The sequence below is a fragment of the Streptomyces sp. NPDC041796 genome (assembly GCF_055590785.1).
Window position 1 is genome coordinate 258,364 of record NZ_JBVJAH010000007.1, and the last position, 56,717, is coordinate 315,080.

The window sequence follows — 56,717 nt, forward strand, 5'->3', positions numbered from 1 at the left end:
GGACGTCACCGGCCTCGACCAGCAGGCCCACCTGGGTGCGCTGCTTGGTGCGGATGAGGTGGTGGTGGACCGCCGAGGTGAGCAGCAGCGACGGGATCGGCGCGTGCTCGGCGTCGGAGTGCCGGTCGGAGAGCACGATCAGGCGGGCGCCGCCCTCGATGGCGGCGTCGGCCTCGGCGCAGATCTCCTCGATGCGGGCGGCGAGGGCGTCGCCGCCGCCGGAGACCCGGTAGAGGCCGGACAGCGTGGCGGCCGTCATGCCGGGCATGTCGCCGTCGGCGTTGATGTGGATGAGCTTGGCCAGCTCGTCGTTGTCGATCACCGGGAACGGCAGGGTGACGCTGCGGCAGGACGCGGCGGTCGGCTCCAGCAGGTTGCCCTGGGGGCCGAGCGAGGAGTGCAGCGAGGTGACGAGCTCCTCGCGGATGGCGTCCAGCGGCGGGTTGGTGACCTGTGCGAAGAGCTGGGTGAAGTAGTCGAACAGCAGGCGCGGGCGCTCGGAGAGCGCGGCGATCGGCGAGTCCGTACCCATGGAGCCGAGGGGCTCGCCGCCGGTGCGGGCCATCGGCGCGAGGATGACGCGCAGCTCTTCCTCGGTGTAGCCGAAGGTCTGCTGGCGGCGGGTGACCGAGGCGTGGGTGTGGACGATGTGCTCGCGCTCGGGGAGGTCCTCGAGCTCGATGATCCCGCTCTCCAGCCACTCCTGGTACGGGTGCTCGGCGGCGAGGGCGGCCTTGATCTCGTCGTCCTCGATGATGCGGTGCTCGGCGGTGTCGACGAGGAACATCTTGCCGGGCTGGAGGCGGCCCTTGCGGACGACCTTGGCCGGGTCGATGTCGAGGACGCCGACCTCGGAGGACAGCACGACGAGGCCCTCGTCGGTGACCCAGTAGCGGCCGGGGCGCAGACCGTTGCGGTCGAGAACGGCACCGACCTGGACGCCGTCGGTGAAGGTGACACACGCCGGGCCGTCCCAGGGCTCCATCATCGTGGAGTGGTACTGGTAGAAGGCGCGCCGGTCCGGGTCCATGGAGTCGTGGTTCTCCCACGCCTCGGGAACCATCATCAGGACGCTGTGCGGCAGCGAACGGCCGCCGAGGTGGAGCAGCTCCAGCACCTCGTCGAAGGAGGCGGAGTCGGAGGCGTCCGGCGTGCAGACCGGGAAGATCCGGTCCAGCTTCTCGGCCCCGAAGAGGTCGGAGACGAGCTGCGACTCACGGGCCCGCATCCAGTTGCGGTTGCCCTTGACCGTGTTGATCTCGCCGTTGTGGGCGACGAAGCGGTACGGGTGGGCCAGCGGCCAGCTCGGGAAGGTGTTGGTGGAGAACCGGGAGTGGACGAGCGCCACGGCGGTGGCGCAGCGGCGGTCCGACAGGTCCGGGAAGAAGGGCTCCAGCTGCCCGGTGGTGAGCATGCCCTTGTAGACGATGGTGCGGGCGGAGAGCGAGGGGAAGTAGACCCCGGCCTCGCGCTCGGCGCGCTTGCGCAGCACGAACGCCTTGCGGTCCAGGTCGATGCCCGCGTTCGTACCGTCGCTCACGAAGAGCTGGCGGAAGGCCGGCATGGTCGAGCGGGCGGTGGCGCCGAGCAGCTCGGGGGCGACGGGGACCTCGCGCCAGCCGAGGACGGTGAGGTTCTCCTCGGCGGCGATCGTCTCGATCCGCGAGACGGCCTGTGCGGAGCCGTCCGCGGGGAGGAAGGCGATGCCGACGGCGTACTCGCCGGCTGCCGGGAGCTCGAAGTCGGTGACCTCGCGGAGGAACGCGTCCGGCACCTGGAACAGGATGCCCGCGCCGTCGCCGGAGTCGGGCTCGGAGCCGGTGGCGCCCCGGTGCTCCAGGTTGCGCAGAACGGTCAGCGCCTGCTCCACCAGCGCGTGGCTGGCGACACCGGTGAGGGTGGCAACGAAGCCGACACCGCAGGCGTCGTGCTCGTTGCGGGGGTCGTACATACCCTGCGGGGCGGGGCGACCGTCCATGGGCGACCAGGCGTCGGAACGCATCGGCTCTCCCGTCGTCGTCGTGGCATATGCAGTGCCGAAGGGACGACGTTGGCCCTCCGCGAAATTTCGTGCAGGTTACATGATGGAGTGCTTCTCGAAAAGCGGAAAGCTCGTTCCAACATGCGGACACCGCTGATGGCGGCGGGGTTTCACAAGCCTGGCAGGCGGACAGGCCGTCGAGAGATCGACATGCGGCGGCCTGTGGGGTGCGCGGGCCTCGTTGCCCGCAGCGTTAACGGCTCATGCCCGGTGGTGAGGGCTTCGAAACCGCCAATTTACGGCTACTTATGTGCCGCGCTGCATAGTGTCTCATCGGAGGGCGGATAGGGCTATTGGACGTTCGTCACAACACCTTCGTCGGTTCCTCAACGGTACGGCAACGGTACGGCGAAGCCCCCCAGGCCGCCTGTCGAGGGGGCTGACCTGCGGCAATGCCGTACGGATCAGACGACCGCGCCGAACAGGGCCCCCAGGCCATAGGTGACGGCCGCCGCCGCGCCACCGAGGGCGAGCTGACGGAGACCGCTGTACCACCAGCTACGGGCGGTCACCCGGGCCACCAGCGCGCCGCACGCGAACAGTCCGAGCAGCGCGAGCAGTACCGCCGGCCACAGGGCGGTCGCGCCGAGCAGGTACGGCAGGACGGGCAGCAGCGCGCCGAGCGCGAACGACCCGAAGGAGGACACGGCGGCCACCATCGGCGAGGGCAGGTCGTCCGGGTCGATGCCGAGCTCCTCGCGGGCGTGGATCTCCAGCGCCTGCTCCGGGTCCTTCGACAACTGCATCGCGACCTCACGGGCGAGCGGCGGCTCGACGCCACGCGCCACGTACAGCGCGGCGAGCTCCTCCATCTCGTCCACCGGGTGCTTGCGCAACTGGTGACGCTCCACATCCAGTTCCGCCTGGACGAGCTCGCGCTGCGAGGCCACGGAGGTGTACTCGCCGGCGGCCATGGAGAACGCGCCGGCCGCGAGTCCGGCCAGGCCCGTGATGACGATGGCCTGCTGGGAGACCGCGCCACCCGCCACACCGGTCATGAGCGCGAGGTTGGACACGAGACCGTCCATCGCGCCGAAAACGGCGGGGCGGAGCCAGCCACCGTTCACATCGCGGTGGGTGTGGTTGTCACGGTGCGCCTCGTGAAGCGTCGCCTCAATCTCGATGATGGACACAGCTATCCCCTTATTGCCTTGCGTGCAGCAGCGGGTCCGGGTGCTCCCGCTCCCCCCAACACCTTCGAAAATACGCGTTGTGTAAGGGGCGCGCCAGCAAGGCAGGCTTTACTTACCCAGGCTCTGACCAGGGCTCCCGCCGGTGTGCGGGACGACTGCGGCAGGCGAGTGACAGCGTCGTTCACACCGACAACCGGGCCTCTCCGCGTGGCACAGATCCAGGAATCGGATCGGGCGCACGGAAGGGCCACGCCGATGGAGCCGACGGAGCCGATCGCCCGCGATCCCGCCCTGGACCCGATCACCGGCGATCCCGCCCTGGACCCGATCACCCGCGGTCCCGCCTCCCTCGCCGACGCGCAGGGGCTGCTCGACCGCGCGCGGGGCGCCCTGCTCGGACTGGCCGTCGGTGACGCGCTCGGAGCCCCCGCCGAGAACATGCGCCCCTCCGAGATCCGCCGCCGCTGGGGGCGTATCGAGGGCTTCGTCAGCGAGGACCCCGTCGGGACGGACGACACCGAGTACGCGATCTTCTCCGGGCTGCTGCTCGCCCGGCACGGCTCGGCCCTCACCGTCTCACATGTCGAGAAGGCCTGGCACCGCTGGATCGCCGACCTCGACGAGGGCCCGTTCCGCGGGGCCGGCTTCAGCGAGCGCGGCACGCTGGAGAACCTCCGCCGCGGCCTGGCCGCCCCCATCTCGGCCCAGCACCGGCACGCCTGGAGCGACGGGCTGGCCATGCGGGCGGCCCCCTTCGGCGTCTTCGCGGCGGGACGCCCGGCGGAGGCGGCGCGGCTGGTCGCCATCGACGGCACGGTGAGCCACGAGGGTGAGGGGATCTACGGGGGCCAAGCCGTCGCGGCGGGCGTGGCGGCGGCCATGTCGGGCGCCGGACCCGCCTCGGTCATCGCGGCCGCCCTGTCGGTCGTACCGATGGACTCCTGGACGGCCCGCTCGATGCGCCGCGCGGTTGTGGCGGCGCAGCGCGTCCAGCCCGATCCTCTGGTCCGGGAACGGGCCGTCCGTTCGGCCGTGGTCATCGGCGGCTACCCGTGGACGGACCTGGCCCCGGAAGCGGTCGGCCTCGCCTTCGGCGCGTTCGCGGCGGCCCGCGGTGACTTCGTCACGTCGGTCCTCACCGCCGTCAACATGGGCCGGGACGCCGACACGACCGCGGCGGTGGCGGGCGCCCTGGCCGGCGCGATGTCCGGGGCGACGGCCATCCCTTCTGACTGGGCGGCCGCCATCGGCCCCGTACGCGGCAGCTGCCTGCCCTCGATGCGCGGCTACCACGTCCTGGACGTCGCGGAGTTGCTCACCCCGTACGACGATACGGAGGTCCCCTGATGCCGCCCACTCCCCCGCAAGCCCCTCCGAGCCACCGGGCCGGCTCCCCCGAGCCGGAAACCACGGCCGCGGATTCCCCGGCCGCCGAGCCGGGTACGCCCGAGACCCGGACGCCCGAAAGCCGGGCCACCACGGCCCCGGCCCTCCGGACCCCCACGACCGATACCCCCGCCGCCTCTGCGAGCCGGCGGGGCCGGATCGAGGGCCTCCTGCTGGGGCTTGCCGCCGGGGACGCCGCCGGGTGGCCCGCCGCCCGGCACCGCGCCGCGCGCATGCCCGAGTGGACCCGCCGCCTCACCCGTGAACTCGACACGTTCGCCGAACAGAACGCCACCACCACGCTCCCCGTCCCCATCGCCCTCAACCAGCCCCCCGAGCCCCTCCGCCTCGGCCCCTCCGACGACGCCGAGTGGGCGGTGTTCACCGCCGAGACACTGCTGGCCGCCGCCGGCGGGCTCTTCCGCTCGCTTCCGCCCACCCGCCGCATGTGCGCGGCCGTCGACCTGGCATGGAACTCCCTCGCCGCCGAGATCGCCGCCGCCGCCGACCGCGCCCCCGAGGTCGAGTCCGCCGTCCTCCCCCTTCGCGCCCGCATCTCCGTACGCGCCGGTCTCGGCAACCTCGCCACCGGTCTGCGCCCGCCCGCCACCGGTCACGACAACCCGCACTACTTCGACGACGCCGCCTGCGTACGCGCCGCCGTCCTCGCGGTCGCCCACCCCGGCGACCCCCGCGCCGCCGCCGAACTCGCCGAGTTCGACGCCCGTTACACCCAGGACGGCGACGGTGTGCACGGCGCCCGCGCCACGGCCGCCGCCGTCGCCGCGGCGCTCGGCGGAGCCTCCGTCGACGACGCCGTGGACGCCGCGCTCGGCCAGCTCCCGCCCGCCACCGAGATCGGCCGCAACGCCCGGCACGCCACTCGGCTCGCCCGCGCCGCCGACAGCGCCTTCGAGCTCGTCCCGCTCCTGGAGCACCAGATCGTCGACCACGTCTACAGCTACGGCATCGCCGCCGCCGAGACCGTCCCGGTCGCCCTCGCACTCGCCACCGCCGCCCGCGGCAAGGTCACCGAGGCGGTACCGGCCGCCGCCTGCCTCTCCCGGGTCGCCGACTCCGCACCGGCCCTCGCGGGCGCGCTGACCGGCACGCTCGGCGGTGGCGCCGGGGTGCCCACGACCTGGCGCGACGCCTGCCGCACCCTCGCTGGCTGCGCGCTGCCCCGGCTCAGGGGCACCGACCTCGTGGAACTCGCCGAGCAGCTCGCACGCACGGAACTCGCCACCCCGGGTGGACAATTCCGGCATGACGCCGAAACCTACACTCGAGGACCGGATCACCGGGAGCCTCGTCGGAGCAGCCGTCGCTGACGCGCTCGGCGGCGCGGTGGAGGGCTACACCCCCGACCAGATCGCCGAACGCCACGGCGGCCGCGTCACCGGCATCGTCGGCCCCTGGAACGGCGACCACTGGCGCACCGCCCGCCCCATCGCCCCGTACCACAAGGGCGACGGACACGTCACCGACGACACCCTCATGACCCACGCCCTGATCCGGGTGTACGACACGGTCCGCGACCACCTCGACGCGTACGCCGTCGCCGACCACCTCGTCCCCGACCTGATCTCCACGCCCCGCTGGATCCCCGAGCTCGAAGCCGAGGCGCTCCCCCTCCAGCGGATCTTCCTCGCCGAGAAGTGGCTGGTCGCCCGCCTCCACTACGGCCACGTCGACCCACGCGAGGCGGGCAGCGGAAACATCGTCAACTGCGGTGCCGCGATGTACATGGCGCCCGTCGGTCTCGTCAACGCGGCGAACCCGGCCGCCGCCTACGCCGAGGCCCTCGACATCGCCGGTGCCCACCAGTCCTCGTACGGACGTGAGGCGGCCGGTGTGTTCGCGGCGGCGGTCGCCGCGGCCTGCCTGCCCGGAGCGACCCCGTCCTCCGTCGTCGACACGGCGGTCGAACTCGCCAAGGACGGCACCCGCGCGGCGATCGAGGCGGTCGCCGAAGTCGCGGTCCGCCACACCGACTTCGAGTCCGCCCTGCGCCCGCTCCGCGAGGCGGTCGCCCCCTTCGACACCGTCGGTCCCGACTACCGCTCCCCCTCCCTCGGCGCACGCCGCCCGTCCCGGCTGCACGCCATCGAGGAACTCCCGGTCGCCCTCGGCATGCTGCTGGTCGGCGAGGGCGACTACCGTCGTACGGTCCTGGGCGCCGTCAACTACGGCCGCGACTGCGACTCGATCGCCACCATGGCCGGTGCGGTCGCGGGCGCTCTGCACGGGGCGGCGGCGGTGCCCGCCACCTGGGCGAAACAGGTCTCCGAGGCCAGTCGCCTCGACCTGCACGCCCCGGCGGCCGTGCTGGCCGACGTCGCCCACGAGGTGTTCATGCGTGACACGGCCCGCCGTCGTGCCCACGAGCGGGCGTTCGTCGCCCTCTCGCCCACCCCCGGGATGCCCCGGTGAACGTGCGTCTCACCTGGGTCCAGCCCGAGGACCTGATCGGCCACGAACTGCGCCAGGCCACCGAGGACGGCCGTGACGCCTCGGCCGTCGAGGCGCGCTGGCGTGCCGCCGGCGGTGCCTCCGCCCCGGCGGCGGCCGGTGCCTCCCCGCTCCCCGCGCCCCCGCACCTCCGGGCCCTCGCGGAACGCCTCCTGGACGAACTGGCCGCCGTCCCCTCCCCCTTGTCCCCCGCCGAACCCACCTCCCTCGCGCACATCAAGCGCCTCTGCCCCCACTGGCCCGCGACCACCACTCCGTCCCCCGCACGAGCCGCTGACGCACCCCCCGGACCACCCCCCGGACCACCGCCGGGACAGCCCACCGGACCATCCCCCCAGGCACCGCCCGGGCCGGTCGCGCGGTTGCACGCCGCGTGGCTGGGGCGGGCCGCGGGGTGTCTGCTCGGCAAGCCCGTCGAGAAGTTGCCCCTCTCCGCCATCCGGGCCCTCGCCCGCGCCACCGGCAACTGGCCGCTCACCTCCTGGTTCACCGCCAGGGGCGTACCCCCGGCCCTCACCGCCGCCCACCCCTGGAACCGCCGCTCCGCCGCCACCTCGCTCGCCGAGAACATCGACGGCATGCCCGAGGACGACGACCTCAACTACCCCCTGCTCAACCTGCTGCTCCTCCAGCGGTACGGCCCCGGCTTCCGCACCGCCGACGTCGCCCGCCTCTGGCTGGACGAGCTCCCCGCCGGCCGCACCTTCACCGCCGAGCGCGTCGCCTACCGCAACCTCCTCTCCGGGCTCGAACCGCCGCTGACCGCGACCCACCGCAACCCGTTCCGCGAGTGGATCGGAGCCCAGATCCGGGCGGACGTCCACGGCTGGACCCACCCGGGCGACCCGGCGGCCGCCGCCGAGCAGGCGCACCGGGACGCGACCCTCACCCACACCGCGAACGGTGTCTACGGGGCGATGTTCACCGCGGCGGTCATCGCCACCGCGGCCTCCGGCACCGCCGACGTCCACCGGGCGCTGGCCACCGGCCTGACCGTCGTCCCGCCCGACTCACGCCTGGCCCGCGCGGTCCGCTTCGGCATCGCGACGGCCCGCGCCCACACCGACTTCGACACCGTCGCCGACCGCCTCCACGCCGCCTACGGCGGCTACCACTGGGTACACGCCGTCCCGAACACCGCCCTCCTCGCCGCCGCGCTCACCCATGCCGACGGCGACTTCACCCACTCCATCTGCCGTGCCGTCTCCGGCGGCTGGGACACCGACTCCAACGGCGCCACCGCCGGTTCCGTCGCCGGTCTCCTGGCCGGCCGGCCCGACCGGATCCCCGACCACTGGACCTCCCCCCTCAAGAACCGCCTCGCCACGTCCGTCCCCACCTTCGACGGCATCGGCTTCGACGCCCTCGCCGCCCTCACCCACCGGCTCACCCACCAGGAGGCACACCGCCCATGACCCACATCGTGGTGCTCGGCAGCACCAACATGGACCTCGTCGCCTATGTGAGCCGTGCCCCAAAACTCGGCGAGACCGTCACGGGACGCGAGTTCCGGACGATCCCCGGCGGCAAGGGCGCCAACCAGGCCGTCGCCGCGGCCCGCGCCGGGGCCGACGTGTCGATGATCGGCGCCGTCGGATCCGACGAGTTCGGCACCCGGCTCCGGGCCGGCCTCACCGCCGGCGGTGTGGACACCGACCTCCTCCGCACCGTCGACGGCCCCTCCGGCACCGCCCACATCGTCGTCGACGACGAGGGCAGCAACGCGATCGTCGTCATTCCCGGCGCCAACGGCACCGTCACCTCCCTCTCCCCCGGCGACGAAACGCTGATCGCCACCGCCCACGCCCTCCTGCTCCAACTGGAACTCCCCCTCTCCGCCGTCACCGCCGGCGCCGAAGCCGCCCGCCGCCACGGCGTCCGCACGGTCCTCACCCCCGCCCCCGCGCAGCCCCTGCCTCCCGAACTGCTCGCCGCCACCGACCTGCTGGTCCCCAACGAGCACGAGGCGGCGACCCTCACCGGCCTCGCCGACCCACGCGCCGCAGCCGAGGAACTGCTCCGCCACGTCCCCGAGGTCGTCATCACCCTCGGCGCGGCCGGCAGCCTCTACGCGGCCCGCGGCGCCGAACCGGTCACCGTCCCCGCCCCCCGGGTCCGGGCCGTCGACACCACCGCCGCCGGCGACACCTTCGTCGGCGCCCTGGCCGTCGCCCTCGGAGAGGGCAAACCCGTCCGCTCCGCGCTCGCCTGGGCGTCGTCCGCCGCGGCGCTGTCCGTCCAGCGCCCCGGCGCCACGTCCTCGATGCCGTACCGCACGGAGATCGACGCCCTATGACCACCACGCCCCCGCTCCGAGGACTGCGCGTCCTCGACCTCGCCACCCTCTTCGCCGGCCCCTTGGCAGCGACCATGCTCGGCGACTTCGGTGCCGACGTCATCAAGGTCGAACACCCCCGTAAACCCGACCCGTCCCGAGGACACGGACCCGCCAAGAACGGCGTCGGACTGTGGTGGAAGCTGCTCGGCCGCAACAAGCGCACCATCACCCTCGACCTGTCCACCCGCGGCGGCCGTGCCACCCTCCTCCGCCTCGCCGCCACCGCCGACGTGGTCGTCGAGAACTTCCGCCCCGGCACCCTGGAGAAGTGGGGCCTCGGCTGGCCTGAGCTCTCCGCGGCCAACGACCGGCTGGTCCTGGCCCGGGTCACCGGTTTCGGCCAGTACGGCCCGTACGCCCGCCGCCCCGGATTCGGCACGCTCGCCGAGGCCATGAGCGGCTTCGCGGCGATCACCGGCGAACCCGACGGCCCGCCCACGCTCCCTCCCTTCGGCCTCGCCGACTCCATCGCGGCCCTGGCCACCGCGTACGCCGTGATGACCGCCCTCCAGGCCCGAGCCACCACCGGCCACGGCCAGGTCGTCGACATGGCGATCATCGAACCGATCCTCATGGTCCTCGGCCCGCACCCGCTCTGGTACGACCAGCTCGGCTACGTCCAGCCCCGCACCGGCAACCGCTCCCGCAACAACGCCCCCCGCAACACCTACCGCACCGCCGACGGAAAGTGGCTGGCCGTCTCCACGTCCGCCCAGTCCATCGCGGAGCGCGTGATGCGCCTGGTCGGGCGGCCCGAGCTGATCGCCGAGCCCTGGTTCGCCGAGGGCACCACCCGCGCCCAGCACACGGACGTCCTCGACGAGGCGGTCGGCGACTGGATCGCCCGGCACACCCGCGACGAGGCCATGGCGGCCTTCGAGAAGGCCGAGGCGGCGATCGCACCGATCTACGACGTCCGCGACGTCATGACCGACCCCCAGTACCAGGCGCTCGACACGGTCACCGAAGTCCCCGACCCCGACCTCGGCCCCGTCCGTATGCAGAACGTCCTCTTCCGCCTCTCCGAGACCCCCGGCTCCATCCGCTGGACCGGCCGCCCCCACGGCGCCGACACCGACGAGGTCCTCACCGAACTCGGCCTGAGCACCACGGAGATCGCCGGCCTGCGCTCCGAGGGCGCCCTATGACCTCCGACCCCCCGACCCCCCTCACCTGGCTGTACGCCCCCGGCGACCGCCCCGGCGTCGTCGCCAAGGCCCTCTCGTCCGGCGCCGACGTCGTGATCGTCGACCTGGAGGACGCGGTCCCCCCGGACCGGAAGGCGTACGCCCTCGCCGCCACGACCGACCTGCTCTCCTCGCCCCACCCCGTACCGATCCACGTCCGCCTCCCCAGCACGCACGACACCACGGCGGTCGCGGCCCTGGCCCCCCTGCCCGGCCTCACCGCACTGCGTATCCCCAAGGTGACACACGGCACTGACATCCAGCGGATCGCGGCCCTCGCTCCCGGCGTCCCGCTGCACGCACTGCTCGAATCCGCCCTGGCCGTCGAGCACGCCCACACCCTCGCCACCGCCCACCCGGCCGTCCACGGCATCGCCCTGGGCGAGGCGGATCTCCGCGCCGACCTGGGCGTACGCGAGGACAAGGGGCTCGACTGGTCCCGCGGCCGCGTCGTGGTGGCCGCCCGCGCGGCGGGCCTCCCCCCGCCCGCGCAGTCGGTTCACCCGGACATCCGCGACCTCGACGGCCTCGCCGTGTCGTGCGCCCACGGCCGGGCGCTGGGATTCCTGGGCCGTGCGGCGATCCACCCCCGCCAGCTACCGGTCATCGAGCGGGCGTACCTCCCGACCTCCGATGAGGTCGCGGCGGCGGAGGAGGTCGTCAAGGCGGCCGCCACCGACGCCGGCGCGCTGGCCCTGCCGGACGGCCGTTTCGTCGACGCGGCGGTCGTCGCGGCCGCCCAGCGCACCCTGTCCCTCGCCAGATCCCGCCGCGCATGAAAGAGGCGGCCACCGGAACCTGCAGGTCCCGACGGCCGCCCCACACCACGGACGGGTCAGCTCTTCTCCGCCGACTCCGGTTTCGTGCCGGACCCGGCGCCGGGCCTGCCCGCGTCCGCCGCGTCGGCGGGCGCCGGGGACTCGGCCGAACCGGTCGCGTCCGCCGCGTCGGCGGGCGCCGGGGACTCGGCCGGACCGGCCGCGTCCGCCTCGGCCGCCTTCGCCGCGTCCGCCTTGGCCAGGTCCGCGAGCGCGGCCGGCTCCACGACCTCCTCGCGCCCCGGCCGCATCCGCGACGAGACGACGATGTACGCCACGGCCAGCAGGAACACCACGATCGCGGTCCACACGTTCAGCCGGAGGCCGAGGACGTGGTGCGCCTCGTCGACGCGCATGTACTCGATCCAGCCGCGGCCCGCGCAGTACGCCGCGACGTACAGGGCGAACGCCCGCCCGTGGCCGAGCGTGAACCGGCGGTCCGCCCAGATCACCAGCAGGGCGACCCCGATGCACCACAGTGACTCGTACAGGAAGGTCGGGTGGTAGAGCCCGGCCTCGCGGTTGGGGCCCTCGCTGATCTCCAGCGCCCACGGGAGGTCGGTGGACCTGCCGTACAGCTCCTGGTTGAACCAGTTGCCCCAGCGGCCGATGGCCTGGGCGAAGGCGATACCGGGCGCGATGGCGTCCGCGTACGCCGGCAGGGGGATGCCACGGCGGCGGCAGCCGATCCAGGCACCCACCGCGCCGAGCGCGATGGCTCCCCAGATACCGAGGCCGCCCTCCCAGATCTTGAAGGCGTCGACCCAGTTCTCACCCTCGCTGAAGTACAGCTGGTAGTCGGTGATCACGTGGTACAGCCGGCCTCCGACGAGGCCGAAGGGCACCGCCCAGACGGCGATGTCGGCCACGGTGCCGGCTTTGCCGCCCCGGGCGAGCCAGCGCTTGTTGCCGTACCAGACGGCGACGAAGACACCGATGATGATGCAGAAGGCATAGCCGCGCAGCGGGACCGGTCCGAGGTAGAACACACCGGTCGACGGGCTGGGAATGTAGGCAAGGTCCATGGCAGGACCGACGCTACCCTGCCGGGCGGGAGACAGGGCAACCCGCCCGGCAAAGAGTGCATAACAGCGCGGGCCGCTCGCTCAGCCCGTCGTGGGGCTCGCGGGGGCCGACGGCGCGGCCGGGGACGGGAACGCGGTGCCCGGCTTCTTGCCCTGGTTCGCCTCGGCGACCCACTTCTTCAGGTTCTCGATGGAGATCTGTTCCTTGCCCTTGGTCGGGAAGATCGATTCTCCGTTGAGCAGGACGGTCGGGGTGCCGCGGAAGTCGCCGCTGCGGAAGGCCTCGTTGGACTTGTTCACCCAGCCGTCGTGCGTGCCCTTCGAGACGCAGGAGCGGAAGGCCGGGGTGTCCAGGCCGGGCACCTTCGCCGCCAGCTCGAAGAGCTTGGCGTCGTTGGCGAAGGCGTCGTCCGGCTCCGGGGGCTGGTTCTGGTAGAGCACGTCGTGGTACGGGACGAACTTGCCGGCGTCCTGGGCGCACGCCGCGGCGTTCGCCGCGTTGAGCGAGCCGCTGCCGCCCATGTTGCCGTCGATGATCGTGGCGAGGTGGTACTCGACCTTGATCTGGCCGGAGTCGGTCAGCTGGTGGATCGTGTCCCGGACGGCGTTCTCGAACTGGGCGCAGGCCGGGCAGCGGAAGTCCTCCCAGATCGTGAGCGTGGAGGGGGCGTCGGTGGCGCCGGCCGGGATCGCCAGCCGGTCCTTGCCGGCCGCGCCGGTCGGGGCGGCGACGGGACCGGAGCCGGAGCTGTCGCTGTCGTCCCCGGTGTTGGCGGCGATGAGCCCGGCGACGGCTGCCAGCCCGAGCACGCCGACGACGGCGGCCGAGACGATCAGCGTGCGCCTGCGCTTGTCGCGGGCCTTCTGCCGCTCGCGTTCCTCCAGGAGCCGTTCGCGCGCGCTCCGCTTCCCTGCACTGTTCTTCTCGCTCACGCCCACAGCAACGAACCGGGGAGGCGCCCGCGCGCCTCCCCGGTCCACTTCCACCCGTACGAGTTACGAAACTCGCCGTACTCCTCGTGCCAGTTCGCCCGCCAGTTCCCGTACGGCGGTGATGCCGGCCGCGTGGTCGTCGGCGTCGAGCATCCGCTTGACGAAGGCGGAGCCGACGATGACGCCGTCGGCGAAGGAGGCCACCTCGGCGGCCTGCTCGGCGTTGGAGACGCCGAGGCCGACGCAGACCGGCAGGTCGGAGGTGGCGCGGGTGCGCCGCACCAGGTCGGCCGCCTGTTCACCGACCGACTCACGGGTGCCGGTGACACCCATCAGGGACGCGGCGTACACGAACCCGGACCCGGCCTCGGTGATGGTGGCCAGCCGCTCGTCCTTGCTGCTGGGCGCGACGACGAAGACGGTGGCCAGGCCGTGCTTCTCGGCGTGCTCGCGCCATACGGCGGACTCCTGGACCGGCAGGTCGGGCAGGATGCAGCCGGCGCCGCCCGCCTCGGCGAGTTCGGCGGTGAAGCGTGCGATGCCGTACCGGTCGATGGGGTTCCAGTAGGTCATGACGAGGACCGGCTTGCCGGTGGCCTCGTGCGCCTCGCGGACCGTGCGCATCACGTCGGCGATCCTGACGCCGCCGCGCAGCGCGATGTCGTCGGCGGTCTGGATGACCGGTCCGTCCAGGACGGGGTCGCTGTGCGGCAGGCCGACCTCGACGACGTCGGCGCCGCCGTCGAAGACGGCCTTGATGGCCTCGATCCCGCCGTCCACCGTGGGGAAACCCGCCGGGAGGTAGGCGATGAGCGCGGCCCGGTCCTCGGACTTGGCCCGCTCCAGGGTGTCGCTGAGGAGATCGATGTTGCCGGTCACTTGGTTCCCCCCTGGATCGTGGTGTCCGTCTGGATCTCGGCGGCGCCGTCGTCGGCGGAGGCATCGGCCTCGACCGGGGCGGCGTCGGTGTCGTAGAGGCCGAAGTACCGCGCGGCGGTGTCCATGTCCTTGTCGCCGCGCCCCGACAGGTTGACCACGATGAGGCCGTCCTCGCCGAGCTCTCGGCCGAGCTCCAGGGCGCCGGCCAGCGCGTGGGCCGACTCGATGGCCGGGATGATGCCCTCGGTGCGGGACAGCAGGCGCAGGGCCTGCATGGCCGCCTCGTCGGTCACCGCGCGGTACTCGCCGCGGCCGCTGTCCTTGAGGTACGCGTGCTCCGGGCCGATGCCCGGGTAGTCGAGGCCCGCGGAGATCGAGTACGGCTCGGTGATCTGGCCCTCGTCGTCCTGGAGGACGTACGAACGCGAACCGTGCAGGATGCCGGGCTCACCGGCGGTGAGCGTGGCGGCGTGCTCGCCGGTCTCGACACCGTGACCGGCGGGCTCGCAGCCCACCAGACGTACGTCGGCGTCCTGGATGAACGCGTGGAAGAGACCGATGGCGTTGGAGCCGCCGCCGACGCAGGCGACGGCCGCGTCGGGCAGCCGGCCGGCCCGCTGGAGGATCTGGCGGCGGGCCTCGACGCCGATGACGCGGTGGAAGTCCCGGACCATGGCGGGGAAGGGGTGCGGTCCGGCGACCGTGCCGAAGAGGTAGTGGGTGCGGTCGACGTTGGCGACCCAGTCGCGGAACGCCTCGTTGATGGCGTCCTTGAGGGTGCGGCTGCCGGACTTCACCGGGATGACCTCGGCGCCGAGCATCCGCATCCGGGCGACGTTCAGCGCCTGGCGCTGGGTGTCGATCTCGCCCATGTAGATGGTGCATTCGAGGCCGAACAGGGCACAGGCGGTGGCGGTGGCCACGCCGTGCTGTCCGGCGCCGGTCTCGGCGATGACGCGGGTCTTGCCCATGCGCTTGGTGAGCAGGGCCTGACCGAGCACGTTGTTGATCTTGTGCGACCCGGTGTGGTTCAGGTCCTCGCGCTTGAGGAAGATCCGGGCGCCGCCCGCGTGCTGCGCGAAGCGGGGCACTTCGGTGAGCGCGCTGGGACGGCCGGTGTAGTTGACCAGCAGGTCGTCGAGTTCGGCCGCGAACGCGGGGTCGTTCTTGGCCTTGTCGTACTCGACGGCGACCTCGTCGACCGCGGCGACGAGGGCCTCGGGGATGAACTTGCCGCCGTAGGCACCGAAGTAGCCCTCGGTGCTCGGGACCTGGCCCTCGGGATCGGGAATGAAGAACTCGCTGGGCATTGCGACATGCTCCTCTACGGGGGCGGCGTCGCCCCCGGATGTCTCGGCTTGACGGTGGTCACGGTGTGCGCCGACGCCACCGCTCGACCGCATGCCCGCCCGTCGTCGCGTCCGCGTCGTGCGGCACGGGGAGGGTGGGTCAGCGGTGGTGGAGGCGCGCGGTGCGCGCGCGCCATCGCATGCCGTTGACCTGGCCGGGCTCGTCGCCGATGACATAGCGGACGCGGCGCCCGTGCACGCGTCGCGCCGGGGCGCGGCAGCCACGTGGGCGGCAGCCCCGGGCGAGCCTGGCGTACGGGTCGCGGGACGCCGTCGCGTCCGCCGCCGGAACGGTCAGGTACGCGGGTGTGGTGCCCGTGCCGGGCCGGTCGGGGTTTCGCACGGCGAGGGCGGCCGCGGAGCCGGGGCACGCACGCGTGGGGCCGTCCGTCGCCGGGGCCCGGTACGCGCGCGGGGCGTCCGCCGGGCACGCGCGCGTGGTCGCGGGCGAGGTCCGCACCGGGCGCTGGGGCGTCCGGTGCGGCGTCGCGGCGACGACCGGGCGGGCGGCGGCGGACATGGGGAAGGCTCAGCCCCGTCCGTGCCGGAGGGCCGGGTGGGCACCGGCGGCGACCAGGTCGGCCACGGCGGACTTGGGGTCGCGCCCGGTGACCAGGGATTCGCCGACGAGCACGGCGTCCGCGCCCGCGTTGGCGTACGCGATCAGGTCGTGCGGGCCACGGATGCCGGACTCGGCGACCTTCACGATGCCTGCGGGGATCTCGGGGCCGATCCGCTCGAAGGTGGAGCGGTCCACCTTGAGGGTCTTCAGGTTGCGCGCGTTGACGCCGATGACGCGGGCGCCGGCGTCGACGGCCCGCTCGACCTCTTCCTCGTCGTGCACCTCGACCAGCGGGGTGAGACCGATGGACTCGGCCCGCTCGATCAGCGACTCCAGGGCGGGCTGCTCCAGGGCGGCGACGATCAGCAGGGCGAGGTCGGCGCCGTACGCCCTGGCCTCCCAGAGCTGGTAGGCGGTGACGATGAAGTCCTTGCGCAGGACGGGGATGTCGACCTTGGCGCGCACCGCTTCGAGGTCGGCGAGTGAGCCGCCGAAGCGCCGCTGTTCGGTCAGTACGGAGATGACGGCGGCACCGCCCGCTTCGTAGTCCGCGGCGAGCCCTGCGGGGTCCGCGATCGCGGCGAGCGCTCCCTTGGAGGGGCTGGAACGCTTCACCTCGCAGATGACCTTGACGCCGTCGCCGCGCAACGCGGCCGCGCCGTCCTTGGCCTGGGGCGCCTTTGCCGCCCGCTCCTTGAGCTCGTCGAGGGAGACCCGCGCCTGTCGCTCTGCGAGGTCGGCGCGAACGCCTTCGATGATCTCGTCGAGCACACTCACGCGAGAGGCCCCCTTCCAGAACGGTGATGTGGGATCAGGATCAGTCACCTTGATGGTATCCGTACCGGGGCCCAGAGTCCTCATCCGGCCAACCGCACCGCTGTGACCTGGCGTTTCACGGAGCGAGAGCCGAGCCGATCGGAAAGTTCCGGACGACGGAGAAAAGCGCGAGCAGGGCGCCCGCCGACCACCACCAGACCGGCCCGAGGGTGATGCGCAGGGGCAGTCCGCGGACGGCCCGCACCAGCCAGACCACGATCGCCACCGCGAAGAGCAGGTACCCGGCGACGGCGAACGCGTTCGCGCCGAGAGCGGTGAGCAGATCGCCGTGGACGAAGGCGTGGGCGCTGCGCAGTCCGCCGCAGCCGGGGCAGAGGAGCCCGGTGAAACGGAACAGGGGACAGACGGGGTAGTGCCCCGGCTCGTTGGGGTCGACGGCCCCGACGTACGCGAAGGCCGCCGCGACCCCGGCCAGGACGCCGAGGGGCGGCGCGATCCGCCGTGCGAGCGGGCGCGGGGCCGGGTGCGGCGCGGTGGCGGCGTGCGGCGCGGTGGCCGGGGCCCATCGCGCGCCGTGCGGCGGGTACCCGCCGGACCACCCGCCGGGTACCGCCGCCGGCCGGGGACCGGAGGGCGACGCGGCCGGGCCCGGCGCCGGGGACGTGCCGGGAGCGGGCGGCGGGGCGGGGGCGGAGATCGGCTTCGGGTCCACCGGGTGATTGTCGCCGCTCATGCGGAAAGGCGCAGCCCGGCTGGTGCCGGACCGCGCCTCGTGCCGTGCCGGACGGGTCAGGCGTGGACGTCCGCGCGGGCGGTCTCCGGCGTGTGGTCCTTGCGGGCGGCCTCGTCGCGCGCCCGTACGAGGTCGGGCGACTCCTTCTTGCCGAGGCCGGCGAGCCTCATGGCACCACCGACGACGGCACCGAGCAGGATGACGGCGCAGCCGGCCCAGAAGCCGAACGGGTTGTCCGCCACCATGAAGACACCGGCGACGCAGAAGCCGATGAAGGAGATGATGACACCGGTCCAGGCGGCCGGGGTGTGTCCATGGTCGCTGGCCATGAATTGCTCCTCGTTGATGTTGCTCTCTTAAGGCCCCGCCGGGGTGCGGACGCTCAGCGACATTGTCCCGCACGCGCGCGTGCGGGGTGATCTGGGGGTCACCCTCGCGGGTCGGTCGGGTCCTCGCCCCGGTCGAGCGCCTTCCACAGGTCCTCGGGCCGGTCCGGGTCGGCGGGGGCGGCCCGGCGGGTGCCGTTGCGTACGCGGGGGCCGCCGTCGCGCTCGTAGCGGCCGGACATGGCGGGCCAGGTGCGGCCGTGGCGGAGGGCGAGGAGCCCGGCGACCAGGATCAGCAGGGCGGCGACGGTCGTGACGTAGGGCCAGGCGGTGTGCGTCAGGGCGCCGACGCGGGCCGCGGCGTCGCCGGTGGTCCCGGCGGCCTTCTCGTCGAGCGCCGTGCGGTCGGAGGCGCCCAGGTACGCGGCGACGGCCGCGCCCGCGCCGCTCAGGGTGAGCAGCAGCGACACGAGGAACCGGCCGGCGCGGCGGACCGCGAAGACGGCGACGAGGGCCGCGAGGCCCACGACGGCGAGGGCGGTCGGCACGCCGGTGATGTCGCCGCCCGTGGCGTCGAGGGGCACGGTGCCGCCGCCGACCTCGGCCGTGCCCTCGGCCCAGGTCTGGCCCGAGGCGAGCAGCACGACGGCCGCGCCCGCGGCGCCGAGGAGCAGGGCGGCGGCGAGGCTGCGGCGGCCGCCCGAAGCGGCCGCCGTCTCGTCCGCGCGGGTGGCACGGGGCTGGGGTACGGATGCGGCACTCACGCCACCACTATCCCTTATGCCCTCATGCGCCGTTCATCCGGTTGGCGGTGTGTACGGCGCGGAGGACGGCGGCCGCCTTGTTGCGGCACTCGGTGTCCTCGGCGACCGGGTCGGAGTCGGCGACGACACCCGCCCCCGCCTGCACGTACGCCGTGCCGTCGCGCAGCAGGGCGGTACGGATGGCGATGGCCGTGTCGGAGTCTCCGGCGAAGTCCAGGTAGCCGACGCAGCCGCCGTACAGACCGCGCCGGGTGGGCTCCAGTTCCTCGATGATCTGCATGGCGCGCGGCTTGGGCGCGCCGGAGAGGGTTCCGGCGGGGAAGCACGCGGTGAGGACGTCGAAGGCGGTGCGGCCCTCGGCGACGCGGCCGGTGACCGTCGAGACGATGTGCATGACGTGCGAGTACCGCTCGATCGACATGAAGTCGACGACCTCGACGGAGCCGGGTTCGCAGACGCGTCCGAGGTCGTTGCGCCCGAGGTCGACCAGCATCAGGTGTTCGGCCCGCTCCTTGGGGTCCGCGATCAGCTCGTCGGCGAGGGCCTGGTCCTCCTGCGGGGTGGCCCCGCGCGGGCGGGTGCCGGCGATCGGGTGCACCATGGCGTGCCCGTCCTCGACCTTGACCAGGGCTTCGGGGCTGGACCCGACGACGTCGAAGCCGTCGAAGCGGAAGAGGTACATGTACGGGGACGGGTTGGTGGCCCTGAGGACCCGGTAGACGTCCAGGGCGCTCGCCGCGCAGGGGGTCTCGAAGCGCTGCGAGGGGACGACCTGGAACGCCTCGCCGGCCCTGATGCGCTCCTTGATGTCCTCGACGGCTTCCTGGTACGCGGTGCCGCCCCACAGGGCGGTGTACGGCGGGAGCTCGGAGGGGGGCAGGGCGACGGGCTCGGTCTCGACCGGCTGGGCGAGGTCGGCGGTCATGGCGTCGAGGCGTGCGACGGCGTCCGCGTAGGCCTCGTCGACGCCCGTGTCGAGGTCGTTGTGGTTGATGGCGTTGGCGATGAGCATCACCGTGCCGTCCCAGTGGTCGAGCACGGCGAGGTCCGAGGTGAGCAGCATCGTCAGCTCGGGCAGGTGGAGGTCGTCGCGGCCGTGGTCGCCGATGCGCTCCAGGCGGCGCACGATGTCGTAGCCGAGGTAGCCGACCATGCCCCCGGTGAAGGGCGGCATCCCGGAGGCCAGGTCGCGCGGAGTGTGCAGGGCCTCCACGGTGGCGCGCAGTGCCGTCAGCGGGTCACCGTCGACGGGGACGCCGACGGGCGGGGCCCCGAGCCAGTGGGCCTGTCCGTCGCGGGAGGTGAGCGTGGCGGCGCTGCGTACGCCGATGAACGAGTACCGGGACCAGGAGCGGCCGTTCTCGGCGGACTCCAGCAGGAAGGTGCCGGGGCGTTCGGCGGCGAGCTTGCGGTAGAGGCCGACCGGGGTGTCGCCGTCCGCGAGGAGGCGGCGGCTGACGGGGATGACGCGGCGGTCGGCCGCCAGCTTGCGGAAGGTCTCGAGATCCATGGCGCTCACTCTCCCAGCGGGAGGACGTCGGCGTCGAAGCAGGTGCGGGCGCCGGTGTGGCAGGCGGCCCCCACCTGGTCGACCTTGACCAGCACGGTGTCGGCGTCGCAGTCGAGGGCGACGGACTTGACGTGCTGGACGTGACCGGAGGTGTCGCCCTTGACCCAGTACTCCTGGCGGCTGCGGGACCAGTAGGTGCAGCGGCCGGTGGTGAGGGTGCGGTGCAGGGCCTCGTCGTCCATCCAGCCCAGCATGAGCACCTCGCCGGTGTCGTACTGCTGGGCGATGGCCGGGACCAGCCCGTCGGGGCTGCGCTTGAGACGGGCGGCGATGGCCGGGTCAAGGTTGCTGGTCATGTGGCCATTGTGCCGTGACGGCACCGGCTCGCCGGTGGTGCGTCCACTGGGCGGACCGGAGGGTGCGGCCGTACCCTGGCCCCCATGTCGACCCATGCCAAGCGTGAACGGCTCCTGCTCGCCGACCTCTTGGAGGCGGCGGGCCCCGACGGCCTGACCCTGTGCGAGGGGTGGAAGACCCGTGACCTGGCGGCCCATGTGGTGGTGCGCGAGCGCCGCCCGGACGCGGCGGCGGGGATACTGCTGAGCCCGCTGCGCGGGCGTCTGGAGCAGGTGCAGGCGGAGTTCGCCTCCAAGCCCTACGAGGAACTGATCCATCTGATCCGGACCGGACCGCCGCGGATGTCCCCGTACGCGATCAAGCAGGTCGACGAGGGCGCGAACACGGTCGAGTTCTATGTGCACGCCGAGGACGTCCGCCGGGCGCAGCAGGGGTGGACGGCCCGTGAGCTGGACCCGGTCTTCACGGAGGCGCTGTGGGTGCGCCTGGAGAAGGCGGCGCGCGTGCTGTGCCGGAAGGTCCCGGTCGGTCTGGTCCTGCGCCGCCCCAACGGTCAGACGACGGTCGCCCACCGGGGCACCCCGGTGGTGACGGTGACGGGCGAGCCGGGCGAGCTGACGATGTTCGTCTTCGGCCGGCAGGACGCGGCGGACGTCGAGGTGGAGGGCGACAAGGACGCCGTGGAGCGGTTGCACGGCACGAAGCAGCTGGGGATCTAGCGCACGCCCTGGCCGCCTCGGGTGCCCGGTCCCGGGCCGCCGCGCCGGCGTGTACGGCGGCGGAGCGGCCCGGGCCGGCCGGTGCGAGGGCCGATGTCAGTGGGGGCGGGCATCATCGGACGTACGTGGCTCGTGCGCAGCCGGGCAGGAGGATCAGGCGATGATCAGAATCGCGATGACCAGCGTGTACGTCGACGACGAGGAGAAGGCCCACGCCTTCTACACGGATGTGCTCGGCTTCCGGACCCGGACGAACCTCGATCTGGGTGAGGCGCGTTTCATCACGGTGACCGCGCCCGGTCAGGACGTGGAGCTGCTGCTGGAGCCCGGAGACAGCCCCCTGGCGGAGCAGTACCGCCAGGGGCTGCGGGAGGCCGGGCTGCCGTGCATCGTGCTCGCGGTGGACGACCTGCGGGGCGAGTACGAGCGGCTGAGCGGGCTGGGTGTCCGGTTCACCCAGCCGCCCACGGAGCGGGGCCCGGTACTGACGGCCGTGCTGGACGACACGGTCGGCAACCTCATACAGCTCACCCAGCCGCTCGGCTGAGCCCGCGGGAGGTCAGCGGACCGGGTGGCCCGCCTCGCGCAGGGTGGCCTTCACCTCGGAGATCCGCAGGTCGCCGAAGTGGAAGACCGACGCGGCCAGCACCGCGTCCGCGCCCGCGTCGATGGCGGGCGGGAAGTGCGCGAGCTTCCCCGCGCCGCCGGAGGCGATCACCGGCACCGTGACGTGCTTGCGCACGGCGGCGATCATCTCGGTGTCGTAACCGTCCTTGGTGCCGTCCGCGTCCATCGAGTTGAGCAGGATCTCGCCCGCGCCCAGCTCGGCGGCCCGGTGGGCCCATTCGACGGCGTCGATGCCGGTGCCGCGGCGGCCACCGTGCGTGGTGACCTCGAACGACCCGGTGGGGGTGCGTCGGGCGTCCACCGACAGGACCAGCACCTGGCGGCCGAAGCGTTCGGCGATCTCCTGGATCAGCTCCGGCCGGGCGATGGCCGCCGTGTTGACGCCCACCTTGTCCGCACCGGCGCGCAGCAGTTTGTCGACGTCTCCGGCGCTGCGCACGCCACCGCCGACGGTCAGCGGGATGAAGACCTGCTCGGCGGTGCGGCGCACCACGTCGTAGGTGGTCTCCCGGTTGCCGGACGACGCGGTGATGTCGAGGAAGGTCAGCTCGTCGGCGCCTTCGGCGTCGTACAGCTTGGCCATCTCGACGGGGTCGCCGGCGTCGCGCAGGTTCTGGAAGTTGACGCCCTTGACGACCCGGCCGTTGTCCACGTCCAGGCAGGGGATCACTCGGACCGCGAGGGTCATGACGCGGAACCTCCTCGGTTCGTCCCGGTCCGGTACGCCTCGACCTCGACCTCGACGACCAGGCTGGGGTCGACGAAGCCCTCGACGATGATCATCGACGCGGCGGGGCGGACGGCGTCGAACAGCTCCTTGTGGGCCCGGCCGACCTCCTCCACGTCCCGGGCGTGGGTGATGTACATGCGGGTGCGTACGACGTCCGCCGCCCCGAGGCCGAGCTGCTTCAGCGCGTCGAAGGCCACGTTGAAGGCGTTGACGGCCTGCTCATAGGGGCCTCCGCCGGCGATCTGGCCGTCGACGATGGACGTGCAGCCGGAGACCAGGACGAGGCCGTTCGGCAGCTCGACGGCCCGGGAGTAGCCGAACTGCTCCTCCCATGGCGCGCCGGTCACCACACGGCGTACGGAGTCGGTCATCCGGCCACCGCCGCGAGCGCTTCCTCCAGGGTGAACGCCTTCGCGTACAGCGCCTTGCCGACGATGGCGCCCTCGACGCCGAGCGGGACGAGCTCCGACAGGGCCCGCAGGTCGTCCAGCGAGGAGACGCCGCCGGAGGCGACGACCGGCTTGTCCGTGGCCGCGCAGACGTTGCGCAGCAGCTCCAGGTTGGGGCCCTGGAGCGTGCCGTCCTTGGCGATGTCGGTGACCACGTAGCGGGCGCAGCCCTCGGAGTCGAGGCGGGCCAGCGTCTCGTACAGGTCGCCGCCGTCGCGGGTCCAGCCACGGCCGCGCAGCGTCGTGCCGCGCACGTCGAGGCCGACCGCGATCTTGTCGCCGTGCTCGGCGATGACCTTGGCGACCCACTCGGGGGTCTCCAGGGCGGCGGTGCCCAGGTTGACGCGGGTGCAGCCGGTGGCGAGCGCGGCGGCGAGCGACGCGTCGTCACGGATGCCGCCGGACAGCTCCACCTTGATGTCCATGGCCTGCGCGACCTCGGCGATCAGCTCCCGGTTGTCGCCGGTGCCGAACGCGGCGTCGAGGTCGACGAGATGCAGCCACTCGGCGCCCGCGCGCTGCCAGGCGAGGGCCGCCTCCAGCGGAGAGCCGTAGGAGGTCTCCGTGCCGGACTCGCCATGGACGAGACGTACGGCCTGGCCGTTCCGGACGTCGACGGCGGGGAGGAGTTCGAGCTTGCTCATCTCAGCGGGTCCCAGATTCTCAAGAAGGAGGGTCAGAAGGTGTTGAGCCAGTTGGTCAGGAGCTGGGCGCCGGCGTCGCCGGACTTCTCGGGGTGGAACTGCGTCGCCCACAGCGCCCCGTTCTCCACGGCCGCCACGAACCGCTCGCCGTGCGTGGACCAGGTGACCTTGGGCGCGCGCATCGCGGGGTTGGTGATCTCCAGGCTCCAGTCGTGCACGGCGTAGGAGTGCACGAAGTAGAACCGGGCGTCGGCGTCGAGGCCGGTGAACAGCTCGCTGTCCTCGGGGGCGTCGACGGTGTTCCAGCCCATGTGGGGGACGACCGGGGCCTTCAGGGGCCCGACGGTGCCGGGCCACTCGTCCAGGCCCTCGGTCTCCACGCCGTGCTCGATGCCCCGCTCGAAGAGGATCTGCATACCGACGCAGATGCCCATCACGGGGCGGCCGCCGGAGAGCCGGCGCTCCACGATCCAGTCGCCGCGTGCCTCCTTGAGCCCGGCCATGCAGGCGGAGAACGCACCGACGCCGGGGACGAGGAGTCCGTCGGCGTTCATGGCCTTGTCGTAGTCGCGGGTGATCTCGACGTCGGCGCCGACGTGGGCGAGGGCCCGCTCGGCGGAGCGGACGTTGCCGAATCCGTAGTCGAGGACCACGACCTTCTTCGCAGTGCTCATGCCGCTCACTCCCAGATCCCCTGAATCCGCATGACACCCGCCACCAGGCACATCACCGAGGCGATGGTCAGCAGGACGATGAGCCCCTTGGGCATCTTCTGCTTGGTGAAGGAGTACACGCCTCCCGCCAGGAAGAGGCCGACGACGATCAGGATGGTCGAAAGACCCGTCACAGCGCGCCCTTCGTGGAGGGCAGGATCCCGGCCGCGCGCGGGTCGCGCTCCGAGGCGTACCGCAGGGCGCGGGCGAGGGCCTTGAACTGGCACTCCACGATGTGGTGGGCGTTGCGCCCGTACGGGACGTGGACGTGCAGCGCGATCTGGGCCTGGGCGACGAACGACTCCAGGATGTGCCGGGTCATCGTGGTGTCGTAGGAGCCGATCATCGGCGCCATGTTCTCCGGCTCGGTGTGCACCAGGTAGGGGCGGCCGGAGAGGTCGACGGTGACCTGGGCGAGGGACTCGTCCAGCGGCACGGTGCAGTTGCCGAACCGGTAGATGCCCACCTTGTCGCCGAGGGCCTGCTTGAAGGCGGCGCCGAGGGCGAGGGCGGTGTCCTCGATGGTGTGGTGCGAGTCGATGTGCAGGTCGCCGTCGGTCTTGACCGTGAGGTCGAACAGTCCGTGGCGGCCGAGCTGGTCGAGCATGTGGTCGTAGAAGCCGACGCCGGTCGACACGTCGACCTTTCCGGTGCCGTCGAGGTCTATCTCGACGACGACGGACGTCTCCTTGGTGGTGCGCTCGACCCGTCCTACGCGGCTCATGAGCTCTGCTCCTTCTTCAGTGCGCGAACCGCATCCAGGAACGCGTCGTTCTCTTCCGGTGTGCCGGCGGTGACCCGCAGCCAGCCGGGTACGCCGTTGTCACGGACCAGGACGCCTCGGTCGAGGATCTGCCGCCACACCGCGTGGGCGGCCCCCTCGCCTTCGAATCGCCCGAATTGGACGAAGTTGGCGTCGGACTCGGTCACCTCGTAGCCGGTGGCACGCAGCTCGGCGACCAGGCGGTCCCGTTCGGCCTTGAGCTGCTCGACGTACCCCAGCAGCGTATCGGTGTGCTCCAGGGCGGCGAGCGCGGTGGCCTGGGTGACGGCCGACAGGTGGTACGGCAGGCGTACGAGCTGGACGGCGTCGACCACGGCGGGGTGCGCCGCCAGGTAGCCCAGGCGCAGACCGGCCGCGCCGAACGCCTTGGACATGGTGCGGGAGACCACCAGGTGGGGGCGGCCCTCGATGAGGGGCAGCAGGGAGGGGCGGTGGCTGAATTCCACGTACGCCTCGTCGACCACGACCAGGGACGGCTTGGCGGTCTGGGCGGCCTCGTACAGCGCCAGCACGGTCTCCGCCTCGACGGCGGTGCCCGTGGGGTTGTTGGGCGAGGTGATGAAGACGACGTCGGGGCGGTGCGTGGCGATGGCGGCCGTGGCGGAGTCCACGTCGATGGTGAAGTCGTCCTTGCGCGGCCCGGAGATCCAGCCGGTGCCGGTGCCGCGCGAGATCAGGCCGTGCATCGAGTACGAGGGCTCGAATCCGATCGCGAGACGGCCGGGGCCCGCGAACGTCTGGAGGAGCTGCTGGATGACCTCGTTGGAGCCGTTGGCGGCCCATACGTTGGGGAGGCCGACCTCGTACCCGGTGGTGCGGGTGAGGTAGGCGGCCAGTTCCGTACGGAGCTCGACGGCGTCCCGGTCGGGGTAGCGGTTGAGCGTGCGGGCCGCGTCCCTGACGCGCTCGGCGATCCGCTCGACGAGCGGCTCGGGCAGCGGGTACGGGTTCTCGTTGGTGTTGAGGCGTACGGGTACGTCGAGCTGCGGGGCGCCGTACGGGGACTTGCCGCGCAGTTCGTCGCGGATGGGCAGGTCGTCGATGTTCACGTTCACTGACCGGGCACCTTCCACCCGAACCGGGCCTTGATGGCGGCGCCGTGCGCCGGCAGGTCCTCCGCCTCGGCGAGCGTCACCACGTGGTGCGCCACCTCGGCGAGCGCGTCGCGCGTGTAGTCCACGATGTGGATGCCGCGCAGGAAGGACTGCACGGACAGGCCCGAGGAGTGGCAGGCGCAGCCGCCGGTGGGCAGCACGTGGTTGGAGCCCGCGCAGTAGTCGCCGAGGGAGACCGGCGCCCACGGGCCGACGAAGATCGCGCCCGCGTTGCGGACGCGCTGGGCGACGGCGGTGGCGTCGGCGGTCTGGATCTCCAGGTGCTCGGCACCGTACGCGTCCACGACGCGCAGGCCCTCCTCCAGGCCGTCGACCAGCACGATCGCGGACTGCCTGCCGCGCAGGGCGGGCACGATCCGGTCCTCGACGTGCCGGGTGGCGGCGACCTGCGGCTCCAGCTCCTTCTCGACGGCCTCGGCGAGGTCGAGGGAGTCGGTGACCAGGACGGCGGCGGCGAGCGGGTCGTGCTCGGCCTGGCTGATGAGGTCGGCGGCGATGTGGACCGGGTCGGCGGTGTCGTCGGCGAGGACGGCGATCTCGGTCGGGCCGGCCTCGGTGTCGATGCCGATCCGCCCGGTGAAGTACCGCTTGGCGGCGGCGACCCAGATGTTGCCGGGGCCGGTGACCATGTTGGCGGGGGCGCAGGACTCGGTGCCGTACGCGAACATGGCGACGGCCTGGGCGCCTCCGGCGGCGTACACCTCGTCGACGCCGAGCAGGGCGCAGGCGGCGAGGATCGTCGGGTGCGGGAGGCCGCCGTGCTCCTTCTGCGGCGGGGAGGCGAGGGCGATCGACTCGACGCCCGCCTCCTGCGCCGGTACGGCGTTCATGATCACGGACGAGGGGTAGACGGAGCGGCCGCCCGGCGCGTACAGGCCGACGCGCTCGACCGGAACCCACTTCTCGGTCACCGTGCCACCCGGTACCACCTGGGTGGTGTGCTGGTCACGGCGCTGCTCGCGGTGGACGATCCGGGCCCGCCGGATCGACTCCTCCAGCGCGGCGCGGACGGCCGGGTCGAGCTCCTCCAGCGCGCGCGTGAGCGCGGCGGCCGGAACGCGCACCTGGTCGAGGACCACCCCGTCGAACTTCTCCGCGTAGTCGATCAGCGCCGCGTCTCCCCGATGGTGCACGGCCTCGCAGATCGGCCGCACCTTCTCCAGGGCGGCTTCCACGTCGAACTCGGCACGGGGCAGCAGGTCGCGCAGAGCGCCACCCTTCGGAAGGGCGTCGCCGCGCAGATCGATTCGTGAGATCACAGGTCAATTCTCGCAGACGGCGTCGCGCGGCCGAGCGCCCGTATCACTGGCTGATACACGCCGCACTGGCGTCTTGTTGTCACACCTGACCGTTAGCGTTCGGTCCGTCACACAGCGGGAAGAACAGTCGTACGAAACAGGGGAAGCGGAGGGGGCGGCAGTGACCGAGCCGCACGACGACGATGTGCCGGGCGACCTCACTCCGTCCGAGGTGGGGATGTGGCAGGCGTTCCGGATCGGTGCCACCTACGACCTGAGCACGGGGAACGCGCTGCTGGACGATCCGTTCTCGCCGCGCGCGTGGCCGCCCGAGCGGAGTGTGCGGGCCGACAAGGTGGCGCTGCTGCTGCTGGACGGGCCGCCCGCGCTGGCCGGGCGGGTGTCGGCGCTGAAGCTGCGCGGCGTGCACGTCACCGGGACGCTGGATCTGGCCGGCGGCACGGTCGGGCCGTACGTGGAGCTGCACGGCTGCCGGTTCGAGAACGAGGTGGTGCTGCCGGAGTCGCGCTTCACCACCCTGCGCATGGTCAAGTGCGCGATACCCCGGCTGGAGGCGGCACGGCTGCACACGGAGGGCGATCTGCACCTGCCGCGCTGCCGGATCGACCACGGGATGCGGCTCACGGACGCCCAGATCGGGACGGACCTGTTGATCAGCCAGATCCACGTGGGCTCCGACCGGCGGGGCCGGGCGATCGTCGCGGACGGGATGTCGGTGGCACAGGACCTGACGGCGGAGCTGATCGAGACGCACGGCGAGTTCTCCCTGCGGGGGGCCAAGGTGGGCGTCTCGCTGAGCCTGCGCGGCAGCAAGCTGCGCGGCGCGGAGGGCCGGCGGGCGCTGAACGCGCCGCAGCTGACGGTGGAGCGGACGCTGTACATGACGTACGCGTGGGTCAGCGACCGGACGGGGAGCACGGCGGGCACGACGCCGCCCGGCGGGCTGGCCAACTTCAACACCCCGATGCGCGGCACGCGCGTACAGCCGTTCGAGTGCAGGGGCGGGGTGCGGCTGGACGACGGGCGGTTCGGGGACGCGGTCGACTTCCACCACGCGCGTTTCCTGCTGTCGTCGGAGCGGCGGGAGGAGCTGTCGCTGCGCCGGATCGTCACCCCGGAGCTCCGTTTCAACGGGGAGCGCCCGGAGGAGGGGCGGGTGGTGCTGAACGGCGCGAAGGTCGTGACGCTGATCGACCTGTCCACCAGCTGGCCCGGCCCCGGGGGGCTGGCGATGGGCGGTTTCGTCTACGAGAACCTGGTGCCGTACGGGCACTTCCCGCTCGCCCGACGCCTGGAGTGGGTGGCGGCGGCGACCCCGGAGTTCGCCCCCGAGCCGTACGAACGGCTGGCGACCGTGCTGCGCAACAGCGGCGAGGACGCCGACGCGCGCGAGGTACTGCTGGCCAAGCAGCGCCGGCGGCGCGAGACGCTGCCGCTGGCGGCGAAGATGTGGGGCTACCTCCAGGACTGGACGGTGGCCTACGGCTACCGGCCGGGCCGGGCGGCGCTGTGGATGGCGGTGCTGTGGGCCGCCGGGACACTCGCCTTCTCGCGGTGCGACCCGCCGGCGATCAAACCGGGCGAGCATCCGCACTGGAACCCGGCCCTGTACGCGCTGGACCTGCTGCTGCCGGTGATCAATCTCGGCCAGGAGGGGTACTGGCGGCTGGGAGGGTTGTGGCAGTGGACGTCGACCATGCTGATCCTGCTGGGCTGGATCCTCGCCACTACCGTCGCAGCCGGTGCCTCACGCCTCCTCAGGCGCAGCTGACACACCGGCACATCGCTTTCTTTACGTTCTCTTGGCATTCGTCCGTGCAACCATTCCGCCGCTACCAAAGCTTCACAGCGGGGCCTCTGGCGCGGCTCCGACCTGCGGTTTTCAATGGTCCGCACCATGTCTTTGCTCCGTGCCCTGCTCAGCACCGCCCGTGTGGTCCGGCACGCCCCGCAGCTCGCGGACGGGTTGCCGCCGGACCACGCGGTGCTGCTCGACGCGCCGGACGAGCGGCTCGCTCCGGCGCTGGTCGCCGCCGCGCTCGGGGACCACGAACCAGCCGCGAAACTGCTGGCCACCACGCGCGGGGCCGCCGAGTGGGAGAGCCGTGACCGCTACGTCACGCGACTGGCCGCCTTCGCCCACAACCGGGACGAGTGGCTCGCGGGCTGGCTGGCGGCCACACCCCACGACCCCGACGCGCTGCTGGTGAAGGCCGAGGTGGCGGTCCGCAAGGCGTGGGAGTGCCCGGCGCGGGGCGAGCGGCTGCGCGAGCTGGGGCCACTGATCGACGCGGCGGCCGAGGCCGCGCCGCGCGACCCGGTGCCCTGGCGTCTGGCGCTGGACCACGCACGCGGTACGCGGGCCACGCACACGGCGTTCGAGGCGCTGTGGGAGCAGGCCGTACGCCGTGCACCGCACCACTACGGGTGCCATGTGGCGGCGTTGAAGTACCTGTCGGCCCAGCGGCGCGGCTCGCACCACGAGTGCTTCGACTTCGCCGAACAGGCCGCCGCCGACGCGCTGCCGGGCTCCTTGATAAGGGCACTGCCGGTACGGGCGGCGTTCGCCCAGCAGCTGGGGGCGGGTGACGCCCACTGCGTACCGCAGGACCGGATCGACTCGGCGGCGGACCTGGCGATCGAGCTCTCGGGGCGGTACGCGGTGGCCGACCCGTGGCCGGCCGAGGTGCGCAACGTCCTCGTGTACGTGCTGACGGGGCGGGAGCGATGGGCCGCCGCGCTGGACCAGTTCCGGCTGATCGGCCCGTACGCGACGTCGTTTCCGTGGTCGTCGGTGAGCGAGGATCCGCTGGGCCGGTTCCTCGACGCGCGCGACGGCGTGCGCCTCGAAGTGGCCTCGGCCGTCCCGCAGCGCGGACGGGCCGGACGCGGCCGTTCGGGCGGCCATTACGCTTAGCCGCTGTGACCACCGCTCGCCTGCCACTCTTCCCGCTGAACGCGGTGCTGTTCCCGGGCCTCGTGCTGCCCCTGAACGTCTTCGAGGAGCGCTATCGCGCCATGATGCGAGAGCTGCTGAAGACCGACGAGTCGGAGCCGCGCCGCTTCGCCGTCGTGGCGATCCGCGACGGGCGTGAGGTCGCGCCCACCGCCCCCGGGCTGCCCGACCAGACGGCGCTGCCCGAGAAGGGCCCCGCCGCGGGTTTCGGGCCGGACCCGATCCAGGCGTTCCACCGGGTCGGGTGCATCGCCGACGCGGCGACCATCCGCGAGCGGGAGAACGGCAGCTTCGAGGTCCTGGCGACCGGTACGAGGCGGGTGAAGCTGCTGTCGGTCGACGCGACCGGACCGTTCCTCACGGCGGAGCTGGAGGAGCTGGAGGAGGAGCAGGGCGACGGGGCCGGGGCGCTCGCCGAGGGAGTGCTGCGGGCGTTCCGCGCCTACCAGAAGCGGCTCGCGGGAGCCCGGGAGCGGTCCATGACGGCGAGTCAGGAACTGCCGGACGAGCCGTCGGTCGTGTCGTACCTGGTGGCCGCGGCGGCCGTGCTCGACACCCCGGCCAAGCAGCGGCTCCTCCAGGCGCCGGACACGGCGACCCGGCTGCGCGAGGAGCTGCACCTGCTGCGTGCGGAGACGGCCGTGCTGCGGCACCTGCCGTCGCTGCCGGCGGTGGAACTGACCCGGGCACCGACGAGCCCGAACTGATCCGGGGGACGACATGGCGAAGAAGCCGAAGAAGCAATCGGGCGGTACCCCGGCGACGGTGGCCCTCACGACCGCGGGCACACCCTTCACGCTGCACGCGTACGACCACGACCCCGCCTCCCCCTCGTACGGCGAGGAGGCCGCGGAGGCCCTCGGGGTCTCTCCCGACCGGGTCTTCAAGACCCTGGTCGCCGACGTCGACGGCGCCCTGACGGTCGCCGTCGTCCCGGTCGCGGGACAGCTGGACCTGAAGGCCCTCGCGGCGGCGGTGGGCGGCAAGCGCGCGACGATGGCCGACCCGGCGGCGGCGGAACGCACGACGGGGTACGTCCGCGGCGGCATCTCCCCGCTGGGCCAGCGCAAACGGCTGCCCACGGTGCTGGACGCGTCGGCGTCCGAGCACGCCACGATCTGCGTCTCGGCGGGGCGCCGGGGCCTGGAGGTCGAGCTGGCCCCGGCGGACCTGGCGACGCTCACGGACGCGGTGGTGGCGCCGATCGGCCGCGCGTGACCCCTCGACGGCGGTCCCGTCCTCGGCTACGACCGTAGGGACGCCGTCGGAAGGGGACCGCCCATGTCGAAGAGGACCCGCAAACGGAAGTGGCGCATCCGCAAGCACCGCGCCAACCACGGCCGCCGCCCCTCCTGACGGGGGCTCCCGCCCCCACACCCCCAGAACGGAGGCTCTCACGCGCGTCCCGGGCACACCGAGGCCGGCGCCGGGCGCTGCGGGCCCACCCTGGCCCGCGCCCGGGCCGTCCGACGGAGCCGGCGGCGGGGGAACTCGGCGCGGTCGACCGGACGGATGGGGCCGGGTGAGCCGGGGCCCGCGGGAGCCAGGGCCGGGGCCGGATGAGCAGGGGGCCGGAGCGCGGGTGAGCCAGGGGCCAGCCGCCTGCGTGAGCCGGGGCCGAAGGGGCCGGGGGCCCCGGGCGCCGCGTGAGCCGGGCCCGCGTGAGCCGGGGCTCGGGGGCGGCAGCCCCGGCGCCGTCAGGCGCGGCCGTCCTGTGCGGGTGGCGGGGGCAGGGGGGCGTCCCAGTCGGGCTCCGGGTCGCGGGGGCCGAAGAGGGCCGTGAGCGCCAGGTGGACGAGCATCGCGGCCACCGGCCACGCCAGGATCGCCCCATGGGCCTTGAGCTCCAGCGGCGCGTCGAACGTGACGCCCGCGCCGACCGCCCGGGCGTGCTCCGCCACGTCGTGCGCCGGGCCGAGCAGCGTACCGACGCCCCAGCCGAGGAGCGAGGCGAGCAGGCCGCCCAGCGCGAGGCCCACCACGACCGCGATGCCTCCGTGCCGGTGGAACCAGAAGACGACCGCCGCACTGAGCGCTCCGAGGCCGAGCGCCAGCAGGGCGAACGTGCCGTCGGCGCCGACCGCGCCCTCGCCCTCCGTCTGCTTGAGGAACACGGCCTTGCCGTCCGAGACCAGCGGGATCCGCGGCGCCAGCCACAGCCACAGCAGCCCGAGGGCCACACCCGCGAGGGTCACCAGGAGCAGCACCACGAGACCCTGACGTACTTCCGTGGCCACGTCCGGCGTGTCGTCCGTGCCCTTGTGGGCGGCGGGATACGGCGGCGGCCATGCGGCATCGTGCGCGTCGTGCGGGGAAGGCCGGTGCGGCGGAGTCAGCGGTGCGGTCACCCTGCCATCGTGCCAGGCGTCCCGGCGCGGTGCCTCACCGGACCGCCGCCCGCCGGTACGCCCACGTCGCGACGGCCAGCGAGGCGACACCGACCCCCGCGCACACGGCGAGGTCCAGCCCCACCGCCGCCCAGTCGGGCCGGGCGTCGAATGTCCGGGCGAAGGCCTCCACCCCGTACGTCGACGGCAGCAGGTCCCGGGCCCACCCGATGGGCTCGGGCAGCCGGTCCGCCGGCAGCACGCCCAGCAGCAGGGCGGCCGACATGCCGAGCTGCCCCAGCAGGGTGGCGAGCTCCTGGCGCGGCGCGAGCAGCCCCAGCGCCGCGCCGAGCCCGGCGAGAGCGGCCCCCGCGAGCGGGACGACGGCCGCGAGGATCCACAGGTGCGTCAGCGGCAGCTGGAAGAGGACCGAGCCGGCGACCGCGGTCACGATCGTCCCCGGCACGGTGAAGGAGGCGTACGCTCCGGCCGCGCCGAGTACCACCGCCGCGGGGGGCACCGGCAGCGTGGCGTAGTGGTCGAGTCCGCCGCTCGCCCGCAGTTGCCCGAAGTACTGGGCGAGGAGGTTGAGCGCGACGAAGGCGACGACGAGGACCGACGAACCGGCGACGACGGCCCGTGCTTCCGCGCCTCCGTCGACGACCCCCCGCATCAGCACCATGATCCCGACGGACTGGAAGGTGGCCACGAACAGCAGCGGGATACGGGCCACCCGGGCACGCGAGAGCTGCGCCCGGTACACGGCGGCGAGCGCGGGCAGCAGCCGCGCCCGGGGCGCGAGCGGCGCGGCGTCACGCGAGGCGGAGTCGTCGGCCTGCGCGGCCACGACCGCGCCGGACGACAGCGCGGCCTGTGCGGGCACGATGCTCAACGGATACTCCTGTTCATGCCTTGACCAGGCCCTTCGTCTCGCCGCCCAGCGCGAGGTACACGTCCTCCAGGCTCGGCGTGGCCAGCGTGAAGTCGTCGAGGGCCGCGAACGCCGCGCCGCCCGTCACCGCCGCGACGGCCGCCCGGGCCTCGTCCGGCGCCAGCCGCAGTACCCAGGTACGCCCCGACTCCTGCGCCGAACCGCGCAGCGCGGCCACCTCGGGAACGTCCAGCGGCGCCCGCTCGCGCCACACCAGCTCCACCCGCACCTCGCCCGCCACCCGCTCCTTGAGCCCCGCGGGGGTGTCGCAGGCGATGACCCGTCCGCGCTCCAGCACGGCGACCCGGTCCAGTACGGTCTCGGCCTCGATGACGTTGTGCGTGACGAGCAGCACCGTCGTGCCCCGCTGGGCGCGCCGACGGTCGACGGCGGCCCACACCGCCCGCCGGGCGACGGGGTCCATGCCGGTGGTCGGCTCGTCGAGGATCAGCACGGGTCGCTCCCCGACCAGCGTGGTGGCGAAACAGGCGAGCCGCCGCTGCCCCCCGGACAGCTTCTTCAGGGGGCGCCCGGCGAGCTCGGCCAGGCCCAGCTCGTCGAGGACGGCGTCCCGCTCCGCCCGGGCGTCCCGGGCCGTGAGGCCGCGCAGTCGTCCGGTGGTCTCGGCGGCGAGCGCGACGGTCAGCTCGTCGAGCGCGGTGGACTCCTGGCCGAGGTAGCCGATGAGGCGGGAGGCGCGCTCGGGGTGGCGCACGAGGTCGTGGCCGAGCATCTCGACGGCGCCGGAATCGGGCCGCATCAGGCCGGTCAGCTGGCGTACGAGGGTGGACTTGCCGGCGCCGTTGGGGCCGAGCAGGCCGAAGATCTCGCCGCCGCGCACGTCCAGGGACACCCCGTCGGTGGCGCGCACCTCGGGTGTCGCGGGCCGCCCGCGCCGCCCGCGCGTGGCGGGGTACGTCTTGACCAGCTCCCGCACCACGCACACCGTACTCACGAGGGATGAGCCTAAAGGGTCGCCCTGCCCTATTCGCCCACGGGGGCGTGCTCGGCCGCCGCCCGTACGTCGATCTCGCGCCAGAACCCGGCCCTGATCGCATACCGGTCGTGCTCGTCGATCTGGTCGTCCTTGTGTGCGAGCAGCCCGAACCGTGCCGCGTACCGAAGCAGTTCGCCGTCGATGCGGTGCGGGATGCGCGGGTACATGGTGGACAGTTTCTGTACGTGGGCGGGGTCGGGGAGCCGTTCCATCCAGCGCCGGGCGAAGACCTGGCCGACCTCGAAGGGGTCGCCGCCGACCGTGGTGATGTCCTCCTCCCGGTCGGCCCAGCGCTGCTCGGCGCTGGTCAGCTGGGCGAGGGTGGGCAGCGAGGCGGTCTCGGGCGGTTCGCCGACCGTGCCGCCGGGGCGGTCGACCCAGCCGCGGTCGGAGGACCAGCGGAGGGTGGCGTTCGCGGGCTGGGCCGCTGCCGGGCCGCCGGCGGTCTGGGGGCCGGGGGCGCGCAGGGCGGCCAGGTCCTTGGGGGTGGGGACGCCGCCCTTGGTGGCCCCGGCGGGGGCGGGTGCGCCGGGCGCGTCGGCGGAGGCGCCCTGGCCGCGGGGCACGCCGTTGACGGGCGTCCCATTGACGGGCGGGGTGCCGTTCACGGACGAGGGCGCGCCGTTGACCCCGGCTGCGGCCGCGGCCGCGGCGGCTTCGGCGGCGCGCTCGGCTGAGGCGGCGAGCGCCGACTCGGGCAGCGGGGCGGAGAGGATCGCCGCGATCTCGGGGCGGGGCGCCGGCTGGGGCGAGCAGGGGCCGGTGAGCTCCTTGGCCCGGACGGCCCGGGTGATCCATTCGCGGTCCAGAACCCTGCGTTCGTCGGCCTCGGCGACCAGGTCCTCGGACTGGTTGTAGTCGCCGTCGGCGGCCTGGACGGCCCAGAGGTGGACGGCGACGCCGTGTTCCTTGGCGGACATCAGGCCGGGCAGCAGATCGCCGTCGCCGGTGACGAGCACGATGTCGGAGCAGGCGCGGTTGCGGGCGAGCTCGGTGAGTTCGGCGTGCATGGCCGCGTCGACGCCCTTCTGGGCCCAGCGGCCGTCGCTGCGGGTCAGGGCGCCCAGCCGGACGGTGACCCGCGGCATCACGCGCAGCCTGCGGTGTTCCGGCTGGGGCACGCGGTCGGGGGCGCCGTCGAACCAGTAGATCCGGAGGAGGGGCTGCTGGGTGTCGGCCTCTGCGCGCTCGCGGAGGCCCTGGATGAGGGCGGTGTGGTCGACGGTGATCCGGGAACGGGCCGGTTCTCCGGCGAGAAGGCTGGCGGCGGCTCCCAGCAGGTAGCCGGCGTCCACCAGAACGACGCAGCGGTCCACGTGTTCCACCCTCTTTCGGGAACCTCGGGATCGGAAGTTGCTTCGGGTTTCCTTCGAGTCTGCCCGACTGCCGGGGGGTTAACGGCCGGAACTCGATCATCGGCGTGGCGGATCGCCCCAAGCCCCGGTGACGGCAGCCGACTACCGTCCGCAATGATCCAAAATGCGCGTGTTATCCGCGTATGTGAGTCTGGCAGCGGCCCTGGCCCCTACACCCCACGGAGGCATCACCATGGCCAAGAACAAGAAGTCGGAGCGAAGTCAGCAGAAGGCGTCGCCGGCGGAGCGCGGCGCGCAGCAGGCGAAGGCCTCCTCGATGGAGGCTCAGGCCGAGCACCGCATCTCGCAGGTCACGCCCGCCGATGTCGCGGGCAAGGGACGGCAGAAGAGGTTCGGCCACAACTGAGGCCACGACCGACTCCCGCGTATGCCGGAAGGGGCGCACCCGTGACGACGGGCGCGCCCCTTCCGCGCGTACGGGGGCGGGCTCGGCCCGTACGGCACGGCACCGGTCGGCGGTGCGCAGCCGCCCGTGGGGCCGGGCCGCCGGTCAGCCGGCCAGGCAGGACGGGCCGAGCAGCACCTTGAGGTCACCGAAGAGCGCCGGGTCGGGCTGGACGCGGTGCCGGTCGAGCCGGAGCACGGTGGTCGACCGCGGGCCCTGGAGCTTGATCCGTACTTCCGTGTTGCCCTTGTGGTGGCTGAGGATCTCGCCGAGGCGGCTGACCATCGGCGGGGTCACCTTCACGGTCGGGATGGTGAGCACGACGGGCGCGTTGGTACCGGCCGACGAGAGGTCGGGGACCATCAGTTCCATGGCGACCAGCCGGGGCACGTCCTCCCGCTTGTCGAGGCGGCCCTTGACGAAGACGACGGTGTCCTCGACGAGCTGGGTGGACACCAGCTGGTAGGTCGCCGGGAAGAACATGCACTCGATGGAGCCGGCCAGGTCCTCGACGGTGGCGATCGCCCAGGCGTTGCCCTGCTTGGTCATCTTCCGCTGGAGGCCGGAGATGATGCCGCCGATGGTGACGACCGCGCCGTCCGCGTGCTCGCCGCCGGTGAGCTGGGAGATCGCCGCGTCGGTCTTGTCCGACAGGACGTGCTCGATGCCGAAGAGCGGGTGGTCGGAGACGTAGAGGCCGAGCATCTCGCGCTCCTGCGCGAGGAGGTAGGACTTCTCCCACTCGACGTCGGAGAATTCGACGTCCAGTCCGAAGCCCGGCTCGTCGCTGGTCTCCTCCCCCATGCCGCCGAAGAGGTCGAACTGCCCCTCGGCCTCCTTGCGCTTGACCGCGACCACGTTGTCGATCATCGGCTCGTGGTGGGCGACCAGGCCCTTGCGGGTGTGGCCCATCTCGTCGAAGGCGCCGGCCTTGATGAGCGATTCGATGGTGCGCTTGTTGCAGACGACCGCCTCGACCTTGTCGAGGAAGTCCGGGAAGGAGGTGTACTTCCCCTTCGCCTTGCGGCACCGGATGATCGACTCCACGACGTTGGTGCCGACGTTCCGCACGGCGGACAGGCCGAAGAGGATGACGTCGTCACCCTGGGCGGCGAAGTTCGACTCGGACTCGTTGACGTTCGGCGGGAGCACCTTGATGCCCATGCGCCGGCACTCGTTCAGGTAGACGGCCGACTTGTCCTTGTCGTCCTTGACCGAGGTGAGCAGGGCCGCCATGTACTCGGCGGGGTGGTTGGCCTTGAGGTAGGCCGTCCAGTAGGAGACGAGTCCGTACGCGGCGGAGTGCGCCTTGTTGAAGGCGTAGCCGGCGAAGGGGACCAGGACGTCCCACAGGGCCTGGATCGCCTCGTCGCTGTAGCCCTTCTTCTTCGCACCCTCCTGGAAGAGGACGAAGTTCTTCGCCAGCTCCTCGGGCTTCTTCTTGCCCATGACGCGGCGGAGGATGTCGGCCTCGCCGAGCGAGTACCCGGCGATGATCTGTGCGGCCTTCTGGACCTGCTCCTGGTAGACGATCAGGCCGTAGGTGACGCCCAGGACCTCCTTGAGCGGCTCCTCCAGCTCCGGGTGGATCGGGGTGATCTCCTGCTGGCCGTTCTTGCGGAGCGCGTAGTTGGTGTGCGAGTTCATGCCCATCGGGCCCGGCCGGTAGAGGGCCGAGACGGCGGAGATGTCCTCGAAGTTGTCGGGCTTCATCAGCCGCAGCAGGGACCGCATGGGTCCGCCGTCGAACTGGAAGACGCCGAGGGTGTCACCGCGCTGGAGCAGTTCGAAGGTCGTCGGGTCGTCGAGGGGCAGGCTCAGGAGATCGATGTCGATCCCCTTGTTGGCCTTCACCATCTTGACGGCGTCGTCCATGATCGTCAGGTTGCGCAGGCCCAGGAAGTCCATCTTCAGCAGGCCGAGCGACTCGCAGCTCGGGTAGTCCCACTGCGTGATGGTGACGCCGTCGGTGTGCCTGACCCAGACGGGGACGTGGTCGACGATGGGCTCGCTGGACATGATCACGCCGGCGGCGTGCACGCCCATCTGCCGGACCAGGCCCTCGACGCCGCGCGCGGTGTCGATGACCTTCTTCACGTCCGGCTCGTTCTCGTACATCCCGCGGACCTCGCCGGCCTCGCTGTAGCGCGGGTGGGAGGGGTCGGTGATTCCGGAGAGCGGGATGCCCTTGCCGAGGACGTCGGCGGGCATGGCCTTGGTGATGCGGTCGCCCATCGCGTACGGGTAGCCCAGCACGCGCGCCGAGTCCTTGATCGCGTTCTTCGCCTTGATCGTGCCGTACGTGCCGATCATGGCGACCTTGTCCTCGCCGTACTTCTCGGTCACGTACCTGATCACCTCGACGCGCCTGCGCTCGTCGAAGTCGATGTCGACATCGGGCATGGACACGCGCTCGGGGTTGAGGAAGCGCTCGAAGATCAGGCCGTGCGGGATCGGGTCGAGGTCGGTGATGCCCAGCGCGTACGCCACGATCGAGCCGGCCGCGGAGCCTCGGCCGGGGCCCACCGCGATGCCCTGGTTCTTGGCCCACATGATGAAGTCGGCGACGACGAGGAAGTACCCCGGGAACCCCATCTGGATGATGACGTCCATCTCGTACTCGACCTGCTGCTGCCGGTCCTCGGGGATGCCGCCGGGGAAGCGGCGGTGCATGCCGCGCTGGACTTCCTCCTTGAACCAGCTGACCTCGGTGTGACCCTCGGGGATGTCGAACTTCGGCATGAGGTCGCGCTTCTCGAACATGCCGGCGGTGTCGATCTGCTCGGCGACCAGGAGCGTGTTGGCGCACCCCTCCTGCCAGGCGTCCGAGGAGTCGATGGCGTACATCTCGTCCGTGGACTTCAGGTAGTAGCCGGTGCCGTCGAACTTGAAGCGGTCGGGGTCGGAGAGGTTCTTGCCGGTCTGGATGCACAGCAGCGCGTCGTGGGCGGAGGCCTCGTGCGCGTAGGTGTAGTGCGAGTCGTTGGTCACCAGGGGCGGGATGCCGAGCTTCTTGCCGATCTCCAGCAGCCCGTCGCGGACCCGGCGCTCGATCTCGATGCCGTGGTCCATCAGCTCCAGGAAGTACCGGTCCTTGCCGAAGATGTCCTGGTACTCGGAGGCCGACTTCAGCGCCTCGTCGAACTGGCCGAGGCGCAGCCGGGTCTGCAGCTCGCCCGAGGGGCAGCCGGTGGAGGCGATCAGCCCCTCCGACCACTGGGCGATGGTCTCCTTGTCCATACGCGGCCACTTCTGCAGCCAGCCCTCCTTGTACGCGTCGGAGGAGAGCCGGAACAGGTTGTGCAGACCCGTGGCGTTCGCCGCCCAGATCGTCTTGTGGGTGTAACCACCCGAACCGGAGACGTCGTCCCGCTTCTGGTGCGGCTGGCCCCACTGGACCTTGCGCTTGTTGCGGCGCGACTCGGGGGCGACGTACGCCTCGATCCCGATGATCGGCGTGACCCCCGCCTTCTTCGCCGTGTGGAAGAAGTCGTACGCCCCGTGGAGGTTGCCGTGGTCCGACATCGCGATGTGCGTCATGCCCATCTCGTTGCAGGCGTTGAACATGTCTTTCAGCCGCGCGGCACCGTCCAGCAGCGAATACTGGGTGTGCACGTGAAGGTGCGTGAACGGCGGCTTCGACACGGCTGCTGCCTCCGGGGGTCGGGGATGGGGGACAGCTCGGAAGTCTACGTCGCCCCACTGACAGCGACCGGGCACCCGCGAGTACGGTCGCGCGTTGAGACGGACGGAACACCTGTCCGTTTTGTTGTGTACGAAGCCCCGCACGTCCGTACCAGGAGGCACCCCGAGATGTCGGTCCCCCAGCCCACCGCCGAGGAACGCGGTGAGCAGATCCTCTCCGTCTTCGGCACCGCCTTCGGCGAGCTCCTGGCCGCCGACCCGGCCGCCTTCCGGGTCAAGTTCCGGAAGATGGCCGGCTCGGCCTTCGCCTTCTACCGGGGCACGGCCTGCCTCTTCTACGCCGACCTCGACCAGGAGCAGCACGGCGGCCCGTACCTGGACGAGCGGACCGGCCGGGTGTGGATCCACGGCGACCTGCACGCCGAGAACTTCGGCACGTACATGGACGCCAACGGACGGCTGATCTTCAACGTCAACGACTTCGACGAGGCGTACGTCGGACCCTTCACCTGGGACCTGAAGCGCCTGTCGGCGTCCCTGGCGCTGATCGGGTACGGCAAGGCGCTCAGCGACGACCAGATCACCGAGCTGGTGAGGATCTGCGCCGCCGCCTACCGGGAGCGGATCCACGCACTGGCGAAGGGGGCCGAGAACGACGACGTCCCGCCCTTCACCCTGGACACGGCCGAGGGCCCGCTGCTGGACGCGCTGCGCGACGCCCGGTCGCTGACCCGTTTCGGCCTGCTGGAGTCGATGACGGAGATCCGGGACTTCGAGCGCCGCTTCTCGGCCGGTGGCGGGGCGATCGAGCTGGACGCGGCGACCCGCTACAAGGTCCTGGCGGCGTTCGACGGCTACCTGGAGACGCTGCCGGAGTCGAGCCTGGCCCGGCCCGATTCGTACCGCGTCAAGGACGTGGTGGGGCGGCGCGGCATCGGAATCGGGTCGGCCGGGCTGCCCTCGTACAACATCCTCCTCGAGGGCAACAGCGACGCCCTCGAGAACGACGTCGTGATCTACATGAAGCAGGCGCAGACCCCGGCGGTCTCCCGGCATGTGACCGACCCGGCTGTGCGTGAGTACTTCCAGCACGAGGGGCACCGCACGGTCATCTCGCAGCGGGCGCTCCAGGACCACGCCGACCCGTGGCTGGGCTGGACGGAGCTGGACGGAGCCGGGCAGCTGGTCGCGGAGGTCTCGCCGTACGCGGTGGACCTGGACTGGTCGGACATCGACGACCCGGAGGAGATCGCCGCCACCGTCGCCGACCTGGGCCGGGCGACGGCCACCATGCACGCGGCGGCGGACGACGAGAGCGGGCACTCCCTGGTGCCGTTCTCCACGGAGCGGGCCATCGACGCGGCGATCGCGGCGGACGAGGAGGGCTTCGCGGAGCTGCTGGTGGAATTCGCGCACAGCTACGGCGCCCGGGCCCGGGCGGACCACCAGATCTTCGTCGACCTGTTCCGCAACGGCCGCATTCCCGGCCTCCAGGGCCTGTCTTGGAACGGCCGCGGAGGCCGGATCCTTTAGGGACTGCTTACAGGAAGGCGTGGCACACTCTCGGGCGATGGACGACATATCGGGGACCCGGCTCAGGTGGCTGCGGGCGGCGTTCTTCACGGCACTGGTCGTGACGCTGTCCGTGGCCTCCCATGTGCTGCTGTCGGGGGTTCCGCTGCCGGCCGCGACCGTCGTCGGTGTCGCGGCCGGGGTCTTCGGCGTCGCGTACGCGCTGGCCGGCGCCGAGCGCGGCTTCTGGAGCATCGCGGGGCTCCTCGTCCCGCTGGAGCTGGCCGCCGACACCGTGTTCACCACGGGACAGCACGTCTGTTACGGCCCGGCGGGCGGCCCCGTGGCGGGGTCGCTGCGGTCGGTGGGCGTCGATGTGCTGTGCGGTGGCGCGGTGGGTGACCCGCTGCCGGGTGTGGCCGCCCCCGAGGGCGGTGCCGCCGCCCTGCTCCGCTCCCCCGACCCGGCGCTGCCCTGGCTGCTGCTGGCCGCGCACATCGCGGTCGGGCTGATCGCCTCGGCCTGGTTGCGGCGGGGCGAGAGCGCGCTGGCCGGGCTGGTGCGGTCGGCGGCCGCCTTCGCTTTCCGGCCGCTGCTGCTGGTGGTCGCCGTGGCCGGTGCGGCGTGCCCGGCCGTACGGCGCGGACCCCGGCCGGCGGGCCGGCCGCGGCCGTCCCGTACCCGTCTTCTCGTGCACTCCGTGGGACGGCGTGGACCGCCGTGCCGGCCGGCCCTCGCGGCCTGAGCACCGCAGTCCCCACCCTTACGCACGGATTTCCCACGGAGAACACCACCATGAGTGCACGCAACAGCCAGGCCAACAAGGCGGCGGCCCGCGAGCGGCTGCGCCAGGAGCGCGAGCGCCAGGCCAAGAAGGACAAGGTCCGCCGGCAGATCACCGTCGCCGTATCGGCCGTCGCCGTCCTGGCGCTGGCCGGCGGTGTCGGCTACGCCGTGATGCAGGCGAACAAGCCCTCCCACTGGGAGGCGGCGAAGGACCGGAAGGACGTCACCGCGCCGAAGAACACCTCGGGCGAGAACGGCACCACCCTCGTCATCGGCAAGCCGGCCGCGAAGAAGACGCTGGAGCTGTACGAGGACTCCCGCTGCCCGATCTGCGCGACGTTCGAGCAGGGCGTGGGCGAGCAGATCGAGAAGGACGTCGCCGCCGGCAAGTACCGGCTCAAGTACGTCGGCGCCACGTTCCTCGACGGCGACTCCCTCGCCGACGGCCGCGTCGGCGCGAACGGCGAAGGTTCGAAGAACGCGCTGTCCGCGCTGGGCGCCGCCCTCAATGTCAGCCCCGAGGCGTTCCTGGACTACAAGGCGGCGCTCTACTCGGCGAAGTACCACCCCGCGGAAAATCAGGACAAGTTCGCCAAGGACGCCTACCTCCTGGAGATCGCCGAGACCGTCCCGGCCCTGAAGAGCAACGCCGCGTTCAAGAAGGACGTCGAAGAGGGCACCTTCGACGCCTGGGCCCTCAAGATGTCCGAGACCTTCGACAAGAGCGGGGTGAAGGGCACCCCCACGCTGAAGATGGACGGCAAGCCCGTCACCGACGCACGGGGCAACGCCCCCATGACCCCGGCCGACTTCACGGCCGCCATGGACAAGGCGCTCAAGGGGTAACTCCGGGGCGAGCAGGGCATGGCTTTCGGCCAACAGGCGGGCGAACTCGGGGGAGTTCGCCCGCCGCCTGCTCTACCGCTCAGTAATCTGTGCGGCCGTGACCAGTCGTTTTCTCTCCACTCCCAGCCGCCGCACGGTCGTCAAGGCCGCTGCCGCCACCGCTGTCGCCGCTCCCGTCCTGGCCTCCGCGCCGCCCGCCGCGGCGGACGTTCAGGCCCCCGCGTTCCTCCATGGAGTCGCCTCCGGTGACCCGCTGCCCGACGGCGTCCTGCTGTGGACGCGTGTGACGCCGTCGCCCGACGCCCTTCCCGGATCCGGCAAGGGCCCGGACACCGAGGTGAGATGGGAGGTCTCCGAGGACAGAGCCTTCTCGCGGATCGTGGCGCGGGGCGCGGTCACCGCGACCGCCGCCTCCGACCACACCGTCAAGGTCGATGTAAGGGGCCTTCGCCAGGAGACCGTCCATTACTTCCGTTTCGCCGCCGGTACGGACGCATCGACGGTCGTCTCCCCCGTCGGCCGGACCCGCACCACCCCGGCCGCCGACGCCACGACGGCCGGTGTCCGCTTCGGCGTGGTCTCCTGCGCCAACTGGGAGGCCGGCCACTTCTCCGCGTACCGCCACCTCGCCGCGCGGGCCGACCTGGATGCGATCCTCCACCTCGGTGACTACATCTACGAGTACGAGACGGGCGGCTACCCCAAGCCGGACTACGTCGTACGGCAGCACGAGCCGAAGCACGAGATCGTCACGCTCGCCGACTACCGCCTGCGGCACGCCACCTACAAGACGGACGCCGACCTCCAGGCGCTGCACGCCGCCCACCCGGTGATCGCCATATGGGACGACCACGAGTTCGCCGACGACACCTGGTCGGGCGGTGCGGACAACCACGCCCCGGGCGCCGAGGGCGACTGGGCGGCCCGTGCGGCGGCCGCGAAGCAGGCGTACTTCGAGTGGATGCCGGTCCGCGCCTCCACCGAGGGCACGGTCTACCGCCGGCTGCGCTTCGGCAAGCTGGCCGACCTGCACCTGCTGGACCTCCGCTCGTTCCGCTCGCAGCAGGCCTCGACGGGCAGCGGCCAGGTCGACGACCCGGACCGTACGCTCACCGGCCGCGCCCAACTGGACTGGCTCAAGGCGGGGCTGGCGTCCTCCGACGCGGCCTGGCGGCTGGTCGGCACCTCGGTGATGATCTCGCCGGTCGCCTTCGGCTCCCTGCCGACGCACCTGCTGGGGCCGGTCGCGGAGCTGCTCGGGCTGCCCAAGGGCGGGCTGGCGATCAACGTGGACCAGTGGGACGGCTACACGGACGACCGCCGGGAGCTGCTCGCGCACCTGACGGACCGGTCCATCACCAACACCGTGTTCCTGACCGGTGACATCCACATGGCGTGGGCCAACGACGTACCGGTGAAGGCGGCCACCTACCCGGTCTCGCGGTCGGCGGCGACCGAGTTCGTGGTGACGTCGGTGACCTCGGACAACCTGGACGACATACTCCACGTCGCACCGGGCACGGCCTCGCTGGTCGCGGCGACGGCCATCAGGGGCGCCAACCGCCATGTGAAGTGGGTGGACATGGACAACCACGGCTACGGCGTCCTCGACGTCACCCCGCAGCGGTCGCAGATGGACTACTACACCGTCTCCGACAAGACGAAGCCGGACGCCTCTTCGGCCTGGATCCGCTCGTATCGGACACTCAGTGGAACGCAGAAGGTCGAGCGGGTGTACACCCCGGTGCACTGACGGTCCCTCAGCGATGATTTTCAGCCAAATCTGATCCTGTTAACAGGAGATCACAGAGGCGTGGCGGGCGGCGTGTTCCGGAGATCGAATCCGGACACACCGCCCGCCTTGGGTTCCGGGACCGTTACATGGACATCTCGAAGTCTGGGACGGACCGCAGGATTTCCCCCTGATGTCTTCAAATACTCAACGATTGATTGGGCTTGTTCAATGCTCATCAACATCTGACATGGCCACGTAATGTCCCCGCGGTGGCGAGGAAGGCCCTCTCCACAACCCCCCGCGAGGAGTCACCATGCGTGCTCTTGCCCGAATATCTCCGCGTATGCACCGCCGTGTTCTCGGTACGGCGGTCATGGCCGGATCCCTGGCCCTCTTCCCGCTCTCCACCCCCACGGGCGTCGCCGCCGCCACGGCGCCGGTCGCCACGGTCACCGAGGAGTGCGCCGAGGGCTCGGACGCCTCCGCCGCCGCGCGTGAGATCCACCCCGGGGCCGCCGGGCACGCCCACGAGCCCAACGAGGTCACCGACGTCAAGGCCAAGGCCATGGACGCGGACCTGAAGAAGAGACTGGAGGCGGCGCGCGCCAACGGCAGCCGCATGAACGTCGCCGCCGCCACCACGATCCCGGTCTACTTCCACGTCATCCACGACGGTGAGACCGGCAAGCTCGACGCGACCGACATCAACGCCCAGATAGCCGTCCTCAACTCCGCCTTCGGCGGCCAGGGCACCGGGAACACCGCCTCCGGCTTCCAGTTCACGCTGGCCGGCACGGACTACACGAACAACGCGGCCTGGTACAACCTGAGCTCGGGCTCGGCCGAGGAGAAGGCCATGAAGTCCACCCTCCGCAAGGGCGGTGCCGGAGCGCTCAACTTCTACACGGCCAACCTCGGCGGCGGCCTCCTCGGCTGGGCCACCTTCCCGTCCTCGTACAAGTCCAGCCCCAGCATGGACGGTGTCGTCGTCCTCGACGCCTCCCTCCCGGGCGGCACGGCCACCAACTACGCCGAGGGTGACACCGCGACGCACGAGGTCGGCCACTGGATGGGGCTCTACCACACCTTCCAGGGAGGCTGTAACGGCAACGGCGACTACGTGACCGACACGCCCGCAGAGAAGAGCCCGGCCTACGAGTGCCCGACCGGACGCGACACGTGCGTCAACAAGACGGGCGCCGACCCGATCCACAACTTCATGGACTACACCTACGACGCCTGCATGTACCAGTTCACGGGTGGTCAGGTACAGAGGATGAAGGACCACTGGACGGCGTACCGGGCCGGCTGACTTCCCTCTAACCTGGCGCCATGAGTGCGCCGGGGGACGTGATCGACGGTCGGTTCGAGCTGCTGCAACGACTCGGCAGCGGCGGCATGGGCACGGTGTGGGGGGCACGCGACACCGTGCTCCACCGCGAGGTGGCCCTCAAGGAGGTGCGGTACGACGCGGCGGGGGCCGACACCGTACGGGAGCGGGTGCTGCGCGAGGCGCGCGCCCTGGCCCGGCTGAGCCACCCGCACGTGGTGACCGTCCACCACATCGTGGACGTACGGCCGCACCCGTGGATCGTGATGGAGCTGCTGCCCGGGACCTCCCTCCAGGACCGGCTCACCCAGGAGGGCCCGCTGTCTCCGGTGGAGACGGCCCGCATCGGCCGCCAGGTGCTGGCCGCGCTGCGGGCCGCACACGCGGCCGGGGTCCGGCACCGGGACGTCAAGCCGGCGAACGTCCTCCTGCGGGCGGACGGAAGCGCGGTCCTCACCGACTTCGGCATCGCCGCGCTCCAGGGCTCCACATCGCTGACGATGACGGGCGAGCTGGTCGGCTCGCCCGAGTACATGGCGCCCGAGAGGATCCGGGGCCTGGCCGACGACCCCGCCTCGGACCTGTGGTCCCTGGGTCTCGTCCTGTACGTGTGCGTGGAGGGCGTCAGTCCACTGCGCCGCGCCACGACGCTGGCCACCCTGGCGGCCGTCCTCGACGACCCGGTTCCCCCTCCCGTACGCTCCGGGCCCCTCGCGCCCGTCCTGGACGCCCTGCTCGTCCGGGACCCGGCCGCCCGCCCCGACACGGCCCGGCTGGACGCGATGCTGGCGCTCGCGGAGACCGGGGCGGCTCCCCCTCTCCGGTCGTCGCGGCCGACGGTGACCGCGCCGGCACGCCCGGCGCCGGCGCCCCCGCCCGTGTCCCCGCCCGCGCCTCCGCTCCCGGCCGCCGTCACACACCCCGACCGCCCGGCCCCGGGCCGTACCCCCGTGGTGATCGCCGCCGTCGCGGTGGCCGTGGCACTGGTCGCGACGACAGCCCTGGTCCTGGCCCTGCGCAACGGTCCGGCGACCTCCGCCGACGGCCCGAACGGCTCGGCGGCCCCTCCGACCGCCACGGCGCCTCCGACCTCGGTCCGACCGACCACGGTGACCCCCACCACGGTCCGGCCGACCACCACCAGGCCGACACAGGACGGTCCCACTCCGGAGAGCCCCACTCCTCCCCCGGCTCCCCCGCCCACCCCCTCCGACCCATTGGCCGACAGCTGGGTCGCCCAGCTCGCCTCCGTGTCCAAGTCCTCCGGCACCGGCGCCCGGGCACGCATGGCCGTGTCCCTCCGCGACCAGGGGCTCGACGAGGCCGACCACCTGGACAGCGACGCGTACGCCTCGCTGCGCCCCGGTTACTGGGTCTTCTACGTGCCGGGCTTCAACAGCGGTACGGAAGCCGCCCAATGGTGCCGGTCCCGGGGGCTGATCTCCAGGAACGACTGCCTCGGCCGCTACCTGAGCCACCGCGCCTCGGACTTCGGCTACCAGTGCGCCCCCGGCCCGAGTGCCGTCAGCGGCCGCTGCACCCGGCCCTGAGCCGCCGGCCGTCCGCTACCGGTCCGCCGGGCCCTCCAGGCCCTCCAGGAAGGACAGCGCGATCGCCCAGGTCCGCTCGGCGGCGTCCGCGTCGTAGTCGGGCAGATCGGGGTCGGTGTACAGGTGCCCGGCACCCGGGTAGCGGTAGACCTCGGTGTCCGCGCCCGCCCGCCGCATCTGCAGGTACCAGGCGTTCAGCCAGTCGTGCGGCTCGAACGCGTCCGGGTCGGCGACGTGCAGCTGTACCGGAAGCTCGTCCACCGAGGCGTTCGGCGCGATGTCCGAGGTGCCGTGCAACAGCAGCAGCCCACGCGCCTTCTCGTCACCGAGCGCCATGGTCTGCGCGATCGACGCGCCCAGCGAGAACCCCGCGTACACGAGCCCTTGCTCCGAGTAGGGAGCGGCGGCCATGACGGCCCGCTTGAGCAGCTCCTCCTTGCCGATCCCGTCCTTGATGGCCATGCCCTCTTCGATGGCGTCGGCCGTTTGACCTTCATACAGGTCGGGCACGTGCACGTGGTGCCCGGCGGCGCGCAGCCGGTCGGCTGCGGCGTGCACGGCCGGGCGCAGACCGTAGGCCGAGTGGAAGAGCATGATGTTCATCCGGCCATCCTGCCAGTTGGATACGGAGCCATGGAGAACGCACTGCGCCCGTTGACCGTCGTCGGTGGGGCGGTCGTGCTCACGCTGGTGGTCGGCTACCTCGCCGACTTCACGCTGCGCCGAGCCGACGCCCGGCACCACGAGACCCCGCTGTGGGGGCTGCTGCGGCGCTGCCGGCTGCCCCTCCAGTTCGTCCTGCTCGCCGCGCTGCTGCGCGGTTCGTACCGACAGACGAAGTGGGCGCTCATCGAGGACCACGAGGCCGGGATAGGCCAGGTACTGACCCTGGTACTGATCGGGGCCAGCGCCTGGCTGGTGGTGCGGATCGCCGCGGCCATAGTGGAGTCCAGCTACGCCCGGTACGCCTCCTCCACGCGCGACGCGGCCCGGGTACGCCGGGTCCGCACCCAGGTCACGCTGATCATGCGGATCGTCACCGCGGTCGTCGGCGTGGTGGCGGTCGCGGCGATGCTGCTGACGTTCCCCGACTTCCGCACGATCGGCACGTCGATGCTGGCCTCCGCGGGCATCATCGGCATCGTCGCCGGTGTCGCCGCGCAGTCCACCCTCGGGAACCTGTTCGCCGGCTTCCAGATCGCCTTCGGCGACATGGTCCGGATCGGCGACACGGTGGTGGTGGACGGCGAGTGGGGCGTGGTGGAGGAGGTCACGCTCACGTTCCTCGCCGTACGGACGTGGGACGAGCGCCGGATCACGATGCCGGTGTCGTATTTCACGAGCAAGCCGTTCGAGAACTGGTCGCGCGGCGGTGCCCAGATGACCGGCACGGTCTTCTTCCACCTGGACCACTCGGCGCCGGTGAGTCTGATGCGCGAGAAACTGAAGGACATCCTGGCGGACTGCCCCGCCTGGGACGGCCGCGACTGGTCGCTGGCCGTCACCGACACCACACCGAGCACCATCCAGGTGCGCGCGGTCGTCACGGCGAAGGACGCGGACGACATCTGGACGGTGCGGTGCGTGGTGCGGGAGCAGATGGTCGCCTGGCTGTGCGAGAAGCACGCGTACGCCCTTCCCCGCGTCACCACGTCCCCGGCGTCGCTGCCGCCGAACGGTCAGTGGCCCGAGCGCGGCAAGGCGTCCGGGCGCCCGCCCCGCGCGGCGGAGGTCCACAGCAACAACGCCGACAACTACCCCCTGGACGGCGAGGTCCCGGCCAAGGACGCCCCCCGCACGGGCCGCGGCTGACCTGCCCGGCCCACCGCGGGGCCCGTCGGCGTCACCTGAGGCTGCGGACGTCCAGGTGGCGCAGGACGCGGTCGACGACCTCCGGGTCGGCGCCGGGCTCGCTGCGGGCGGAGAGGACCTCGTGGCGGGCGGCTGACATCAGTTCCCGCTGGATGCGCTGCATGGCCTTGAACCGCTCCGCCCGCTTCGCGGACGCCGACCGCCGCTCCTCGTCCGCCAGGTCGGGACTGATCCGCACCCCCACGTCGAACGCGACGCGCTGGAGCCGTTCCTGGAGGTCCTCCGGCAGGTCCTCGACCTCCTGGATCTCCTTCAGGCGCCGTTTCGCCGCCCCGGCGGCCCGGACGGCGAGCTTCCGTTCCAGTTCCCGCTCGGCGTCCGTGTCGGCGCGTACGCCGAGCCTGCGCACCAGCCACGGCAGGGTGAGGCCCTGGACGACGAGGGTCGCCATGATGACGCAGAAGGCGATGAACACGATCTCGTCCCGCCCCGGGAACGGAGCACCGTCCTCCGTTCGCAGCGGGATCGCGAGCGCCAGCGCGACCGACGCCACGCCCCGCATGCCCGACCACCACATGACGACGGTCTCCCGCCAGCTCATGGGGATCTCCTCGTCGTAATCCCGCCGTGTATGGAGCCGTTTGGCGAGCCACGTGGCCGGCAGCAGCCACAGCAGCCGTACGCCGACGACGCAGGCGACGATGGCCGCGCCCCAGCCCAGCATCCGCAGTTCCCGCCCGTCGGCCGTGCCGAAGACGTTGTGCAGCTCCAGGCCGATGAGCCCGAAGGCGATGCCGGTGACGAGGGTGTCGACGATCTCCCAGAAGGTGCGGCCGGCGATACGGCCCATCACATCGTCGGCGTCGGTGGCGTGTTCGGCCAGGAACAGGGCGGTGACGAGGACGGCGAGGACGCCGGAGCCGTGCAGTTCCTCGGCGAGTACATAGGAGACGAAGGGCACCAGCAGGGTGAGCCCGGTCTGCAGGGTGGCGTCACCGAGCAGCCCCATCAGCTTGTCGGACAGCCAGCCCAGCGCGAAACCGACCACGATGGCGACGACGGCGGACAACACCAGTTCGCCCGCCGCCCCGGCCCAGGAGAACGTTCCGCCGACGGCCGCGCCGATCGCCACGTGGTACAGCACGATCGCCGTGACGTCGTTGAACAGCCCTTCGCCCTCCAGGATCGACACGAGCCGGCGCGGCAGCCCCAAGGAGCCCGCCACAGCGGTCGCGGCGACCGGATCGGGGGGTGCGACGAGCGCGCCGAGGGCGACGGCGGCGGCGATCGGCAGGCCCGGTACGACGGCGCTCGCCACGGCGGCGACGGCGGCCGTGGTGACGAAGACGAGCGCCACCGCCAGCAGGAAGATGGGGCGCTTGTTGGCCGCGAACTGGCGCCACGACGTCCGCTGCACGGTCGCGTACAGCAGAGGCGGCAGCACCAGCGGAAGGATGAACTCCGGCGGGATCTCCACGTTCGGTACGAAGGGCAGCAGGGCCAGCACCACGCCCGCGAGTGTCATCAGCACCGGGGCGGGCAGTCCCAGCCGCTCCCCGAGGGGAACGGTCAGTACCGCCCCGAGCAGCAGCACGAGCAGCAGAGCCAGCTGGTCCACGGTGCGCCCTCCGGCCGTTCACTCCACGACGATGATCAGGAGTGCAACCCTGCCACGGGCGTCACAGCACGCGGCGCATCGCCAGGTGCGCTATCCCCGCGTCCTGGAACTCCTCGCCGTACACCTCGTAGCCGAGCCGCTCGTAGAACCCGAGCGCCTGCGTCTGGGCGTGCAGGTCGACCGCCGTCAGCCCACGCGCGCGTGCCGCCTCCTCGATGGCCCGCACCAGGGCCACACCGACCCCGAGCCCCCGCGCGGCCTCGGCGACCGCGAGCCGGCCCAGCGAGCCCACGCCCTCGGCGCCGCCGGTCTTGCCGGCCGCGTCGGCCCCGTACAGCAGCCGGCCGGTCCCCAGGGCGGCCCCGTCCGCGCGACGGACGGCCAGCACATGGACGGCGGTCGCGTCGTACGTGTCGTACTCGATGTCCTCCGGTACGCCCTGCTCCAGGACGAAGACCTCATGGCGGACGGCGAAGCCCGCCTTCCGGTCGGCCTCGCTCACGGCCTCCCGTACGACGAACTCGCTCATGCGCTCTCCGCGGCGATCCTGTCCAGGGCGTTCTGGAGGTCGGCGGGGTAGGTGCTCTCGAACTCGACCCACCGGCCGTCCGCCGGGTGCTCGAAGCCGAGGCGCACCGCGTGCAGCCACTGCCGGGTCAGTCCGAGCCGCTTCGCCATCGTCGGATCGGCACCGTAGGTCAGGTCGCCGACGCACGGGTGGCGGTGGGCCGACATGTGGACGCGGATCTGATGGGTGCGGCCGGTCTCCAGCTTGATGTCGAGCAGGGAGGCCGCGCGGTACGCCTCGATCAGGTCGTAGTGGGTCACCGAGGGCTTGCCGTCGGCGGTCACGGCCCACTTGTAGTCGTGGTTCGGGTGGCGGCCGATGGGCGCGTCGATGGTCCCGCTCAGCGGGTCGGGGTGGCCCTGCACGAGCGCGTGATACCGCTTGTCGACCGTGCGGTCCCGGAACTGTGCCTTGAGCAGTGTGTACGCCCGCTCCGACTTGGCCACGGCCATGAGCCCGGAGGTACCGACGTCCAGGCGGTGCACGATGCCCTGCCGCTCGGCCGCGCCGGACGTCGAGATCCGGTACCCGGCCGCCGCGAGGCCACCGATCACGGTCGTGCCGGTCCAGCCGGGGCTCGGGTGCGCGGCCACGCCGACCGGCTTCACGATCACGACGATGTCGTCGTCGTCGTGGACGATCTCCATGCCCTCGACCGGTTCGGCGACGATCTGCACGGGCGCCGGGGCGCCGGGCATCTCGACCTCGAGCCACGCGCCCCCGCTCACCCGCTCGGACTTGCCGACGGCGGCGCCGTCGACGAGCACCTTCCCGGCGGCGGCCAGCTCAGCCGCCTTGGTCCGGGAAAACCCGAACATACGGGCGATTGCGGCGTCGACGCGCTCGCCTTCGAGGCCATCGGGAACGGGCAGCGTACGGATCTCGGGAATCGTGCTCACCCGTCGAGTATGCCTTGTCAGTCCTTGTGGACGGTCCCGTCCGGGTCCAGCCCCTTGAACGACAGGATCACAATGAGGAACCCGCCACACACGATCGCCGAGTCCGCGAGGTTGAACACCGCGAAGTGAGCGGGCGCGATGAAGTCGACGACCGCGCCCTCGAAGACGCCGGGCGAGCGGAAGATCCGGTCGGTGAGGTTGCCGAGCGCGCCACCGAGGAGCAGGCCCAGCGCGATCGCCCAGGGCAGGCTGTACAGCTTCCGCGCCAGCCGGATGATCACCACGATGACCGCTGCCGCGATGCAGGTGAAGATCACCGTGAACGCCTCGCCCATCCCGAAGGCCGCGCCCGGGTTGCGCACCGCCACGAACCTCAGCCAGTCGCCGATGACCTGGATCGGCTCGTGGTGCTCCAGCTTGGCCACCACGAGCATCTTGCTGCCGAGGTCCAGCAGGTAGGCCACCAGGGCCACGACGAACAGCGCCAGGATGCGGCGCCTGCCCCTGGGCCGCTCCAGCGGCGCCGCGGCCTCGTCGTCAACATCCGGCGTACCGATGGTCCGCTCCACCTCTGCCACGTGAGTCCCTCAACCTAGGTGCCTACTGTGCACGAGGGTACGGCACACACGTACGGGTTCAGCCTCGCCGTTCCTGCTTCTGTTTGTCCTCCACGCACAGGGTCGCGCGGGGGAACGCCTGCATGCGCGCCTTGCCGATGGGCTTGCCGCACACCTCGCACAGGCCGTACGTCCCGGCGTCGAGCCGCTGCAGGGCGTGCTGGGTCTGTTCCAGGGTGGCGCGGGCGTTGGCGGCGAGCGCCATCTCGTGCTCGCGGGTGATGTTCTTGGTGCCGGTGTCGGCCTCGTCGTGGCCGGCGCCGTCCCCGGAGTCGCGCATCAGCCCGGACAGGGCCTCCTCGGAGGCGGTGATCTCCGCCTGCAGGCGTGCCACCTCGCCCTCCAGCTCGGCCCGCGCCTCGGCGACCTCCTCGGCGCTCCAGGGTTCCTCCCCGGGCCGTACGGCGAGCTCCTCCGGTGCCGTCCCGGCGATGCCCCGGGCGGGGGGCACGGCCGAGGCGGCCGGCGCCGTGGTCACATCCGCGGTCTTCTTCGCTGCCACTGTCCTGGCTCCTGTCTGTTCCGCGGCCTCGGCCGCCCCCTCGGCCGCGGATGCGGCCTGTTCCGTGGCTTTCCCCGCCACGCGTTTCTTCCCCACCCGGCCCGTGGCGGCCTTCTTCTCACCGGCCGTCGGCGTACCGGCCGCCTTCCTACGAGACGCCGTCCTGCCGTCCACCGCCTCCTCGGCGCCGCCTTCCGTGGCCGGCGGCTCCTGCGACGGCACCTCCTCGCCCTTCGTCACGGCGGCCTTCCCCCGGGGCGCCGCCCCGGAAGCCTCCTTACGGGCCGCCTTCCTGGCCGGCGCCTTCCTTGCGGCCGTCTCCCCGCCACCGCTCCCGGCGGTCGCCTTCTTCCCCACCCGCTCGGCGGCCGACACCTTCCCGCCGCCGTCGCCGGTCGGCTCGGGCTCCTTGGCCGCCGTTCTGCCCGTGGTCGTCTTCGTGGCCGAGGCCGAGCTGGCCGGCACGGTCTCACCCGCCGTCTTCCTGGCCGTCGCCGGTGAACCGCTCTCCTTGCCGCCGGTGGCCTTCCTGCTCGCCGCCCGCTTGGCGGACGCGCCCTCGGTGGACGCCTCCGCGACGTGGCCGTCCTTCGTGGCCGCCTTCTTCGCCGTCGCCTTGGCGGCGGGCTTCCGTGCCGCCGGGCCCGCCCGCTCGGAGGCGGCACGGCCGGACGAGCGCTTGGGCGGTGTCGGTGCCGCGGCCTCCGCCGTCTCGGCGCGCCTGGCGGAGCGGTCCGCCTTCTTCGCGGCAGCGGCATCGCCCCGCGCCGTCACCGCCCCGCCCACGGCCTTCTTCGTGACCGTCTTGCGGGCCCGGGCCGACGACGCCGACGCCGTGCTCTTCTTCCCCGTCGTGTCCTTGGCCGCCGCGCCCGTGGCCGTGGCGGTGGATCTGCCGGACGCCGTCTTGTTCACGGCGGTCTTCTTCGCCACCATCTCGCGGCCCCTTCACATATTGTGATCTTGCTCGCGAATCGTGCTGGGACGATAAATCGACTCAAGCCCCGCGGCAACGGGGCACGCCGCCGGTACGGACGCCCCATGCCCGCGGCAAGGACAGCCTGCATCCGTTGTGCCCAGCTCCCCGCCCTGTAATCCGCCCCCATCCCCGCCTTGAGCCCGTCGAACCCTGTGTGGCCATTCGGGTCACTCCTCCACCGCCGCCCGCACACCCGTGAAACCGGTCGGCCGCTGTCCGCCCGGGCGCTTACACTGGGCGCAGCGAAAGGCTTGGATGGGGACGAGTAGCGTCGTACGCAGCCATGAGCGACCCGGGGACGGTGAGAGCCCGGGGGCGAGCCCGATGTGAAGCATCACCCCGGAGCCGCCGGAAGAACGCCCCTCGGGAGACCGCGGGGTCAGTAGAACCGGCATCGCGACCCCAATGAGGGGGCTCAGGACGCCAACGAGGCGCCCGGGGCCAAGGAGGGTGGTACCGCGGGAGCCGGCCGCAGCGCAGGCGCTCTCGTCCCTCCGACGGAACGAGGAACAGTCCGCCGGAGGATTCGATGTCGCAGTACCGCCAGGTACCCGCCCAGGTCGACCTGCCCGCGCTCGAGCACGCCGTGCTCGATTTCTGGCGCGAGGCCAAGGTCTTCCAGAAGTCCCTTGAGCAGTCCGAGGGCCGCCCCGAGTGGGTCTTCTACGAGGGCCCGCCCACCGCCAACGGCATGCCCGGCGCGCACCACATCGAGGCCCGCGTCTTCAAGGACGTCTTCCCCCGCTTCCGCACCATGCGCGGTTACCACGTCGCCCGTAAGGCCGGCTGGGACTGCCACGGCCTGCCGGTCGAGCTCGCCGTCGAGAAGGAGCTCGGGTTCTCTGGCAAGAAGGACATCGAGGCGTACGGCATCGCCGAGTTCAACGCCAAGTGCCGCGAGTCGGTGACCCGCCACACGGACGCGTTCGCCGAGCTGACGACCCGGATGGGCTACTGGGTCGACCTGGACGACGCGTACCGCACCATGGACCCCGAGTACGTGCAGTCGGTGTGGTGGTCCCTCAAGGAGATCTTCGACAAGGGCCTCCTGGTCCAGGACCACCGCGTCGCCCCCTGGTGCCCCCGCTGCGGCACCGGCCTGTCCGACCACGAGCTGGCCCAGGGGTACGAGACGGTCGTCGACCCCTCCGTCTTCGTCCGCTTCCCGCTGACCTCGGGCCCCCTCGCGGGCGAGGCCTCCCTCCTCGTCTGGACGACGACCCCCTGGACCCTCGTGTCCAACACCGCGGTCGCCGCCCACCCCGAGGTCACCTACGTCGTCGCGACCGACGGCGACGAGAAGCTCGTCGTCGCCGAGCCGCTCCTCGCCAAGGCCCTCGGCGAGGGCTGGGAGCCCACCGGGCGGACCTTCACCGGTGCCGAGATGGAGCGCTGGACCTACGAGCGCCCCTTCGCCCTGGTCGACTTCCCGGAGACGGCCCACTTCGTCGTCAACGCCGACTACGTCACGACCGAGGACGGCACGGGTCTGGTCCACCAGGCGCCCGCCTTCGGTGAGGAGGACCTCAAGGTGTGCCGCGCCTACGGCCTGCCCGTCGTGAACCCGGTCCGCCCCGACGGCACCTTCGAGGAGGACCTCGACCTCGTCGGCGGCCAGTTCTTCAAGAAGGCCGACGAGGCCCTCACGGCCGACCTCCAGGCCCGTGGACGGCTCTTCAAGCACATCGCGTACGAGCACAGCTACCCGCACTGCTG

Annotated in this window: 56 protein-coding genes (2 of these 56 only partly in view); 24 read left to right on the forward strand and 32 right to left on the reverse strand. The window is 72.2% G+C overall.

Translation table 11 applies throughout. From position 1 onward, the window contains the following. Positions 1-2,002, reverse strand: partial view of a glutamate synthase large subunit gene (gene gltB / locus ACZ6C1_RS16695; protein WP_469241642.1) — the 5' end (the start) only. It extends 2,558 nt beyond the left edge of the window; only the first 2,002 of its 4,560 coding nucleotides appear in the window; its start codon is at positions 2,000-2,002; the stop codon falls past the left edge of the window. A gap of 443 nt (positions 2,003-2,445) precedes the next feature. Then, positions 2,446-3,174: a VIT1/CCC1 transporter family protein gene (locus ACZ6C1_RS16700; protein WP_469241644.1), complete on the reverse strand. Its 729-nt coding sequence runs from the start codon at positions 3,172-3,174 to the stop codon at positions 2,446-2,448. A gap of 255 nt (positions 3,175-3,429) precedes the next feature. Between ACZ6C1_RS16700 and ACZ6C1_RS16705 the strand changes: the two genes are divergently transcribed. The 7 genes from ACZ6C1_RS16705 to ACZ6C1_RS16735 are packed head-to-tail and all read left to right on the forward strand — an operon-like array spanning position 3,430 to position 11,336. Further along, complete coding sequence (locus ACZ6C1_RS16705; RefSeq protein ID WP_469241646.1) at positions 3,430-4,521, forward strand: ADP-ribosylglycohydrolase family protein; 1,092 nt, start codon at positions 3,430-3,432, stop codon at positions 4,519-4,521. Continuing rightward, on the forward strand, positions 4,521-5,891 hold the full coding sequence (locus ACZ6C1_RS16710) for an ADP-ribosylglycohydrolase family protein (RefSeq protein WP_469241648.1): 1,371 nt from the start codon (positions 4,521-4,523) through the stop codon (positions 5,889-5,891). Before ACZ6C1_RS16705 ends, ACZ6C1_RS16710 begins: the two co-directional genes overlap by 1 nt. Beyond that, positions 5,827-6,993 (forward strand): ADP-ribosylglycohydrolase family protein, encoded by a 1,167-nt coding sequence (locus tag ACZ6C1_RS16715; protein WP_469241650.1) that lies wholly within the window; start codon positions 5,827-5,829, stop codon positions 6,991-6,993. The genes ACZ6C1_RS16710 and ACZ6C1_RS16715 overlap by 65 nt, the downstream gene beginning before the upstream one ends. Next, positions 6,990-8,447, forward strand: a complete 1,458-nt coding sequence (locus tag ACZ6C1_RS16720) for an ADP-ribosylglycohydrolase family protein (protein WP_469241652.1) — start codon at positions 6,990-6,992, stop codon at positions 8,445-8,447. Before ACZ6C1_RS16715 ends, ACZ6C1_RS16720 begins: the two co-directional genes overlap by 4 nt. Then, on the forward strand, positions 8,444-9,328 hold the full coding sequence (gene rbsK / locus ACZ6C1_RS16725) for a ribokinase (RefSeq protein ID WP_469241654.1): 885 nt from the start codon (positions 8,444-8,446) through the stop codon (positions 9,326-9,328). The genes ACZ6C1_RS16720 and rbsK overlap by 4 nt, the downstream gene beginning before the upstream one ends. Continuing rightward, the gene (locus ACZ6C1_RS16730; RefSeq protein ID WP_469241656.1) at positions 9,325-10,518 is read left to right on the forward strand and encodes a CaiB/BaiF CoA transferase family protein; all 1,194 of its coding nucleotides are present in this window, start codon (positions 9,325-9,327) and stop codon (positions 10,516-10,518) included. Before rbsK ends, ACZ6C1_RS16730 begins: the two co-directional genes overlap by 4 nt. Beyond that, positions 10,515-11,336, forward strand: coding sequence for an HpcH/HpaI aldolase/citrate lyase family protein (locus ACZ6C1_RS16735; RefSeq protein WP_469241658.1), 822 nt, complete (start codon positions 10,515-10,517; stop codon positions 11,334-11,336). The genes ACZ6C1_RS16730 and ACZ6C1_RS16735 overlap by 4 nt, the downstream gene beginning before the upstream one ends. Before the next feature lie 56 nt (positions 11,337-11,392). On the opposite strand, the gene lgt is transcribed toward ACZ6C1_RS16735, so the two are convergent. From lgt to hisI, 11 genes are all read right to left on the reverse strand, one after another. Continuing rightward, a complete protein-coding gene (gene lgt, locus ACZ6C1_RS16740; protein ID WP_469241660.1) occupies positions 11,393-12,400 on the reverse strand; it encodes a prolipoprotein diacylglyceryl transferase in 1,008 nt (335 codons plus the stop codon). Between the two features lie 81 nt (positions 12,401-12,481). Further along, complete coding sequence (locus ACZ6C1_RS16745) at positions 12,482-13,333, reverse strand: DsbA family protein (protein WP_469241662.1); 852 nt, start codon at positions 13,331-13,333, stop codon at positions 12,482-12,484. A 63-nt stretch (positions 13,334-13,396) separates the two neighbouring features. Continuing rightward, positions 13,397-14,212 carry a tryptophan synthase subunit alpha gene (gene trpA / locus ACZ6C1_RS16750; RefSeq protein WP_469241664.1) on the reverse strand — a complete coding sequence of 272 codons (816 nt, stop codon included), beginning with the start codon at positions 14,210-14,212 and terminating at the stop codon, positions 13,397-13,399. Next, a complete protein-coding gene (gene trpB / locus ACZ6C1_RS16755) occupies positions 14,209-15,522 on the reverse strand; it encodes a tryptophan synthase subunit beta (protein WP_469241666.1) in 1,314 nt (437 codons plus the stop codon). Before trpB ends, trpA begins: the two co-directional genes overlap by 4 nt. Positions 15,523-15,661: 139 nt before the next feature. Further along, complete coding sequence (trpM, locus tag ACZ6C1_RS16760) at positions 15,662-15,859, reverse strand: tryptophan biosynthesis modulator TrpM (protein WP_469241924.1); 198 nt, start codon at positions 15,857-15,859, stop codon at positions 15,662-15,664. A 231-nt stretch (positions 15,860-16,090) separates the two neighbouring features. After that, positions 16,091-16,900, reverse strand: a complete 810-nt coding sequence (gene trpC, locus ACZ6C1_RS16765; RefSeq protein ID WP_469241667.1) for an indole-3-glycerol phosphate synthase TrpC — start codon at positions 16,898-16,900, stop codon at positions 16,091-16,093. Positions 16,901-17,015: 115 nt separating this feature from the next. Then, positions 17,016-17,633 carry a DUF2752 domain-containing protein gene (locus ACZ6C1_RS16770; RefSeq protein ID WP_469241669.1) on the reverse strand — a complete coding sequence of 206 codons (618 nt, stop codon included), beginning with the start codon at positions 17,631-17,633 and terminating at the stop codon, positions 17,016-17,018. A gap of 56 nt (positions 17,634-17,689) precedes the next feature. Continuing rightward, entirely contained in the window at positions 17,690-17,962 is a 273-nt protein-coding gene (locus tag ACZ6C1_RS16775; RefSeq protein ID WP_469241671.1) for an HGxxPAAW family protein, read from the reverse strand. A gap of 98 nt (positions 17,963-18,060) precedes the next feature. Beyond that, positions 18,061-18,723: a TIGR02234 family membrane protein gene (locus ACZ6C1_RS16780; protein ID WP_469241673.1), complete on the reverse strand. Its 663-nt coding sequence runs from the start codon at positions 18,721-18,723 to the stop codon at positions 18,061-18,063. Between the two features lie 22 nt (positions 18,724-18,745). Then, positions 18,746-20,233, reverse strand: a complete 1,488-nt coding sequence (locus ACZ6C1_RS16785; RefSeq protein ID WP_469241675.1) for an anthranilate synthase component I — start codon at positions 20,231-20,233, stop codon at positions 18,746-18,748. A gap of 5 nt (positions 20,234-20,238) precedes the next feature. Further along, positions 20,239-20,589, reverse strand: a complete 351-nt coding sequence (gene hisI, locus ACZ6C1_RS16790; protein WP_469241677.1) for a phosphoribosyl-AMP cyclohydrolase — start codon at positions 20,587-20,589, stop codon at positions 20,239-20,241. Between the two features lie 84 nt (positions 20,590-20,673). Between hisI and ACZ6C1_RS16795 the strand changes: the two genes are divergently transcribed. Beyond that, positions 20,674-21,309 carry a TIGR03085 family metal-binding protein gene (locus ACZ6C1_RS16795; RefSeq protein WP_469241679.1) on the forward strand — a complete coding sequence of 212 codons (636 nt, stop codon included), beginning with the start codon at positions 20,674-20,676 and terminating at the stop codon, positions 21,307-21,309. Positions 21,310-21,469: 160 nt separating this feature from the next. Beyond that, a complete protein-coding gene (locus ACZ6C1_RS16800) occupies positions 21,470-21,856 on the forward strand; it encodes a VOC family protein (protein ID WP_469241681.1) in 387 nt (128 codons plus the stop codon). Between the two features lie 12 nt (positions 21,857-21,868). On the opposite strand, the gene hisF is transcribed toward ACZ6C1_RS16800, so the two are convergent. Genes hisF through hisD form a run of 8 tightly spaced genes read right to left on the reverse strand, consistent with a single transcriptional unit; the run spans position 21,869 to position 27,630 of the window. Continuing rightward, a complete protein-coding gene (gene hisF, locus ACZ6C1_RS16805) occupies positions 21,869-22,624 on the reverse strand; it encodes an imidazole glycerol phosphate synthase subunit HisF (protein WP_469241682.1) in 756 nt (251 codons plus the stop codon). Then, complete coding sequence (locus tag ACZ6C1_RS16810; protein ID WP_469241684.1) at positions 22,621-23,037, reverse strand: RidA family protein; 417 nt, start codon at positions 23,035-23,037, stop codon at positions 22,621-22,623. The genes hisF and ACZ6C1_RS16810 overlap by 4 nt, the downstream gene beginning before the upstream one ends. Beyond that, entirely contained in the window at positions 23,034-23,759 is a 726-nt protein-coding gene (priA, locus tag ACZ6C1_RS16815; RefSeq protein WP_469241686.1) for a bifunctional 1-(5-phosphoribosyl)-5-((5-phosphoribosylamino)methylideneamino)imidazole-4-carboxamide isomerase/phosphoribosylanthranilate isomerase PriA, read from the reverse strand. Before priA ends, ACZ6C1_RS16810 begins: the two co-directional genes overlap by 4 nt. A gap of 32 nt (positions 23,760-23,791) precedes the next feature. Beyond that, a complete protein-coding gene (hisH, locus tag ACZ6C1_RS16820) occupies positions 23,792-24,433 on the reverse strand; it encodes an imidazole glycerol phosphate synthase subunit HisH (protein ID WP_469241688.1) in 642 nt (213 codons plus the stop codon). Between the two features lie 5 nt (positions 24,434-24,438). After that, a complete protein-coding gene (locus ACZ6C1_RS16825; protein ID WP_469241690.1) occupies positions 24,439-24,606 on the reverse strand; it encodes a hypothetical protein in 168 nt (55 codons plus the stop codon). Beyond that, entirely contained in the window at positions 24,603-25,196 is a 594-nt protein-coding gene (hisB, locus tag ACZ6C1_RS16830) for an imidazoleglycerol-phosphate dehydratase HisB (protein ID WP_030492957.1), read from the reverse strand. Before hisB ends, ACZ6C1_RS16825 begins: the two co-directional genes overlap by 4 nt. After that, positions 25,193-26,311, reverse strand: coding sequence for a histidinol-phosphate transaminase (locus ACZ6C1_RS16835; RefSeq protein WP_469241692.1), 1,119 nt, complete (start codon positions 26,309-26,311; stop codon positions 25,193-25,195). Before ACZ6C1_RS16835 ends, hisB begins: the two co-directional genes overlap by 4 nt. Further along, the gene (hisD, locus tag ACZ6C1_RS16840; RefSeq protein ID WP_469241694.1) at positions 26,308-27,630 is read right to left on the reverse strand and encodes a histidinol dehydrogenase; all 1,323 of its coding nucleotides are present in this window, start codon (positions 27,628-27,630) and stop codon (positions 26,308-26,310) included. Before hisD ends, ACZ6C1_RS16835 begins: the two co-directional genes overlap by 4 nt. A 160-nt stretch (positions 27,631-27,790) precedes the next feature. Between hisD and ACZ6C1_RS16845 the strand changes: the two genes are divergently transcribed. The 5 genes from ACZ6C1_RS16845 (at position 27,791) to ACZ6C1_RS16865 (ending at position 31,942) form a co-directional block, all read left to right on the forward strand. Next, on the forward strand, positions 27,791-29,401 hold the full coding sequence (locus ACZ6C1_RS16845; protein WP_469241696.1) for an oxidoreductase: 1,611 nt from the start codon (positions 27,791-27,793) through the stop codon (positions 29,399-29,401). A 114-nt stretch (positions 29,402-29,515) separates the two neighbouring features. Next, a complete protein-coding gene (locus ACZ6C1_RS16850; protein ID WP_469241697.1) occupies positions 29,516-30,547 on the forward strand; it encodes a hypothetical protein in 1,032 nt (343 codons plus the stop codon). A 5-nt stretch (positions 30,548-30,552) separates the two neighbouring features. Continuing rightward, entirely contained in the window at positions 30,553-31,293 is a 741-nt protein-coding gene (locus tag ACZ6C1_RS16855; protein ID WP_469241699.1) for an LON peptidase substrate-binding domain-containing protein, read from the forward strand. A 13-nt stretch (positions 31,294-31,306) separates the two neighbouring features. After that, positions 31,307-31,804 (forward strand): Cys-tRNA(Pro) deacylase, encoded by a 498-nt coding sequence (gene ybaK, locus ACZ6C1_RS16860; protein ID WP_469241701.1) that lies wholly within the window; start codon positions 31,307-31,309, stop codon positions 31,802-31,804. A 63-nt stretch (positions 31,805-31,867) separates the two neighbouring features. Next, positions 31,868-31,942, forward strand: coding sequence for a hypothetical protein (locus tag ACZ6C1_RS16865; RefSeq protein WP_468337005.1), 75 nt, complete (start codon positions 31,868-31,870; stop codon positions 31,940-31,942). A gap of 341 nt (positions 31,943-32,283) precedes the next feature. Here the strand turns inward: ACZ6C1_RS16865 and ACZ6C1_RS16870 are convergent, their stop codons facing one another. From ACZ6C1_RS16870 to ACZ6C1_RS16885, 4 genes are read right to left on the reverse strand one after another with little or no spacing between them, the layout of a single operon-like run. Beyond that, positions 32,284-32,934, reverse strand: coding sequence for a DUF2567 domain-containing protein (locus ACZ6C1_RS16870; RefSeq protein WP_469241703.1), 651 nt, complete (start codon positions 32,932-32,934; stop codon positions 32,284-32,286). Between the two features lie 34 nt (positions 32,935-32,968). Further along, positions 32,969-33,805 (reverse strand): ABC transporter permease, encoded by an 837-nt coding sequence (locus tag ACZ6C1_RS16875; RefSeq protein ID WP_469241704.1) that lies wholly within the window; start codon positions 33,803-33,805, stop codon positions 32,969-32,971. A gap of 13 nt (positions 33,806-33,818) precedes the next feature. After that, complete coding sequence (locus tag ACZ6C1_RS16880) at positions 33,819-34,790, reverse strand: ABC transporter ATP-binding protein (RefSeq protein WP_469241926.1); 972 nt, start codon at positions 34,788-34,790, stop codon at positions 33,819-33,821. A 38-nt stretch (positions 34,791-34,828) separates the two neighbouring features. Beyond that, positions 34,829-36,166, reverse strand: coding sequence for an NYN domain-containing protein (locus ACZ6C1_RS16885; protein WP_469241706.1), 1,338 nt, complete (start codon positions 36,164-36,166; stop codon positions 34,829-34,831). A 223-nt stretch (positions 36,167-36,389) separates the two neighbouring features. Between ACZ6C1_RS16885 and ACZ6C1_RS16890 the strand changes: the two genes are divergently transcribed. After that, positions 36,390-36,563, forward strand: coding sequence for a hypothetical protein (locus ACZ6C1_RS16890; RefSeq protein WP_469241708.1), 174 nt, complete (start codon positions 36,390-36,392; stop codon positions 36,561-36,563). A 144-nt stretch (positions 36,564-36,707) separates the two neighbouring features. Here ACZ6C1_RS16890 and dnaE read toward each other — a convergent pair whose 3' ends face one another. Beyond that, entirely contained in the window at positions 36,708-40,247 is a 3,540-nt protein-coding gene (dnaE, locus tag ACZ6C1_RS16895) for a DNA polymerase III subunit alpha (RefSeq protein WP_469241710.1), read from the reverse strand. A 168-nt stretch (positions 40,248-40,415) separates the two neighbouring features. Between dnaE and ACZ6C1_RS16900 the strand changes: the two genes are divergently transcribed. The 6 genes from ACZ6C1_RS16900 (at position 40,416) to ACZ6C1_RS16925 (ending at position 48,006) form a co-directional block, all read left to right on the forward strand. Beyond that, positions 40,416-41,780, forward strand: a complete 1,365-nt coding sequence (locus ACZ6C1_RS16900; protein WP_469241712.1) for a DUF2252 domain-containing protein — start codon at positions 40,416-40,418, stop codon at positions 41,778-41,780. Positions 41,781-41,817: 37 nt separating this feature from the next. Beyond that, a complete protein-coding gene (locus ACZ6C1_RS16905) occupies positions 41,818-42,504 on the forward strand; it encodes a hypothetical protein (RefSeq protein ID WP_469241714.1) in 687 nt (228 codons plus the stop codon). Between the two features lie 50 nt (positions 42,505-42,554). After that, on the forward strand, positions 42,555-43,391 hold the full coding sequence (locus ACZ6C1_RS16910) for a DsbA family protein (protein WP_469241716.1): 837 nt from the start codon (positions 42,555-42,557) through the stop codon (positions 43,389-43,391). 97 nt (positions 43,392-43,488) lie between these two features. Further along, positions 43,489-45,144: an alkaline phosphatase D family protein gene (locus tag ACZ6C1_RS16915; RefSeq protein WP_469241718.1), complete on the forward strand. Its 1,656-nt coding sequence runs from the start codon at positions 43,489-43,491 to the stop codon at positions 45,142-45,144. A 325-nt stretch (positions 45,145-45,469) separates the two neighbouring features. Continuing rightward, positions 45,470-46,438, forward strand: coding sequence for a zinc metalloprotease (locus ACZ6C1_RS16920; protein ID WP_469241720.1), 969 nt, complete (start codon positions 45,470-45,472; stop codon positions 46,436-46,438). Positions 46,439-46,458: 20 nt separating this feature from the next. After that, on the forward strand, positions 46,459-48,006 hold the full coding sequence (locus ACZ6C1_RS16925; protein WP_469241722.1) for a serine/threonine-protein kinase: 1,548 nt from the start codon (positions 46,459-46,461) through the stop codon (positions 48,004-48,006). A 15-nt stretch (positions 48,007-48,021) separates the two neighbouring features. Here the strand turns inward: ACZ6C1_RS16925 and ACZ6C1_RS16930 are convergent, their stop codons facing one another. Beyond that, entirely contained in the window at positions 48,022-48,609 is a 588-nt protein-coding gene (locus ACZ6C1_RS16930) for a dienelactone hydrolase family protein (RefSeq protein ID WP_469241723.1), read from the reverse strand. A gap of 30 nt (positions 48,610-48,639) precedes the next feature. On the opposite strand from ACZ6C1_RS16930, the gene ACZ6C1_RS16935 reads away from it, so the two are divergent. After that, positions 48,640-49,818, forward strand: a complete 1,179-nt coding sequence (locus ACZ6C1_RS16935) for a mechanosensitive ion channel family protein (protein WP_469241725.1) — start codon at positions 48,640-48,642, stop codon at positions 49,816-49,818. 31 nt (positions 49,819-49,849) lie between these two features. Here ACZ6C1_RS16935 and ACZ6C1_RS16940 read toward each other — a convergent pair whose 3' ends face one another. The 5 genes from ACZ6C1_RS16940 to ACZ6C1_RS16960 form a co-directional block, all read right to left on the reverse strand. Next, positions 49,850-51,436: a Na+/H+ antiporter gene (locus tag ACZ6C1_RS16940; RefSeq protein WP_469241727.1), complete on the reverse strand. Its 1,587-nt coding sequence runs from the start codon at positions 51,434-51,436 to the stop codon at positions 49,850-49,852. 61 nt (positions 51,437-51,497) lie between these two features. After that, the gene (locus tag ACZ6C1_RS16945; protein ID WP_469241729.1) at positions 51,498-51,965 is read right to left on the reverse strand and encodes a GNAT family N-acetyltransferase; all 468 of its coding nucleotides are present in this window, start codon (positions 51,963-51,965) and stop codon (positions 51,498-51,500) included. Beyond that, positions 51,962-52,903: an RluA family pseudouridine synthase gene (locus ACZ6C1_RS16950; protein ID WP_469241731.1), complete on the reverse strand. Its 942-nt coding sequence runs from the start codon at positions 52,901-52,903 to the stop codon at positions 51,962-51,964. Before ACZ6C1_RS16950 ends, ACZ6C1_RS16945 begins: the two co-directional genes overlap by 4 nt. Positions 52,904-52,920: 17 nt before the next feature. Continuing rightward, entirely contained in the window at positions 52,921-53,481 is a 561-nt protein-coding gene (lspA, locus tag ACZ6C1_RS16955; RefSeq protein ID WP_469241733.1) for a signal peptidase II, read from the reverse strand. Between the two features lie 58 nt (positions 53,482-53,539). After that, positions 53,540-54,022 (reverse strand): TraR/DksA family transcriptional regulator, encoded by a 483-nt coding sequence (locus ACZ6C1_RS16960; protein ID WP_469241735.1) that lies wholly within the window; start codon positions 54,020-54,022, stop codon positions 53,540-53,542. 64 nt (positions 54,023-54,086) lie between these two features. On the opposite strand from ACZ6C1_RS16960, the gene ACZ6C1_RS16965 reads away from it, so the two are divergent. Both ACZ6C1_RS16965 and ileS read left to right on the forward strand, forming a co-directional pair. After that, positions 54,087-54,983, forward strand: a complete 897-nt coding sequence (locus ACZ6C1_RS16965; RefSeq protein WP_469241737.1) for a hypothetical protein — start codon at positions 54,087-54,089, stop codon at positions 54,981-54,983. Between the two features lie 547 nt (positions 54,984-55,530). After that, positions 55,531-56,717, forward strand: partial view of an isoleucine--tRNA ligase gene (gene ileS / locus ACZ6C1_RS16970; RefSeq protein WP_469241738.1) — the beginning only. Its footprint extends 1,945 nt past the window's final position; 1,187 of the gene's 3,132 nt are visible here — the first part of the coding sequence; it begins with the start codon at positions 55,531-55,533; its stop codon lies off the right edge, out of view.

Coding starts and splice junctions, on each gene's coding strand:
- rbsK (WP_469241654.1), top strand. CDS start 8,444: ATGACCCACATCGTGGTGCTCGGCAGCACCAACATGGACCTCGTCGCC.
- ACZ6C1_RS16735 (WP_469241658.1), top strand. CDS start 10,515: ATGACCTCCGACCCCCCGACCCCCCTCACCTGGCTGTACGCCCCCGGC.
- ACZ6C1_RS16905 (WP_469241714.1), top strand. CDS start 41,818: ATGGACGACATATCGGGGACCCGGCTCAGGTGGCTGCGGGCGGCGTTC.
- hisH (WP_469241688.1), bottom strand. CDS start 24,433: ATGAGCACTGCGAAGAAGGTCGTGGTCCTCGACTACGGATTCGGCAAC.
- ACZ6C1_RS16730 (WP_469241656.1), top strand. CDS start 9,325: ATGACCACCACGCCCCCGCTCCGAGGACTGCGCGTCCTCGACCTCGCC.
- ACZ6C1_RS16945 (WP_469241729.1), bottom strand. CDS start 51,965: ATGAGCGAGTTCGTCGTACGGGAGGCCGTGAGCGAGGCCGACCGGAAG.
- ACZ6C1_RS16810 (WP_469241684.1), bottom strand. CDS start 23,037: ATGACCGACTCCGTACGCCGTGTGGTGACCGGCGCGCCATGGGAGGAG.
- ACZ6C1_RS16705 (WP_469241646.1), top strand. CDS start 3,430: ATGGAGCCGACGGAGCCGATCGCCCGCGATCCCGCCCTGGACCCGATC.
- ACZ6C1_RS16710 (WP_469241648.1), top strand. CDS start 4,521: ATGCCGCCCACTCCCCCGCAAGCCCCTCCGAGCCACCGGGCCGGCTCC.
- hisF (WP_469241682.1), bottom strand. CDS start 22,624: ATGACCCTCGCGGTCCGAGTGATCCCCTGCCTGGACGTGGACAACGGC.
- ACZ6C1_RS16775 (WP_469241671.1), bottom strand. CDS start 17,962: ATGGCCAGCGACCATGGACACACCCCGGCCGCCTGGACCGGTGTCATC.
- hisI (WP_469241677.1), bottom strand. CDS start 20,589: ATGACCAGCAACCTTGACCCGGCCATCGCCGCCCGTCTCAAGCGCAGC.
- ACZ6C1_RS16890 (WP_469241708.1), top strand. CDS start 36,390: ATGGCCAAGAACAAGAAGTCGGAGCGAAGTCAGCAGAAGGCGTCGCCG.
- ACZ6C1_RS16795 (WP_469241679.1), top strand. CDS start 20,674: ATGTCGACCCATGCCAAGCGTGAACGGCTCCTGCTCGCCGACCTCTTG.
- hisB (WP_030492957.1), bottom strand. CDS start 25,196: ATGAGCCGCGTAGGACGGGTCGAGCGCACCACCAAGGAGACGTCCGTC.
- priA (WP_469241686.1), bottom strand. CDS start 23,759: ATGAGCAAGCTCGAACTCCTCCCCGCCGTCGACGTCCGGAACGGCCAG.
- lgt (WP_469241660.1), bottom strand. CDS start 12,400: ATGGACCTTGCCTACATTCCCAGCCCGTCGACCGGTGTGTTCTACCTC.
- ACZ6C1_RS16910 (WP_469241716.1), top strand. CDS start 42,555: ATGAGTGCACGCAACAGCCAGGCCAACAAGGCGGCGGCCCGCGAGCGG.
- ACZ6C1_RS16800 (WP_469241681.1), top strand. CDS start 21,470: ATGATCAGAATCGCGATGACCAGCGTGTACGTCGACGACGAGGAGAAG.
- ACZ6C1_RS16925 (WP_469241722.1), top strand. CDS start 46,459: ATGAGTGCGCCGGGGGACGTGATCGACGGTCGGTTCGAGCTGCTGCAA.
- ACZ6C1_RS16930 (WP_469241723.1), bottom strand. CDS start 48,609: ATGAACATCATGCTCTTCCACTCGGCCTACGGTCTGCGCCCGGCCGTG.
- ACZ6C1_RS16715 (WP_469241650.1), top strand. CDS start 5,827: ATGACGCCGAAACCTACACTCGAGGACCGGATCACCGGGAGCCTCGTC.
- ybaK (WP_469241701.1), top strand. CDS start 31,307: ATGGCGAAGAAGCCGAAGAAGCAATCGGGCGGTACCCCGGCGACGGTG.
- trpB (WP_469241666.1), bottom strand. CDS start 15,522: ATGCCCAGCGAGTTCTTCATTCCCGATCCCGAGGGCCAGGTCCCGAGC.
- ACZ6C1_RS16785 (WP_469241675.1), bottom strand. CDS start 20,233: ATGGATCTCGAGACCTTCCGCAAGCTGGCGGCCGACCGCCGCGTCATC.
- ACZ6C1_RS16935 (WP_469241725.1), top strand. CDS start 48,640: ATGGAGAACGCACTGCGCCCGTTGACCGTCGTCGGTGGGGCGGTCGTG.
- ACZ6C1_RS16850 (WP_469241697.1), top strand. CDS start 29,516: ATGGTCCGCACCATGTCTTTGCTCCGTGCCCTGCTCAGCACCGCCCGT.
- ACZ6C1_RS16920 (WP_469241720.1), top strand. CDS start 45,470: ATGCACCGCCGTGTTCTCGGTACGGCGGTCATGGCCGGATCCCTGGCC.
- ACZ6C1_RS16770 (WP_469241669.1), bottom strand. CDS start 17,633: ATGAGCGGCGACAATCACCCGGTGGACCCGAAGCCGATCTCCGCCCCC.
- ACZ6C1_RS16900 (WP_469241712.1), top strand. CDS start 40,416: ATGTCGGTCCCCCAGCCCACCGCCGAGGAACGCGGTGAGCAGATCCTC.